The sequence below is a fragment of the Lentzea sp. NPDC055074 genome, assembly GCF_053608005.1.
The window spans coordinates 55,297-110,482 of sequence record NZ_JBSGUQ010000027.1 but is presented as its reverse complement, the minus strand read 5'-3'; the positions used below and the strand labels follow the sequence as shown (position 1 = coordinate 110,482).

Genomic DNA, 55,186 nt, shown 5'->3' with positions numbered 1-55,186 from the left:
CCTACCACGCGATCTACGGCACGCTGGTCCAGGGACTCGTGTGCGCCGTGATCTCGGTGCCGATCGGCATCATGATCGCCATCTACCTCGTCGAGTACGGCGGCCGCTCGCGGCTCGCGAAGTCGACGACGTTCATGGTCGACATCCTCACCGGTGTCCCGTCGATCGTCGCGGCGCTGTTCGTCTACACGGTCTGGATCACGACCTTCGGCCTCAGCCGCAGCGCGCTCGCCGTGTCGCTCGCGCTGGTGCTGCTGATGGTGCCGGTCATCGTGCGCACGACCGAGGAGATGCTCAAGATCGTCCCGGACGAGCTGCGCGAGGCCTCGTACGCGCTGGGCATCCCGAAGTGGAAGACGATCGTCAAGATCGTCATCCCGACCGCGCTGTCCGGCATCCTGACCGGCATCATGCTGGCGCTGGCCCGCGTCATGGGCGAGACCGCGCCGGTGCTGGTGCTCGCCGCGTACGCGCCGTTCATCAACTACAACCTGTTCGAGGGCCCGATGGCCTCGCTGCCGTTGATGATGGTGAACGAGCGCAACAACCCGACGGCGGCGGGCTTCGACCGCATCTGGGGCGCGGCGATCACCCTCGTCGTCCTCATCACCCTGTTCAACCTCCTGGCGACCGTGATCTCACGGGCGCTGGCGCCGAAGACGAAGTGAGCGGGCGGACATGGCCAAGCGACTCGACATCAAGGACCTGAACCTCTTCTACGGCAAGTTCCACGCCGTGGAGAACGTCTCGCTCGCGGTGCCGCCGAAGAACGTCACCGCGTTCATCGGCCCCTCGGGTTGCGGCAAGTCGACCGTGCTGCGGTCGCTCAACCGCATGCACGAGGTCGCCCCCGGCGCCCGCGTCGAGGGCAAGGTGCTGCTCGACGGCGAGGACATCTACGCGTCCACTGTGGACCCGGTCGAGGTGCGCCGCACCATCGGCATGGTGTTCCAGCGCCCCAACCCGTTCCCCACGATGTCCATCCGCGACAACGTGGTGGCCGGGCTGCGGCTCGCGGGCATGAAGGACAAGAAGAAGCTCGACGAGGTGGCCGAGCGCTCGCTGCGCGGCGCCAACCTGTGGAACGAGGTCAAGGACCGCCTCGAGAAGCCGGGCGGTGGCCTCTCCGGTGGTCAGCAGCAGCGTCTGTGCATCGCGCGTGCCATCGCGGTGCAGCCCGACGTGCTGCTCATGGACGAGCCCTGCTCGGCTCTGGACCCGATCTCCACGCTGGCGATCGAGGACCTGATCACGGAGCTGAAGAAGGAGTACACGATCGTCATCGTGACTCACAACATGCAGCAGGCGGCGCGCGTGTCCGACCAGACCGCGTTCTTCAACCTGCTGGGTGTCGGTCAGCCGGGGCAGCTGATCGAGGTCGACGACACGGAGAAGATCTTCTCCAACCCCAGCCAGAAGGCGACCGAGGACTACATCTCGGGCCGGTTCGGCTAAATCCGCGCGGCAGTTCGATCAACCGGCCCTGGGCATGAATGCCCAGGGCCGGTTTTCGTTTTCCCGGCCCCGGTTGGAATTCGAACCGGCAATCGGACTGCTAGTCGTTATCGCGTGGACTTTCGCAATTGCGGGAACCCGCCTGGGTGTTTGTGCTGTCATAGCGAGACAGACCCCGCCGGACGGCGGTACGGTCCTGTCCGGGAGCGCGTGAGCACAGGGGGTAGTCGTGCGGCCAGCGGACGGCGCGTGGAGTCAGGCGTCGATGCAGTCGATGACCGAGAGCATGCGGGGCTTGAAGGACGCGGCCTCGTCGGGTGGGTTCACTGTCAACCCCGAAGGCGCCAAGGCTTACGTCGCCGCCATTCAGCGAGCGTTGGACGATGTCTTTGCCATGGAGCAGGACCTTGTCGACGTCGTGCAGGAAACCAAGCTCGGTACGAGTCCAGATGGAAAAACGCTGAGCAAGTACAACCAGGAAGGCGCCATGGGCGGCGCGGGAACCACAGGTATCGTTCCTGCGATCGAGCAGTTGAGGACTGCGCTTGATGACGCGCTTGCGGCGATGAAGACGGTCCTTCAGACATATGAGAACGTCGAGAGCGCTAATGCGACCTCCTTCCGGCACGCCGACTGAAAGCCACCGATGATCATGACTTTGAAGCTACGCGTTGTCTTGCAGGTCGCTGTTCTCGGGCTCGTGCTCTCTGGCTGCTCCACTGAAGAACCTGGCAAGGCGACCCCCGGAGACACGGCATCGGAGACCACCGCGAGTTCCTCGACCTCGTCGTCCGGCAACAGCTCTATCGCGGATGTCGATCCGTGCTCGCTGTTGAAGCCGGCGGACGTGTCCAAGCTCAAGTTGTCGCCTGCGGAAAAGGTGGACAATAACAGCTGTCAGTGGCGCACCCAGGACCGCACGCTCGTCAGGCTGGGCATCTACGCCACTCTGGGGCTCAAAGACTACGTGCTGGCTCCGAATGCAGAGCCATCTGACATCAAGGTGGGAACGCGCGAAGCAAAGCTGGTCAAGAAATCGCTGACCAATACTGGCTGTGCGGTTTCCATAGGGCTGACGACCACGTCTCGTGTCGATGTCAATTCGACCGGAACGAAGCTGGACGTGACTTGTGCGGCGTCGCAGAGCGTCGCCGAGGCGATCGAGCCCAATCTGCCGTAGCCCGGAGGGGGAGCCATGACGTATCCGGACGGGGCGAGCGGTCCGCAGAGCGCGCCGCAGCCGAACAGCCAGGCGCGGCAGTCCACCTACGCGGGCGACCGCGAAGCCGAGCTGATGCGGGAGTGGGAAGAGGGGCAGAAGAACAACCCCGGCTTCTTCGGGCAGTTCACCAGCATCGCCGACTACTTCGAGTACAAGGCGAAGGCGAACCAGTACCGCGAGGACCAGAACCGTGAGCTCCGGCAGCAGGTCGAGACGTACCGGCCGCCGATGACCAGTGCGGGCTCGTACTACCTGGGCTATCCGCACGACCAGCTCAAGGCCATGGTCACGGACAACATGGAGCCCGGCACGGCGAACGCCCAGGGGGCCGCGTTCAACCGGATCGGCAACACGCTGGCCGTTCTGCAGTCCGATCTGCAGAAAGCGACCGAGGTCGCGGGCGACTCCTGGGAAGGCGCGGCGGCGGGCAAGGCGCAGGGGTACTTCACCAACGTCGCCACGTGGTCGGGCAACGCGGCTCAGGCCGCGCAGCTCACCGGCAACCAGCTGTCCCAGCAGGAGCAGGCCGCGAGCCGGGCGAAGAACAGCATGCCGGACCCGGTTCAGTACAGCACCAAGGACGCGTTGAGAGACTTCTTCTCCGCTCCTCCCTGGGCCGTGGCCGACACGGTCGACAGGATCCAGGAGAAGTTCGAGCAGAAGCAGAAGGCCCACGAGGAAGCCGCCGAGGTCATGTCGACCATGTCGAGCAGCTTCCAGCAGTCGAGTGCCACGATGCCCGCGTTCGCGCCGCCGCCCACCATTGCGGACAGCGGCGGTTCGACGCCTCCGCCCACGCCTCCGCCCACGCCCCCACCCCCGCCTGTCGGCCCTCCCCCGAGACGGCCGAACACTCCCCCCGGCGGCCCCACACCGCCAGGCGGACCCACCCCGGCGAGCGGTGTGGGACAGAGCGGTGACAACGGCTCGACGAACCTGTCGCAGGTCGGTCCCGGAGGGCCGGGTGGCCCAGGAGGACCGGGTGGCACGACGGGGCAGAACGGCTTGACCAACCCCAACGGGCCTGGCGGTACAGGGATTCCCATCGGACCGAACGGCCCGGTTCGCCCCGGCCAGCCTGGACGGACCGGCCCTAGTCTCTCCGGTTCGCAGGGTCCTGGCGGCGGCCGTCAGGGCGGGGCCGGCGGTGGCGCTGGTGCCGGAGGTGGCGGTGCTGGAGGCGGCGGTCGTGCGGGTGGCGGCCCTGGCGGACCTGGCGCCTTCGGTGGAGCAGCGGCGGCCAAGACGGGCTTCGGACCTGGCGGTTCCGCCGGTGTCATGGGCAACCAGCAGAGCGGGTTCGGTCCCTCCGGCTCGGGTGCGGCGGGGCGTGGTGGCCCCTCCGGTGCGAGTGGCGTGGGCGGCGGAGCGGGGGGAGCCGCCGGCAAGGGGCAGGGCGACGAAGACCTGGAGCACAAGGCCCCGTCCTACCTCGTCGAGGCGGACGACGTCTTCGGTGACAACACGATGGTCGCGCCACCGGTGATCGGTGAGTGACGGTGCACTCGTTCTCGCTGTCCCACGCGGCCGCCGACATCCTGTGGGAAGACCTCAGGCTCGGTAGCCGCCCGTATCCGTTCGACTTTCCCTACTTCGGGCAGTCCGACGACGAGCGCCGCAGCATTCGCAACGCGGTCTACACCGATCTGGGCGACCGCGGTCTGGCGCGCCGGGGCCGAGTCGTGGGAGAGGTCGAGGAAGCGCTGACCTTGCTGGTCCGCTTCGAGTTCGGGGTCAACGCCATCGCGATGTTCGACCCCGACCGCGACGTGCAGTTGCTCGCCCGAGGTGGAGCGGCCGGGGAACAGGCCGTGCTCGCGGTGCTGGACGACCGCATGATGAAGGTCGACCTGATCCGCGCGCCGCAGCTCATCCGGTCCGTTGTGGACCTGGTGCCGAACGAGCGGCCAGGCCCAGGACAGTCGTTGAGCGTTCCGCGGCCGGTCAAGGCACAGCCGAAGCGCGGACGAGACGAGGACTACCAGTCCTCTTCCTACATGAGCAGCGTTCGCACCCAGTCACCCGCCGAGTCGCAGAGCCGGGCGCTGGAGGCGATCTCCGAACGTCCGCGCTTGCGGGTCGGGCAGTTCGGCGTCGAGGCGAAGAACCGCGACGGGCGGCAACTCCGTGCGCCGCAGGTCGCGTGGTTCGACACGGACCAAGGTCGTTACCTGACGCAGAAGAGGAAAGGCGCCGACGGTCAGGACTGGTTGGTTCAGGCTCCAGCCGACAACGCCCGCATCGCCGCGCAGCTCGCGAGTGAGCTCAGCGCGCTGAGGGGCTGACGGGTTTCGGCCGGGGACCACGCCTCCGGCCGGTTGGGCTAAGTTGCTCGGCGTGAGCCCGCAAAGCAAGTCACGCAAGAAGAAGCAAGGCAAGGCGCCCGGCCGCAGGCCCGAGCAGCAGTCCCCGTACGGGGCGTTGCTCGAGTCCGCGGCCGCGGTGCGTTCGGAGTCCTGGTTGCTCGCGGACGCCTGGGCGAGCGAGCTCTACGCGACGCTCTGGCTCGCCGGGTCCGGCACCGCGCCGTTGATCGAGGCGCTGGAGAAGATGGACGACCCCGCGGCGCTCACCGCGTTGCGCGCGCTGGCCGGCGTGGGCTCCGAGGAGAACCGGATCGCCTCGTCCGCCGCCGCCGACGTCGTCGCGTCCCGCGGTGTCGCCGAGCCCACGTGGTTCGTCGCCGGCACCGTCGCGGACTTCCGCGACGCCTACCTCGTCACGAACCTGCTGGGCGACGTCGAGGTCATCGCGATCACCCAGGAACGCGCCGGGGTCGGCGAGACCGTGCTGTTCATGCGCCAGCCGGTGCTCGGTGCCACCGCGATCGAGCTGTTCTCGACGCCGGACGAGGGCACCGTCGCGCTGCTGGAGGACATGATCGCCTCCACGCCCGACGCCTTCCGCGACGAGATCACCGCCCTGAGCGCCAGCGACGTCTACGACCGCGTGTGGCCGGACATCGAGCAGTTCTGGGCGGACGGGCCGGACGAGGAGGTCGAGGAAGGCCTCATGGGCGAGGAGGACGTGCGGCACCCCGTGCAGCTGATCGCCCTCGCCGACGCCCGCGTGAGCGCGTTGGTGCCCAAGGAGTACGAGATCCCCACCGTCAGTCCGGAAAGGACGGACGAGGTCGTCGAGGCGTTCCTGGCCTCGCAGCACGGGATCGAGGACGTCGAGGCCGCACGGGCGTTCGCCCGGATCGTCGCTTCCTCTGCGGTGGAGCAGAACCGCGACCCGGTCGTCTACGGACCGGCGTCGCTGACCGCCGTGCTGATCCTCGACGTCGCCGCGAAGCTGCACGTGTCCGACGAGGATCTGGCGCTGCTGCCCGAGATCGTGCGGGCGTGGGCGTACTTCACCGTCGACGCGCGGGATCTGCCGCGCGACGAGGCGCGGGCGACGTGGGACGAAGAACTGCCCACCGTGCTCGCCGAGTTCTCCGAGGCTTACGCCGATCCGGAGCTGGTCGCCGAACGCGATGGGCAGTTTCGTTAGCTGAAGGGGTTTTCAGAGGTTCTCGTCGCCACCGTAGCCGGGCATCCGGCCGGTGACGACGAAGACCGTGCGCTTGGCGACCGACACGGCGTGGTCGCCGTAGCGCTCGTAGAAGCGGCCGAGCAGCGTCACGTCGACCGCGGCGGCGACGCCGTGCTGCCACTCCTTGTCCATGATCACGGAGAACAGGTGGCGGTGGATGTCGTCCATCGCGTCGTCCTCGTCCTCGAGGGCACGCGCGCGGTCGACGTCCTTCTCGCGGATGATCTCCGCGGCCTCGCTCGCGAGCTTGACCGCGATGCGGCCCATCTCCTCGAAGTACGGCTTGACGTCCTCGGGCAGCGCCGACGCAGGGTGCCGGCGGCGCGCGGCCTTGGCCACGTGCAGCGCGAGGTCGCCCATGCGCTCGACGCTCTCGGCGGCGTGGATCACCGCCAGCACGGTGCGCAGGTCGGTCGCGACCGGTGCCTGCAACGCGAGCAGCGCGTACGACTGCTCCTCGATGCTGGAGCGGACGTCGTCGACCTTCTGGTCACCGCTGATGACCTGCTCGGCCAGACCGAGGTCGGCCTGCAGCAGGGCAGCGGTCGCGTTCTGCATCGCCTCGGCGACCATGCCGGTCATGTCGGCCAGTCGTTCGGCGAGCTCTTCTAGAGAGTCGTGGTAGGCCTCGCGCATGGCGCTCAGCCTACGTCCCGACCATCGCGGCAGCGACATGCCAGGATGAACCCGAGGTGAACCCCAGGCGAATCACTTCGCCGCGCAGGGGTCCTGTGCCGCGTTCACAATGGACAGATCGGTGCCGGGCTGACCTTGCGGTTGTCCCTGAGCGGTGCCCTGCTGGCCACCCGCCTTCGGTGCCTGGATCTTCTCGTCGAAGCCCCTGCCGATCAGCAACAGGACCGCGCCACCCATGTCGGCCGACTCGACCAGTTCCGCCTGGGGCACCGCGGCCTTGAGCGTCGCGGCCTTGTTCTCGTTGCCCTTGGCGTACTTGATGATCGTCTTCGGCGCCTGCTCGGGTGCGTCGCCCCGTTTGACGACGGTGAAGCCCTGCTGCTGCAACTGGTTCACAGTCCTGCCGCCGGCGCCGTCGTTCGTCGGGTCGCCGTTGAGCACCTGGATGCTGACTTCCTTGGGATCGACCAGGGTTCCGGGCTGCTGAGCGGGAGCGTTGGCGTCACCGGACTTCGGGTCGGTCACCTTCTCCTGCGGCAGCGGGGTTCCGTCGATGATCGTCTGGAACAGCGCCTTGATGTCGTCGTCCTTGAGGCGCTCGATGTTGTCGTCGTTCGACTTCGTCGGGCCCTCGTCGGTCCAGTGCGGCATCGTCACGAACGAGACGCGGCCCGCTTCGAGGCTCTGCAACGAGTTCGCGAGCTCCAGCAGCGAGGCGACGTCGATGTTGTCACCGACCGTGGACTTCGTGAGCGCGTTGATGAAGTTGTTGAGCTTGGTCGGGCTCAGCAGCACCTCGTTGGACAGCGCCTGGCGCAGCATCGCGGACAGGAAACCCTGCTGCCGCTTGATGCGGTCGAAGTCCGTGCCGCTGTCGCCCTGGGCCTGCACCTTGCGGGCGCGGACGTACGACAGCGCCTGGTCGCCCTTGAGAACGTGCTTGCCGGCCTTGTCGATCACGACACCGAGCTCGTCGTCGACGATCTTCGACGGGGTGCAGATCTCCACCCCGCCGATCGCCGTCGACATCTCGCGGAAGCCGTTGAAGTCGATGCTGACGAAGTGGTTGATCTTCAGGCCGGTCATCTGGGTCATCATGTTGGCCACGCACTCGGGCCCGCCGTCGTTGTAGACGGAGTTCGCCATGACGCCCTTCTCCGGCGCCAACGGACCCGCGTACTGCGCGTTGTCCGGGTTGTAGGCGCGGCAGGCCGGACGGTCGACGCGCACGTCGCGCGGCAGTGACACGATCACCATGCGCTTACGGTCCTTGGGGATGTGCGCGAGCATGATCACGTCCGACCGCGCACCACCCTCCTGGGCCTGGGTGCCGACGTTGTCGCCCGCCTTCGCGCCGGCCCTGGTGTCCGAGCCGACCAGCAGGAAGTTCTCGTCACCGAGCTGCTTCTCGGCCTGCTGCACGGCCTCGGAGTTGCCGCCGAGCGCGTCGATCCTCTGGATCTTGGAGTCGGCCCACTTCATGGCACCCCAGCCGATGCCCGTCGACGCGAACACCACGGCCGCGGCGGCGATCGCGCCGATCCGCGCGGTGCGCATCAGCTTGCGCTGCTGGGGGGTGCGGCCGGTGGGACGCTGCTCGCCGTCCTCCTCGCTGACGGCGACGGGCTCGGCGTACTGGGTCGCTTCGTCGACCAGGTCGCCGTCGTCACCTTCCTTGACCCACGGCATGAGCTTGGCGCGGCGCTCCTTGCGCTGCCGCTCCTGCTCGAGCAGTTCGTCGTGCACCGCGGAGAACCGCGCGAGAGTGTGGTCGACCTCGCGACGCTTCTTCACGTCGTCGCCGATCGCCTCCATCTCGGTGGTGAGGCTCAGCGGGTCCATCTCTTCGCGCTTCTCGACCTTGGCCACACCCACCGACGGGGCGATCTGGGTGGCCTCGGGACCGGGCGCGTCGGCCTTGGGCTCGTCAACCGGCTCGTTGAGCCTGTTCGCGAGACCGCCGGGGATCGGGCGAGGGCCGCTCGACTCCGCCCTGGGGGGCATCGGCCGGGGACCGCTCGACTCCGCGCGCGACGGCATCGGCTGCCGGCCCGTCAGGTCCCCGTTCGGGGGCAGCGGGCGGCGGCCGTTCTCCGGCCCCTCGCCGGGGACGGGAGGGCGCGGAATGCTGGTGCCGGACGGTGCGTCGCCTGGCAGGAGGCGACGAGGTGCACCGGCCGCGGGGCCTTCCGGCGTCCCTCCTGGCGCGGGGGGACGCTGGAGGCCGTTGGGCTCGCCGGGCACCGGGCGCGGGATGCCGCTGGACGACGGCGCGTCGCCCGGCAGGAGCCTGCGCGGAGGTGCCCCGTTCGCGTCGGGTGCCGGCCGGCGGATCGTGCCGTTCGGCAGGCCTGCCTCAGGCACTCCACCGGGCGCGGGACGCCGCGGGACGCCGTTCGAGGACGGCGCGTCGCCGGGAGGCATCCGCCGCGGGTCGCCGGGAGCCGGCGGCCTGGGCATGCCGTTCGGGGCGGCGTCACCGGGGACCGGCGGGCGCTTCAGGCCGGTGGGCTGGGAGACGTCACCGGGAGCGGGACGCTTCGGCCCGGCCGGCTGCGAGACGTCACCGGGCACCGGCGGGCGCGGGATGCCGTTCGACGACGGGACGTCGCCGGGGGCGAGCCTGCGCGGCGGGGTGCCGGTCTGCGGTGGGGTGCCGGTCTGGGGAGCGGGGCGCCGGACCGCGCCGGTGGGCTGTCCGGGCTGCTCGCCGGGGACCGGGCGGCGCTGCATGCCCGTCGCGTCGGGCCTCGGGCGCGGACCGGTCTGCTCACCGGGAACCCGGTAGGCACCGCTCTGCTCGGGGTTCTGCGCCGGCGGCTGGGCAGGCCTCGGCCGCGGCCCGGTGCTCTCACCGGGTGCGGGCCTCGGCCGCTGGCCGGTCTGCGGGGCACCGTTCGGCTCGGGGGCGTCGTTGCGGCGCCGCCTGCCCGTCTGGTCACCCGTGAAGTTCTGCGGTGCGGCCTGCTCCGGCCGCGGGCGCGTGCCCGTCTGCTCACCAGGCCGGTGAGCGGCGGGCGGCTGCTGCCGCGGTGCCGCGGGAGGCTGCTGCGGGTGGGCCGGGGGATCAGGCAGTGCACGCCTGCCGGTGGCCGCGGGTGGGTCCGGCAGGGCACGCCTGCCTGTCGTGGGTTCCTCGGGCATGCCAGGCGGGACGGGCCGGGGGATGTTCGTCCTGCTGTGCTGCTCGATGAGGTCCGAGACGCTCAGGCCCCCAGAGCCTTCCATCGAGCGACGTCTACGGCCGGTCGGCTGGTCGTGCTGGGGATCCTGATCACCACGGGAAGAGGGGCCGCCACGTCGGGGGTCGTCGGGCACCCAATCTCCCTTCTGGGTCAGAAGCAAAAAAGCGGTTCGTCATTACGAAGTGACGACGACCGGGACACAAGGGTTGCATCACCGGCGTGTCAGTTGCGCCCGCGATACTACGGATGTAGGCGACTTCTGACGACCACTCCGGGTGATACGTCTGCGATCTGTACGCGATTACGAGTAGGACGCTTGCCCTGAACGGGTGAGCCAGGTCACTCAGTAGTAACCGAGAACACGTGTTTCAGCGATCGCGCGCCTGCCTGAGGCAGCACCCGCGAGGCGAACCCGTCCGTCGGCACGGTACGCCACCGCGTTGCGTCCCGACTGCTTGGCCGTGTACAGGAGGCTGTCGGCGCGCAGCAGCTGCTGCTCGGCGCTGACCGCCGGCCGTTCCGGCGCCTCGTCCGCGGGCGGCTCGTACGCGAGGCCCGCGCTGACGGTCACGCGAAGCCCTGGAGCGACGTCTCCCCAGGGGTGACGCTCGACACGTTCGCGGGCCGCCTCGGCCACCTCCACGGCGCTGGAGGCGTCGACCCGGGGCAGCACGAGCACGAACTCCTCGCCGCCGTAGCGGGCGCAGAACGCGCCTTCCGGCAGGCCCTGCTGCAGCAGCTCGACCACGCGCTGCAGCACCCGGTCGCCCAGGAGATGGCCGAAGGTGTCGTTGACCTGCTTGAACCAGTCCAGGTCGATCAGGGCGATGGCGAGCCCGTGCCGGCACGCTCCGTGCTCGGTCAGCAGGTCCATCAGCCGTTGGTCGAGGTAACGGCGGTTGTAGGAGTCGGTGAGGCTGTCGCGCAGGCTCTGCTCGCGCGCCTCGGCGTGCTCCCGGCGCAGCAGCTCGACCTCGCGGCGCAGCTGTTCCGGAACGTGCGGCTCCTCGACCTGGTCCGCGTGGACGAGGTCGAGCGCGGAACGCAGGTGCTGGTACGCCTGGCGCCACTGGCCGCGGGAGGCGAGCAACGTCGCGATGGACTCGTGCAGCCCCACCAGGCCGGGACCCTGCCTGTCGACTGGGGCGTCGGCCTGCTGGGTCTCTGCGGTCTCGGGTCGCAGTGCGGTCATCGCGGTCACCTCCTTACCTGCCAGGTGTCGTCCCCTGAGAGACGGCGCTTGAGCCAGAAGGACGCGTAGGGGTGGGATTTCCCCCGTCCGGTTGACCGTCAGCTGCTCCGATCCAGTGAGCTTGGAAGATCAACAACCCGTTCAGCCACCGAGGCAGGGCGCGAACCCGTACACCTCGTCGTCCAGGAGCACGACGTGCATCGACCCGATCTGGCTGCCGATGGTCTGGTCCTGCCGTCGCAACGTGATCGTGACGGCGACGACGTACACGTCACCGCGGGGATGTGCCTTCTCACCAGGGGGTGCCCAGTCGGCATCAGTGCGAAGCGTCGTCCACGTGGGCTCGACCTTGATCGTCGCGCCGCGCAGGTCGCACGTCTTCTTCCGGAAGTCCGGGTGCTGCGTGTCCTTGAGGAGCTTCGCCTGCTCGGTGGCGCTCTGGTCCCCCGCCTTGTTGACGCGGGCGTAGTAGTCCTTGAACTTCGCGCGGTCGTCTTCGCTGAGCTGCACCGGCCGTGCCGTGCCCGCGATCGGGCCACCGCAGCCCGCCAGCAGTGCGAGCACGGTGAGGAGGACCGCGACGCGCCTAGCCACCGGAGTGCATCACGTCCGCGCCGGACGGCACGGTGGCGTCCTCGGGGTCGTCCAGCCACCCCTCGGGCAGCACGACCTTGGCCGACGAACCCTGCCTGCCGCGCGGCCCCTCGGCGTTCTCGGGGAACGGCACGCTCCCGTCGAGGGTGCCGATGAGGTCGTCGAGCTCCTGCAGGCTCGACACCATCGCGAACGCCCTGCGCGTGTCCCCGCCGACCGGGAAGCCGTGCCAGTACCAGGCCATGTGCTTGCGCAAGTCGCGCAGGCCCTTGTGCTCGCCGTCGTGCGCCGCGAGCAGCTGGGCGTGCCGGCGCAGGACCTCGGCGACCTCACCGAGGTTCGGCCCCTCGGGGACCGGCTCGCCGCGGAACGCCGCCTGCAGGTCGCGGAAGAGCCACGGCCGGCCGAGGCAGCCGCGCCCGACGACCACGCCGTCGCAGCCGGTCTCGGCGACCATGTCGAGCGCGTCCTGGGCGCTGAAGATGTCGCCGTTGCCGAGCACCGGAATGCTGGTCACGGCCTCTTTGAGCCGCGCGATGGCCGTCCAGTCCGCCTTGCCGGAGTACCGCTGCGACGCCGTGCGCGCGTGCAGTGCCACGGCCTGTGCGCCTTCATCGGCCGCGATGCGACCGGCGTCGAGGTACGTGAGGTGGTCGTCGTCGATGCCGATGCGGAACTTGACGGTGACCGGCATGTCCCCGGCGTTGCGGACCGCGGCCCGCACGATCTGCCGGAACAGCTCGCGCTTGTACGGCAGCGCGGCGCCACCGCCCTTGCGCGTCACCTTGGGCACCGGGCAGCCGAAGTTCATGTCCATGTGGTCCGCGAGGTTCTCGTCCACGATCATCTTCGTGGCCTCGCCGACGTTGCGCGGGTCCACGCCGTAGAGCTGCATGGACCGCGGGCTCTCGCCCTCGTCGAACGTGATCATGTGCATGGTCATCGCGTCGCGCTCGACCAGGGCCCGCGCGGTGATCATCTCGCAGACGTAGAGCCCGGCCCCGTACTGGCGGCACAGCTGCCGGAACGCCACGTTGGTGATGCCGGCCATGGGGGCCAGCACAACGGGCGGGTCGACGGCGTACGGGCCGATCTTCAGCGTGGCGGGAACGGACACGCCCTTCAGGTTACGGCACTGACCTGGCGTGATCTTCACCGAGAGTGACCGCGGACGGCCTCTTCGAGGGTGACCAGCCAGCGAAGTCCGGCAGGGCCGCCCCGTCGACCCCGCCGCCGAGCAGCGACTCGTTCGCCGCCGTGACGATGATGTCGACTTCCTGTCGACTGATGTCGCCCGGGACCACGCCGATCATCCCGGTGCTGACCAGCGTGGCAGCGGATTCGTTGGGGCGTCTGGGGTCTTCGCTCACGGCGAACACCCCCGGTGCCCCGATCGGGTGTCAGGGGCTTCTGCCAACATGCAGTCGGAGGTGGCCTAGCTCATGGGGGCGGTTGCACTGATCAGGTCCGGGTTCGAGCGGTTCTTCGTCGACGGGCCGGTGGGCTCGTCGACAGGTGGCGGCGAACAGCAGGTCATCACCGTCGAAGAGGTGGGTGAGCTGGCCCTGCCGACGGGCAGACTCGTGGCGGCCGACCCGTTCGTCGTGTGGCCGGAGGACGCCGAGGCGTTCACCGACGCCGTCGAACCGGGCCGCTACCCGGTGTCGGTCTCGCTGGTCTCCTACATAGACGGCGATGGCGTCCCCGACGAGCGGCAGGGCTACCGGGTCGCGGCCGCCAGGGTGATGATCAGCGACGAGCCCGCGTACTCGTGGCGTCCCGCGGTGATGCCGGGCGAGCACGTGCCGATGCTGCCGGTGATGCCGGAGTTCGGGTACGACGTGAAGTCGAGCACCGGCGCGTTCTTCGACCTCGCCACGGCTTCCGTGCTGGACCGGCTGGTCAGCGACGACGAGCTGGGCAATTGCGAGCTGATCGACGCGCTCGGCGCCGTGGGCGGAGGCCGTGGCCCGGCCAACGTGACCGAACCCCGGTCCGGGCTGAACGTCGTGGCGTTCTCGACGGGCTGGGGCGACGGCGTCTACCCGACGTGGGTCGGCCGCAACACCGCGGGCGACCCGGTCGCGTTCGTGACTGACTTCTTTGTGATCAACAAGGTCTAGAAGGCGACGTTCACGCACGCCAGTCGTGGCCCGGCGGTGCCTGCCTCGCCGGGCTTGGTGTGCGTGTGTTCGTTGTGGAGCACCACGGACTGTGCGTGCTTCTCGGTGAACTGCCAGTCCACAGTGGATTCGGTGTGGGCGAACCCGTTGCCGTCGGTGTGCACGTCGAGCCAGATCTCGTTGCGCGCGTTGGTGTAGGCCGGGTCGACGGACGGCTGCACCGGGTCGGGGACGTTCTGGAAGTGCGGTCCCGAGTCGGCCGGTGCCGCGCCGCACTTCTTCACGTGGACGTGCGCACCGTAGGCCCGGTTCGGCAGCAATCCCTTGAGCACCAACAACACCGAGGTGCCGCCGCTGACCTTCGGCACACCGACCACGGTGACCTTCGCTGCGGCCGGCACCTTCTCCGCGTCGTACGTCACGGCCTTCGCCGTAGTGCTGTAGGTCTCGAACTTCGCGGACGTGTGCGCCACCTGAGCGGGCTCGGCGTGCGCGGTTCCGGTGAACACGAGCGTGGCGGCGATCGCTGCCGCAATGGTCCTCATGGACCTCTTGCTTAGTGCCAACGGCCCAGCTTCGCCATTTGTCGGCGTTTCAACTGGGCGAAAGCGGGTACGCGCCAGTGGTGAGCGAAGCCGAGGAGTCCGACCAGCGCAGACTCGCGCGCAACATCAACGAGCTGCTCCAGGAGCTGCGCGTGGCCCAGGCCGGCGTGCAGATCCTCTTCGGTTTCCTGCTCTCCATCGCGTTCACCGACAAGTACAACTCCGTCGGGTCGTACATCCGCGTCACACACCTCATCACGGTCCTGTGCGCGGCCATCGCCGTCGCCTTCCTGACCGCCCCCGCCGCGTGGCACCGCGTGCTCTTCCGCCAGGGCCGCCGCGAGGACGTCGTCCGGCACGGCAACACGTTCGCCCTGACAGGCCTCGCCTTCCTGGCCCTCGCGATGACCGGCACCGTCCTCCTGCTCGCCGAGGTGGTCCTGGGCGGCTGGCCCGCCATCGTGGTCGGGGTGCTGGCGTTCGCCGCGTTCACCGGCCTGTGGTTCGCGCTGCCGTTCGCCTCATCCCATGGTGCTCAGCACCGCGAGAGCCCCGAGCCCTAGCGCGACCGGCACGGCCGTCAGCACGTTCTTCCTCGTAGGCCGCGGCAGTGCTCGCAGCGTCCGGATTCCCAACGGCACCAAGGCAACGCACAGCCCGACCGTCCCGACGACCGACAACACCTCGGTGCCCTTCAGCACGCCCAGCGGCAACAGTCCCATGGTCGCCAGCGCCACCGCCCGGACCTTGCCGAGCACCTCGCCGCGGTACGCCGCGAACGCCAGCACGAACCAGCCGAACATGATCGTGAAGGACAGGAAGCTGAACAGGTGCAGGTCGCCGTACCCGCGCGCCACCAGCTCCGTGGCCTGCGAGACCCCCAGATTCCTGGTGGCGCTGAAGGCCGCGTGGTCGACCCCGGCGTGGAACGTCCGCGCGAACAGCCCGACCGTCACCAGCACCCCGCCCCAGGTCGCCCACCCGGGACTGCGGACGCCGATCCGTTGCACCAGGTACGCGACCGCCGCCCACATGACGACTTGGCCCGCCAGGAACGCCGTGTAGGCCGCCTGCATCAGCCCGGGGTGCTCCGCGGCGGCCCTCAGCTGGTCGGGGAAGAAGAAGTGGAACGGCGAGCGCAACAGCGTGCCCACCAGCAACAGCACAGGCCCGGCGACCAGCGCCGCGCCACCAACCCACCCGTTCGGAAACCTCATGGTCGTAGACGCTGTCACCGTCGCGACGACATGTGATCGGCCCGCGGTCCGACTGCCTTCTCGGCCCGTGGTCCTAGACCCGGCAGGCCGCCGCTCCGTTGTGCAGGAACCGCGCTCGTCCTCTCTCGTCCCGGCCGACCAGCGAGAACACCTGATAGCCGCCGTCCGAGGGTTCGACGGCGATGACGGAGGTCTCACCGTGCCGCACGACCTCGACCCGCTTCGCTCGGCCGATTTCCGTGCGCGGCTGGTAGATCAGAACGGCCCTGCCGCCCTCGACCGCGAGCGTGATGTCGTAAAGCTGAGTGCGGTAGGTGCCGCACATCCGAGCCGCGTCGATCGGCCCTGGGTTCTCCGCGGGCGTGGGAGGTGCCTTCGTAGCGACCTCCTTCAACAGCCCGGTGAAGATCTCGTGTGCCAGCGGTTCGCTGTGCGCGCTGTTGGTCAGCACGGCCACAGCGGTGCCGGACGCCGGCACGACACGCAGATAAGCCTTGTGCCCCTTGGCAACCCCGGTGTGGCCGACCACGCCGTCCGGGTAGAGCATCCACCCGAGACCCCACCCGGTGACCCCGCCGCCGAAGTCCGGAACGGCCTCGACCTGCGTCTCCCGCAGCACCGCGAGCTCGGGGTCGTCGAGGTGCAACCGCACGAACTCGAGCAGGTCCCGCGCGTTCATGGCGAAGTCCGACGCGCCGGGCAGGGTGCCGTGACCGACCCCCGTGACCACGGACCGCACCCCGAGGGGCTCGACCAGCCGTTCGCGCAGCACGTCGTCGAACGGCCGGCCGCTCACCGCCGCCACCAGCCGTGCCGGCACCACGAACCCGCTGTTCGAGTAGGAGAAGACCGTTCCGGGCGCAACGAACTGCTCTTCCGACGCGAGCGCGAGGCCGCCCGTGTGAGTGAGGAGCTGCCGAGCCGTGAGCGCCGGGTCGAACCCAGGCAGATGACGGCGAACGGGCTGGTCGAGGTCCAGCAGCCCGTCGCCCACGAGCCGTTGCGCGAGCGTCGCCGTCCAGAGCTTGGTGATCGACCCGACCCTGAACACCTCGCCCGCCAGGCCCGCCGCCTCGTCCCGGACCTCCCCACCTGCGAGAACGGCCACCTGGGCACCCGGCACGTCGTACTTCGCGATCAGCTCGCTCAACCCCACGCGAAAAAACTTACGGACCGAACTGTCGATTCGCGGTCCGCCGGTTCGACGTCCAGGTAGACGAAAACCCGGATGAGACCACCGCGACGATGAGGGAGACTCGGGCGTACCGATGAGTTCCTTCGACGCTGCAGGTCTTCTCCGGTGTCACGAAGAACCTGATGCCAGCAACCGAGTGAGGGCCTGACATGCCTGCTGCGATCCAAGACCGACCCACCGCACAAGCGGGCAAAACGCCACTGGTGGTGCGCCTTCTGGTGCTGGCGACGTTCGTCGTGATCCTCAACGAGACCTTGATGATCAACGCGATTCCGCGCCTCATGGAGTCGATGCACGTGACCGAACAGGCCGCCCAGTGGGTCTCGACGGCGTTCATGCTGACCATGGCCGCAGTGATCCCCGTCACCGGCTGGTTCCTGCAGCGAGTCACCACCCGCCAGGGCTACGCGATCGCGATGGGCGTCTTCCTGGCCGGCACCGCCCTCTCGGCCGTGGCCCCGACGTTCACGATTCTCCTGCTGGGCCGCATCGTGCAGGCAGCAGGCACCGCAGTGATGATGCCGCTCCTCATGACCACGCTCATGACCGTCGTGCCGGAACAGGACCGCGGTCGGGTGATGGGCAACGTGACCCTGGCGATCTCCGTGGCCCCGGCCATGGGCCCGGCCATCTCGGGCCTGATCCTGCAACTGGGCTCCTGGCGCCTGCTCTTCGTGGCAGTCCTCCCGATCGCCGGCGCGGTGACGTACTTCGGCCTCCGCCACCTCGACAACATCGGCGAGCCCGAGGTCAGCACCCTCGACTGGGCCTCAGCGATCATGGCCACCCTGGGCTTCGGCGGCCTGGTCTACGGCCTGAGTCTGTTCGGCGAGGGCCACGGCAACCTGGGCCCGAGCATCGGCATCGTCGTGGCGGGCGCCGCCACCATCGCGTTCTTCGTCCTGCGCCAGCTCAAGCTGCAGCGCACCGGCGCCCCGCTGATGGACCTCCGAACCCTCACCCACCGCACCTTCGCGCTGGCCTTGGCCCTCATGTGCATCGCGTTCCTCGCCATGATGGGCTCGATGATCCTGCTGCCCCTCTACCTGCAGAACCTGCGGGGCCTCACCCCGTTGGAGACGGGCCTGCTCCTCATGCCCGGCGGCCTGGCCATGGGCCTGCTGGGCCCCACCGTCGGCCGAATCTACGACCGACTGGGCAGCCGCCCTCTGGTCCTCCCCGGCGCCGTCGGCATCGTGCTGTCCCTCGCCGGCTTCACCCAGGTCTCGATGACCATGCCGTACTGGCAGGTCCTGGCCCTGCACGCCCTCCTGATGGTGAGCCTGGCCGCGACCTTCACGCCGATCTTCACCCTGGGCATGGGAGCCCTGCCGTCGAACATGTACCCGCACGGCAGCTCGATCCTCGGCACGCTGCAGCAGGTGGCGGCGGCCCTCGGCACCGCGCTGGTCGTGACCGTGATGTCGGCCCGTTCCAGCTCGCTGGTGGCCGAGGGGGTGGGCGCCGCTTCGGCGCAGTTGAGCGGCATGAGGGTGGCGTTCGTGATCGCGACCGTGCTGGCGGTGGGGACGATCGTGGCCGCGGCTCTGCTGCCCAACCGGACCAGCACGTCGGGGGACGTGGTGGTGCACTGACGTTGTTCCAAGTCAGAGCAGAAGGGGCCGGCGTTGGAGTTCCGACGCCGGCCCCTTCTGGTTCGCGCAGAGAGCGAAGTTGTGGGCCGCCAGGGACTCGAACCCTGAACCCGAAGAGTAAGAGCACTCGCTTGGTGTTGTTCGCCGATCTTCCTCGACGGTGCTCACTACCTGCGCGGATGCGGTCTTGATCAGAGCACTTTGGACAGTCGTTTCTCGACGTCTGTCGTCGTTTTGTGAGGGTTAAGTGTGGGTTGATCTTGGTCTTCTGGACTCACCCACACTCCTGCCATCATCCCGACACTGAGCCTCGAACGCGGCCGGTGGCGTCGGGTCAAGGTACTCGTTCCAGCCTTGACGCGGCATCGCCGGCCGTTGTCATGCTCGTAGCGTCGGGGTGGCTCGGCTTGGTGCTCATCGGGGCGTTCCCGCGGCTTCGTCTGGTCCTGGATCGGTGGCAAGGCGGCGAAGCCGGCGCGGCAGTCGAGCGCCATGACCGGCAAGTCCACGGTGACCCTGACGGCGCTCGTAGGGAGCTGCTGGCCGACATGGCCGTATGGGGCAACTCGCCGGCTGGGTAAGGCCGGAGGACGGCGCGCAGCGCCGCCCGGCCGACCGGCGCAGCGAAGCGGATGCCGGGAGTGCCGGGATGGAAGGTGTTCGCCGTACGCGGAGCGTGCCGCCAGCGGCGGCCTTGATCCCGTAGAGCAAAATTCGGCAATACCTCCAAGTCCGTTGCAGCGATGCAGCAAGAGACGGCCTTACGTCTGAATCGGGATCTCGATTCGTGGCCGGAACGCTTCTAGGCGGCCAACGTATGTACGCACCACTTGGTCGTAAATATCGGGCGTCCTAGTCGATCGAACAGTGATCACCAGTGCGTAACGGATCCTGTCGACCCCGCTCGCAGCCCCGCCGCCCGTGCGCGCATTGTGGTGAATGTCGAACACTGGCTGGTAGAGCGATGATCCGCGGAACCGCTTGCTGCGATGAAGTGTTGTCTCCCACTTCTGGGCATCGTTTCGCAGTGTCCGCTCATTATCGTAGTCACTCCGCTGAAAGAATGAGCTCGAAGTAGGCTCGGTCGCGGCGTCTTTGAACTTTTTTGCGTGCGGACGAAACACAACTTCTAGCCCACTGCGCGTGTAGCTTCCTGGATCCTGTGGATCCACTGCTGTGGCGTAGCAGAACGTGGCATCCACGGTTACGAAGCCGCTGAGAGAAGATTCGGGAAGAGGGAGTAGAGCGCGCAGGTACTGGCTGGGGTTTAGTTCTCCTTGGTAGACGACGCGAACCGTCCCGTCAGGGCAGACAACCAGATCGTCAATCAGACTAGGAAGTCGTCCCCAGCCGACTTCTGATTTATCCATATCTGAGTTGTCGGCGCCATGGATCAAGAGCGTCTTCAGGGCCAGCGGACTGAGCCGCTCGCCAAAGTGTGCGCGGACACCGAGAGCCATTCGTAGTGCTGCTGGCGAGGCGAACGATGTACCTCGGGTCATGGCCAATTTGGGTGCGTCGTCTGCGCTATATACGATGAACGGTTCGCGCTCGACCCCGCCGAAGTGGATAACATCTGGCTTTACACGCCCAGGGCTTCGTCCTGGCCCAAAAGCGCTGTACGGCGCTCGTTTCCATCCGTCTTTTTGGCTATCTGCGGCACCAATAGCCATTGCATTAACGGCATCGGATGGGACCTGAATCCGCAACTCTTCTTCGAGCGCGCTCAGGTTGCCATTATTTCCAACGGCGATGGTGGCAAGTGCGTGGCCGTCAGAGAGGTGTTCGTCAAGAATCGCGGTCCACGGGTGAACCTCGTCGTCCTCGATTGAAAGGCTAGGTCCAATGCTCAGGTTGAAGAACTCATAGTTCCGTTCTGCCAGAGCAGCTTGGATTCGTCGAAGTGCTGTGTACAGTTCATACGGATCCTGCGCGGACTCCTCGTCAAGAACGCGAAAGTTGTCCACGAGGGCATATGGCTGGGGTGCGGTCTCTCCTGGAGTCAGGCTTCCAAACAGCAGAGCGGAAGTGACGTCGTGCCCGTGACTGCGGAAACTTTCGTTCGGCGTGGAAGTTCCGCTGGGCTCGATTGCGGCAACCCAGCGCCCAAGTGAATGTTGTTCTGGAATTCCTCCATCGAAAACCGCCACGCGGAGGTCGGGGTCTACTGCGTCTGCGTCAGGAAGAGCGCAAGGTGACAACTGAGGCATAGGGCGTGCGCGCTCGATAGTAGGAATATTCCTCAGGCGCGGCATGGGTCGCGCGACGCGCAGAAAGGCGAACTTGGCCAGTTCGGAGAGCGTGCCGTTGTCCCCTAGCTCGACAGGTACAAAGCAGAGTCCACCAGCGTGTAGGCGCTGTTCAAAGTGTGGTCGTGCCCCCAACGTCAAAGCGTAGTCGGAAAATGCCTGCAAGATGTAAATGGCTGATTGACTTGCGTTGGCATGCAGTACGACTTCAAGAAGTGTTCCAGACGGGCTGTCGTTGATCCGCAAGCGTTCAGAAGCTGCCGGCGCTCGTACGGATTCGATCTTTCGGAGTTGGTCACGCGATGTTGATCCGAGGTTGTGTGCGCCACTTGACATGGCGGCCGCCCACCTGTCGAACGCTTCACGGCGGCCAGCGACAAATAGCTCGGTCGTGGCTGCCGGCTCGGGATCTATTTTCTTCGACCATTTCTCTGGTTGAATTTCTGCTGGGCGACTTCCCACTTGTCGAAGGTTGAAGTCGTTAAGCAGATTTGCGGGATGATACGACTTTGCGATCCATTGTGGGTGAAGTGTCACCACGCCAACCGCTTCGTTGTTTGGACATGCGCCTCTGGGGAGTGAGTCCAATGACTGCGCGGTCGTGGTTATCATGGGTGTTAGCCGTGCGACCGCCTGATCAAAGGTATATGAAGGTTCATTTCCGCCACCTCCTCCCGGCGGGATTATGCCTTCCGTTAGTCGTTCGCCATACCCGAGAAGAAACTTCCTGTCGTCCGGCATGATTGCTCCTTGTCCTCGTTTACTGTTGACGCCTACGCAGGGTGTCGCGGCTAACGCCAGTCAGTTCGCTGGTGCGACGCTGAGAGATTTGGGTTTCTTTCATTAGGCGCATCGCAAGTTCAACTCTGCGAGCTGTTGGCAGTGTCACCATCTGCTCTTTGACTCTTTCAAGTAGTGCCTGTTCGACTGGTATCTGGCCGATAGCTGCGAACCGTCGTGCTTGAGTGACTTCGCGCTCGATGTTGCTAAACGACATTCCTATGCAGAGTTGAGAAAGTATTTCGATGAGGTCTACATCGATTGCTTGTTCGCTCAGGTGATGTTCGAGTGCTGTCCTGATTTCATTGACCCCGGGAAGCGGAAAATCAATAGTCATTTCAAACCGCCGCCAGATGGCGGGGTCGAGCAGCTCGGCGTGATTTGACGCTGCCAGAAGTAGGGATCCCTCAGGCCAGTTGTCGATCTCTTGCAGGAGAACTGTGACAAGCCTTTTTAGTTCGCCGAGTTCGGTCGCGTCATCTCGGCGTTTTGCAACAGCATCCAACTCGTCAATTAGCAGTACGCTGGGGGTTGATTTAGCGTAGTCGAGTACCCGGCGAACATTTGCACCTGTGCGACCGAGAAAGCTACTCATTACCGATGATAGATCCAGCGTGAGCAGCGGTAGCTTGAGTTGAGATGCCAACCATTGCGCTGAAAGCGTCTTTCCTACTCCTGGAGGCCCTGTGAATAGGGCGGTCCTCGTGGGGGCGAGGCCTACCTGAAGAAGCGGCGCGGGATTTGAATATTCTTGCGCAATCTGATCGACTCGTTTCCTTACGGCCTCGCTAAGAATTGGGACGATATGAACGATGTTGAGGTCGTCTTGTCTGACCAGGGGCAGTCTCGACTCCTGATCAACTGGCTGGGCCATTGCGGCCGCTCGCCCCTCGACTCCTCGCATGGGGCTCTCGCGAAGCATGTCGATCAGTGACGATGCGATGCGAGGGCGCGAGTCTCGGTAGCGCCTGGCCAAGCGGCGCAGCATCGGTGGTACCTCGACCGTCCGCCCGGATAGGGCGAGCCTGGCCAACTGGACTAGATCCTGTTCGATCTTGTCAGAGTCGTCCGGTCCTGTTGGAGCGCGTTTGTCCTGCACAGAGTGATGTTAGCAGCCTGAGTGGACTAGCTATAGATCATTCGGTCCAGAGTCGCCCACTCTTGCGCGGTGGTGCTGGTGGTGTCGATCCGCTTGATGCGTAAGCGTTGTAGCGTTGCGCAGATGCAGCTGATGAGTTGGGCGCGCTCGTTGGTGGACGACATGCTGCAGGCTTCGCTGCCACGGCGTTGGAGGCACGTGAACGGCGTCGCCAAGCGTGTGGGTGTTGCTGAGGCCCTACTGTCGTCACAAGATGCGGAGATGCTGAGGGCTGCGGCTCTACTGCATGACATCGGCTACGCGCCTGAGCTTGCAGCGACAGGCTTTCATCCGCTGGACGGTGCCAGTTTTCTTCGCGATCAAGGTGCGCCAACCCGCCTCTGTGCCCTTGTTGCTCACCACTCGTGCGCGTTTCGAGAGGCTGAGCTCAGAGGCCTATCGGCTGAGCTCACAGAGTGGGTAGACGAGGAGGGGGTGCTTCGAGATGCGCTGTGGTGGGCCGACATGACGACGAGTCCTGACGGTGAACCCACGAACTTGAACGACCGCATCGAGGAGATTCAGAAGCGTTATGGCCCGGAGTCGTTGGTCACTCTGTTCATCCGCGAGGCCCGTCCTGAGCTGGCAGGCGCGGTAGTCCGGACCGAGGAGCGGCTCCGCGTTGCAGGGTTGGATCAGACCGCGAAGTAGGGCCTCGACCGCTCCTCGAACCCGTGCTCGATCCGAAGTCGGATGGATGGGTGGATGTTCAGCGTGTCGAGGTCTCCGCGGCTGACCCAGTGAACTTCGCTGGACTCGTCGCTGGTGCGCAGTTCGCCGCCGATCAGCCGCGCTCGGAAGCAGATGGAGAACTGCTGTCGCACCTCACCGTCCGTGTACGCGATGACGTGCGCGGGATCGGAGTACACGCCGATGATGTCGACGGGTTCCACGTCGATCCCGGTCTCTTCCTTGACCTCGCGGATGACGGTGTGGCCGATGGTCTCGCCGACGTCCTGGGCTCCGCCGGGGATCGAGTACAGGTCGTTGTCGGTCCGCCGGATCATCAACAGCCGGCCTTGCTCGTCCTGCACGAACGCCGTCACTGCCACGACGATGTTGGTCGCTTTCGGTGCGTTCGGGTCGTTGTAGTGATCAATGCGAGCCATGCCTACCTGCCTACCACTTCGGCGGCTTCGCGCCATCCCAGACGCCTTGGAAGCTCTCGGCGTACGTCTCGAACAGGTCGCCACCGGACAATCGCCGCAGGTGCAGGACCGGGGCGTGAGCTGCCATGAAGCCGTGCACGTGCGTGTTCACGAGCATCTCGTCATCGAAGCGGTAGATCGAGTTGTAGAGCGTCGTGCCGTGAAGTCGGATCTCAACGCCGGGCACCTCGGCCAGCGGCTTGTAGATGGCCAGGGCGTTGCGGATCTTCGCGCCAAGCGTGGTCTTGCCGATGCCCTCTTCTTCGCTGCGGCGTGCGACCTCACGGCTTGCCGGGTCTCCGAGCAGCAACCGGATCCGGACGCCGTTCTCTGCCTTCTGGCGCAGCGTCTTGATCAGGGCTGGGTTGTCCACGAGGAACATGCCGGCGTAGACGAGGATCGAGATGCTGATCTTGGACTGCTCGATCAGGTGTCCCCATATGTCCTGCGGCACGGCGTGGCGGTGTGCGTAGACCTGGACGACCTCGGACTCGTTGATCTCTTTCTTCTTCTCCGGTGCGACGGCGTCCGGCCAGAGGTAGGTCTCCGTCTCGCGGACCATCGCGGCGATGGCGTGCCGGTGGCGCGGGTACGGCGTCCGGTCCTGCGTGATCCACCGTTCGACAGTCTTCGGGTCTACGCCGGTTGCCTTGGCGACTTCATCGAAGCCCAAAGTGTTGCGCAGCAACGCATCCCGCAGGCGTTGGTTCGGCATGATCCACCCTCCGTACAACTAGGGACGACTTCAATGTAGCCGAGACGTCTGTAGTTGTCCTTATGTGTGGTGTTGACGTCCTGCCGATTCGTCGAAAGTCGTAGGTGCCGAAACGTCGGGGACCAGCCCTGGCCGGCACGAACGACAGGAGAACGACGATGGCGATCACAGGTGGGAGCAGGCTCCCGGCGGGTCACGACTTCGTGTTCCCGAGGGGCGCGCTCGTGATGGGCGTCGAGCCGGTGCTCAAGTTCCAGTCGGCGGAGGACCGCGCCAAGGGGCTCCCCGTCGAGCAGGAGGTCGATAAGGACAACGGGCTGCTCGTCTGGTCCGTCCTGGTGATCGACCAGGCGGCGGAGCGCAAGACGGACGCGGCGGTCACGGTCAAGATTTCCGCACCTCACCGGCCCGTTCCGCCCGAGGCGATCCCCGGCACGGATATCCGGCCCGCCGTGTTCGAGGGGCTGACGGTCACGCCGTGGATCGATGACAAGGGCTGCCGTGGTGGCCACGTCGGTGAGCGTCACCGCTGCCGGGCGAAGCTGGGCTACAGCTTGCGCGCCACCGGCATGAAGGCGGCCGTCGCGGCCAAGCCCGCGCCCAAGGCGGCGTGATCCGTGGCCGACTTGATGCGACTGCACCTGACGGCAAACCTGCCGATCCGGGTTGAACCGCTCGTCTTCGCTGGACGGGTCGAGTTCCGGCTGGGCAATGCCTTCCCGGCCGTCCTGGTGGTCGACGCTGAGGCACTGCCTCGCCTTGCTGAAGCTGTCGCTGAGGGACAGACGGCTCTCGATGCGGCGCGGGGTGGTCAGTGATGGGGTTCAACGCCACCTGTACACCCGGTCGAGACGCTGGCGCGGCCATGATCCGGGTGACGCCCGAGGTTCCGGCGCTGGCCATCTACCTCGACCCGGTCAACATCGCGATCCAGCTCCCGCCCTTCCCCGGCGGCTCGGACGTGCTGATGCGGTTCTGCCGGGAGTTGTCGCAGGAGGCGGCCAAGCTGGCTGACCATCTCGGCAACCAGGAGGGGCGTCACGCGCTCGCGGAGGAGGCTCCCGATGTCCGCGGCTAACGCCATGCACTGGGGCTTGGCGGAACAGGCTCGGACGCTGAGCGAGGCGCACGACGTCCTGAGCAAGCTCCTGCCCAATCCTAAGTCCGCGCCCGAGGTGTTGAGGGACTACTACCTCCGCTCGGCCGCCATCTACGCCCGTGTCGCCGAGACCGATCGCAGCCACCACCACGAGGCCATGTACTGGGCGAACCGTGAGCGCGAGAAGGGGGAGGCGATCAAGGTCGCGAAGACGGTGAAGAAGTAGCGGAAGTCCTCATTGGACAGAGCGCATGACTCTGCTGGGTCATGTGGCGATGCCGCACGTCTTGTTGCGGCGCAAAGAGAACGTGAGACGCAGGAGCGGAAACCGGCTACCAACCTTGCCGCTCCTGCGTTGTCCACCCAACTCAGGAGTGAACAAGATGAGCGTAGAGCCTGAGCGCATTCGTGCGCTAGATGGGGATCAGATGATCTCCACCAGGCAGACCGTTTCCACCTACGCCGTGATGCTCGACGGCGGCTCGCTGGAGACGATGGAACTCACTGCGGCACAGGCTCGGGGCTTCGAATGCCTCACCTGCCGGGCGCAGCACACCGCCGCTTCGGGAGCGTTCCAGCCTGTTGGGCGCATCCCCAGCGTTGGCAGCGTCTTCCAGTGCCTAAAGTGCGTTGGCGGTGCGCGATGACGGGCACCCGATGGGTCGACCCCGCACCGTTCGAGGGTGCACGTCCACGGGTCCCGTGGTGGGTGTGGCTTCCCGGCTGGATCAAGGTTCTGCTCGCGCCGGTCGCGCTGATCTGGCTCGCCGGCCGACTGGGCGTGAAGCTCGTCCTGGTGGCGGTCCGGTACCCGGTCGCGGTCACGGCCTGCCTCGGCGGCTACATCGGCTATCGCCAGTTCGGGCTGTCGCCGCTCGTCCTGGCGCTGCTGTCGCTCGTGTGTGCTCTGATGGTCTGGTTCGGCCTCGATCGTGGCTCGTTCCTGCGGTACGGCTGGTACCGCGTGCTGACCGAGTGGCGGCGGCTCACGGTGTACGTGCCGCACTGGTGCACCGTGATGCGACTGGCTGAGCTGGCCAAAGACAGTCGAGGCAGGGAGTACCGCCCGAAGCTGCGTCGCGTCCGGTCGGAGGGATGGCGGGACAAGGTCCGGGTTCGCATGATCCCGGCTCAGTCTCCGGAGCAGTGGGAAGCGCGACGGGACAATCTGGCGCACTCGTTCAACGCGCGGTCCTGTCGTGTGCGGGTGCTGCGGCCGAGCGTGCTTGAGCTCGACTTCATCCACTCCGATCCGCTGTCGCGTCCGGTGGCCGTGCCGCAGCTCGCCGCTGTGGGGGACGTCGATCTCAAGCGCGTGGTGGTGGGCCGTACGGAGACCGGGAAGCCGTGGCGGCTGAAGCTGCTCGGGTCTCAGGTGCTCGTAGTCGGGGTGCCCGGCGCTGGCAAGGGTTCGGTGCTGTGGTCGATCGTCTGGCAGCTCGCCCCGGCTATCAAGGCCGGCATGGTCCGCCTCGTCGGGATCGACCCCAAGGGCGGTATGGAGCTGGGTCAGTGTCCGGACGCGTTCGAGAAGGTCGTCTACGACAACGGACCTGAAGCTGTTGCGCTGCTTGAAGAAATCGCCGCAGAGGTCAAGGAACGTGCGGCACGGTACCGGGGTATCCGTCGGCTCTGGGCACGCGGCACGGGTGAGCCGTTCACGGTCCTGATCGTGGATGAACTGGCGGACCTGATCGCCTACCAGCCCGACCGGAACCTCCGGGAACGCGCTACGCGTGCCGTTCAGACGATCACCTCGCAAGGACGTGCTCCTGGCTACGCCGTCGTCGGCCTGGTCCAAGACCCGCGCAAGGAGGTCGTCTCCTTCCGACACCTGTTCACCACCCGCGTTGCGCTGCGGCTCGATGAGCCGGTCCAAGTCGACATGGTCCTGGGCGATGGCGTTCGGCAGCGTGGCGCGGCGGCTCATGAGATCAGTGAGAACACGCCTGGTGTCGCCTGGCTGAAGGAGGACGGGCAGCGCGAACCGGAGAGGGCTCGGGCCTTCCACGTCACGGACGCGGACCTGGTCGAGCTGGGCGTCTACCTCGCCCCGGCCACAGTGCACGAGTTCCCGACCAGCGGTGAAGGGAGGGCGGCAGCGTGACCGAGTACCTGACTCGCTCGGAGCGGATGAAGCAGCCGGCCGCGCTCGATATCGCTCGGGCCGTTGCTGAGGAGCACGGCGTCTGTGTGCGGCCGTTGGCCAAGGAGCGGATCGACCTCGACACCGGACGCGTGGACATCGTGCCTGTGCCGTGCGGTTCGACCGTAGCAAGCGTGTGCCCAACCTGCGCTGAGAAGAACCGGCGTCTGCGGATGGCGCAGTGTCGCGAGGGATGGCACCTCACCGAAGAGCCCGACTTCACGCCGAACGCTCCCAGCGACGATCAGCGGGAGCTGACCGCCTACCGGGCTGACCTCGTGAAGGCCTTCCGCTTGGCCCTCGATGAGGGTGACGAGGTCGGAGCCGAAGAGGTCCAGGAAGAGGTCGCGGAGGTCGACGCCGAACTTCGGCAACTCGGAGTCCGCGGTTCACTCCCCTCTCTGGAGATGCCGCTCAAGGGTGTGAGGAAGCGGTCCACGAGGCGGCGGCAGGACGCGCCCAATCTGCCTCGACGGCCGGTCAGCAAGCGAACGGTCGGCAAGGTCTTCGGAGGCAAGTACCGGCCCTCGACATTCCTCACGCTGACGCTCGACACCTACGGCAAGGTCCGCAGTGACGGCACGCCAGTTGATCCGGCCACGTACAACTACCGGCGTGCTGCTCGGGACGCGGTGCACTTCGCGACATTGCTCGATCGGTTCGTTCAGAACCTGCGGCGCTGTGTGGGCTGGGAGGTTCAGTACTTCTCTGCGGTCGAGCCACAACGTCGGCTTGCTCCGCACTGGCACGCGGCGGTTCGGGGCTCCATCTCGCGGGCAGAGCTGAGGGCGGTCGCTGAGGCCACGTACCACCAGGTCTGGTGGCCTGAGCATGACGAGATCAAGTACGGCGGCGACAACCTGCCGGTGTGGGACGTCCGGGCCAAGGGCTTCGTTGATCCGCAGACGCGAAAGGCATTGCCTACCTGGGAAGACGCGCTCGACCAGGTGGAGCGGCCCGCGCACGTCGCGCGGTTCGGGGTGCAGGTGCACTCCAAGGGCATCCTCGGCGGGACCGAAGAGGCCGGCCGACACATCGGCTACCTGACGAAGTACCTCACCAAGAGCATCAACGAGTGCTTCGAGGCGCAGACGGCCCGCCAGGAGGACCACGCCGAACGCCTCTGCGCTGAGCTCGCGGTCACGCCGTGCTCGCCGCAATGCCCGGTCTGGTTGCTCTACGGCGTCCAGCCTCGCGGGGCTCGGCTGTCCACGGTGCCTGGCAAGTGCAAGGGGAAGGCGCACAAGCGGACCACGCTCGGCGTTGCCGGTCGGCGGGTGCTCGTGTCGCGGAAGTGGTCTGGGAAGTCGCTCGCTGACCACAAGCACGACCGGAAGACATTCGTTCGGCAACTGCTCGCGGACGTCGGCATCAAGCCCGAGGACCAGCCTCAACGGGTGGTCTGGAACAACGTCGAACCCGGTGACCCGAACGTGCCGCCTCGAGCACATCTGCTCTTGAGCGCCGTCGCTGAGCGGCGGAGGTGGAAGGCCGAATACACGGCCGCGCTGCTCGCATCTGCCGGACCTCCGGGGAGTTCGGCAACTCCGCACGCTGCTTGATCTAAAGGGGAACATCATGGAGACACGTCAGTTCGAGCCACTGTGGACAGTCAGCGACGTTGCGGCCTACCTGAACGTTCCGGTGCACACGCTCTACGGCTGGAGGACCAAGAACTACGGGCCGCCTGCTCGGCGTATCGGCAAGCATCTGCGGTACCTGCCGTCCGAGGTGCGGAGCTGGTTTGAGCACCTGCTTGAGGAGGCAGCCTGATGGGGCGTCCACCTCTGGACCTCGGCACGTACGGCGCGATTCGTTGCTATGAAACGGATTCCGGCTGGCGTGCGACCACGAAGTACCGCGACTACGACGGCAAGACGCGAACCGTTGAGCGGTGGGGGAAGACCAAGAGCGCCGCAGAGCGGAGCCTCAAGAAGGCGCTCGCCGAGAGGAAGGGACCGTCCGGCAGTTCGCTGACGCGCGAGAGCCGGTTCAAGGAAGCCTTGGACCAGTGGTTCACGAAGTTCCAGGCGCTCGTTGACGCTGGGAAGAGGTCTCCAAGCAGCCTCGACACGTACCGCAGCATCATGGACCGGCATGTGCTCCCTGGCCTCGGTGAGCTGCGGATTCGTGAGATGACGGTGGCCCGGGTGGACGCGTTCCTTGGTGCGTTGTGGCGGTCGGTCAGCGTGGACACGGCGAAGACTGCCCGGTCGGTGATCTCGGGGGCGCTGCGGATCGCTGTCCGGGACAAGGCGCTGGACACGAACCCGGTCAGGGAGGCGGAACCGCTGGAGGCCGGCCGGAAGAAGAGTCCGCGGGCGCTCACGCTGGAGGAACGGGTCCGCTGGCTCGACATGCTGGAGTCGGACCCCAAGGCCGTGAAGCGGGACCTGCCTGACCTGTCGCGCTTCATGATGGCCACGGGCGTTCGCATCGGTGAGGCGCTGGCCGTCTACTGGGAGGACGTCGACTTCGAGGCTGGCACGGTCGCCGTGAACTACACGGTGATCCGAGTCAAGGACATCGGGCTGATCCGGAAGTCGACCAAGACGGAGGCCGGTGAGCGAACGCTCCTGCTCCCGCGATGGGCGCTCGACATGCTCCAAAGGAGGCGCAAGACCTCCAGCTTTCCGAACGGGCCGATCTTCCCGGATGCCCTCGGTGGCCTCCGTGACCCGTCCAACACCCGGAAGGACCTACGGAAAGCGAGGGGCGGGGACGAGTTCGCCTGGGTGACCTCGCACGTCTTCCGGAAGACGGCGGCGACCATCCTCGATGAGGCGGGACTCTCCGCGCGGCAGGTCGCGGACCAGCTCGGCCACGCGCGGCCGTCGATGACGCAGGACACCTACATGGGTCGGAAGCTGGTCGACCGGCGCGCTGCTGACGCCCTGGAGGACGCGCTCGGAGGGCCAAAAGACGATCAAGCAGAAGACGGCGAAGTTGAATGACCAGCGGTTTTGTGTGGGTTAAGTGTGGGGACGCCCGGACAAAGCGAAACCCCCAGGCCTGTGACCTGGGGGTTTGGTGGGCCGCCAGGGACTCGAACCCTGAACCCGAAGATTAAAAGTCTCCTGCTCTGCCAATTGAGCTAGCAGCCCTCGCCGGGACAGCCTACCGATCTCCACCTCCACCTGTCCTCCGGGTTGCCAACCTCACGGTTGACGCGCCGCCACAGCACCCGAGAACCCACCCCGAAGAGGATCAGGCAAGAACCAAGCCGGATCGGAGTACCAACCCAAGACAGACAGGACTGAAATCGGAGGTGTCAGCACAAGACCACTCCGAGGAGCCAAGAGATGCCGCTCGACCACTACGTCACCCTGGGCCGCTCCGGCCTCCGCGTCAGCCCCTTCGCGCTCGGCGCGATGACCTTCGGCGAGGACCCCGGGGGTGCCGGGGCCAGCGTCGAGGAGTCCGAGAAGATCCTCCAGGCCTACCTCGATCGTGGCGGGAACTTCATCGACACCGCCAACTTCTACACCAACGGGCACTCGGAGAAGATCCTCGGCGACTTCTTCAAGGCCCAGAAGAACCGGGATCGGGTGGTGTTGGCGTCCAAGTTCTTCTTCAACATGCACCCCGGCGATCCCAATGGTGGTGGGGCTGGGCGTCTCGCTGTCCGCCGGCAGCTCGACGAGACCCTGCGCCGGCTCCAGACCGACTACCTCGACCTCTACTGGATGCACAACTGGGATCGGAACACGCCTGTCGAGGAGACGATGCGGGTTCTCGACGACCTGGTGGGATCGGGCAAGGTGGGGTACATCGGGTTCTCCAACGTGCCTGCGTGGGTGACGGCGCAGGCTCAGACGATGGCGCTGCTCGAGGGCTGGACGCCGTTGATCGCGTTGCAGGTCGAGTACTCGCTGCTGGCGCGGACGGTCGAGGGTGAGATCGGGCCCATGAGCAGGGACTTCGGCTTGGCGCTGGTGCCTTGGAGTCCACTCAAGAACGGGTTCCTCAGCGGCAAGTACCGGCGGAACGGGCAGGTCACCGACTCGGAACGGACGAAGTTCGTCGGTGGGCCGAGCCCGCGGGAGTTCGAGGTCATCGACGTGGTCACCAGCGTCGCCGACGAGCTCGGCGTGTCTGCTGCGGCGGTGTCGTTGGCCTGGCTCCGGCAGCGCGAAGGCACGGTGGTGCCGATCATCGGGGCGCGGAAGCTGGAGCATCTGGAGAGCAACCTCGACGAAGTGGTGCTCGCAGAACAGCAGATCGCTCGGCTCGACGCGGTGTCGCAGCCCGACCTCAACTATCCCGCCGGCCTGCACGGGGAGTTGCGGGCCATGTTGCAGTTCGCCGGGACGACGGTGGACGGCGAGGCTTCGGGGGTCTATCCGCCGTTGTTGCAGAGCGACGTTCGCTACTGAGGTAGAGCCTGCTCCACCTCCAGAAGGGAAGTGTGCGTGACTGCGCTGACCCACCCGTGGTTGGAAATCTTGTCCTCACCACGGCAAGGGGAGGCACAGGATGAAGAAGACGCTGGTTGGAGTCTTGGCGGCGGCCATGTTGTTCAGTGGAACGGCTATGGCCGCGTCGCCCACGACCGTTCAGAAGCAGCTCGACGGGCTCACGAAGCAGCACAAGTTCCCGGCGGCCTTGGGGACCACGACCGACGCCAACGGCAGGACTACGGCCTACACGTCGGGTACGGCCGAGCTCGGCAAGCAAAAACCGGTGCCGCGCAACGGGCAGGTTCGGGCGGGCTCCAACACCAAGGCGTTCGTGGCGACGGTGGTCATGCAGCTGGTGGCGGAGGGCAAGGTCGAGCTCGACAAGCCGATCAACCACTACCTGCCGAAGGCGGTCGAGGACGATCGGATCACGGTCCGGCAGCTGCTCAACCACACCAGCGGGCTCGCGAACTACACCGAGTTCATGGGACTCGAGAAGTTCGAGGAGGTGCGGCACCGGTACGTGGAGCCGCGCGAGTTGCTGGACATCGGCAACGCTCACCCCAAGACCGGGGAGCCCGGCGAGAAGTTCAAGTACAGCAACACGAACTACGTGCTGCTCGGGCTGCTGACGCAGAAGGTCACCGGGCGGCCGGTGGCGGAGAACGTCGACAAGCGGATCATCCAGAAGATCAAGCTCGAGGACACCTACTGGCCGAACCAGGGCGAGGAGACGATCCGCGGCAAGCACCCGAAGGGGTACGCGAAGACGGGCAACGGCATCGAGGACGTCACCGTGCTCGACCCCAGCTGGGGCTGGGCGGCCGGGCAGATCATCTCCAGCACCAAGGACCTCAACACCTTCTACCGCGCGCTGCTCAAGGGTGAGCTCCTCCCGAAGGCGCAGCTCGACGAGATGCAGAAGACCGTCGACACCAAGGGCGAGATGTGGCCCGGCGTGGAGTACGGGCTCGGCATCGCCAGCTCACCGCTGTCGTGTGGTGGGCGCGCTTGGGGCCACGGTGGTGACATCCACGGGTACGAGACGCGGGGTGGCGTTGCGCCGGACGGCCGGGCGTTCTCCGTTGCCGTGACGGCGTTGCCGGGTACTTTCCAGGACACGCCGGAAGAGGCCGGCAAGGCCCACGACGCGATGCTGGCCACTGTGGACGCTGCTCTGTGTGGTGCCAAGTGATCGCGGTGGCCGCGGTCGCGGCCCTGAGCCTCCTCGTCCCCCAGCAGCTCGACCAGATCGTCAAGGACGGCACGCCCGGTGTCGAGGCGCACCTGCAGGGTCGTGACCACGCCAGGGGGAACGCGCCGGTCAACGGGCAGGTGCGGATCGGCAGCATCACCAAGTCGTTCGTGGCGGCGGCGACGCTGCAACTGGTCGCCGAGAACAAGGTCGAGCTCGACAAGCCCGTCAACCAGTACGTGCCGCACGTCGAGGACAGCCGCATCACGGTGCGCCAGGTCCTGCAGCACACCAGCGGGTTGCCGGACTACGTGATCCAGGTCGGGGTGCCGAAGATCGCCGACGTCCGCGACCGGTACTTCGCGCCGCACGACCTCCTGGACGCCGCGCTGGCCCAGCCGAAGCGGTTCGAGCCGGGCGAGAGGTACGAGTACAGCAACACGAACTACGTCGTCGCTGGGCTGCTGATCCAGAAGGCCAGCGGACGGCCGGTCGGCGAGGCGATCGACAAGGTGATCGCCAAGGCCGGACTGAAGGACACGTACTGGCCGAACCAGGGCGAGCAGCGCATCCGCGGCCGGCACGCGCAGGCCTACGCGCTGAGCGACCTGCTCGACCCGAAGTCGAAGGTGGTCAACGCGACGGAGATCGAGACGTCCGCCGCGTGGGCGTCCGGGGCGATGGTCTCCACGCCCAAGGACGTCGCCAGGTTCTACGACGCCCTGCTCCAGGGCAAGGTGCTGCCGAAGGCCCAGCTCGACGAGATGCGCAAGACCGTCACCGTCGACGAGAAGAGCGCTTACGGACTCGGCCTCGAGGCCACCAGGCTCAGCTGCGGCGGGGTCTGGTGGGGGCACGGCGGGTCGATCCACGGCTGGGCGTCGCTCGGCGGTGCGACGGACGGCGGCAAGAACGCCGCGATCACGCTCACCGCGCTGCCCGGCACGTTCGGGGACGACCCCGCGAAGAAGTTCCAGCAGATGTTCGACGTCATGGACACCGCACTCTGCAAGAAGTAGTGACGTCAGCGGGCGTACCGGAGCACCCAGAGCATGTCCTGCTCGGTGACCGGTACGTCCGCTGTGCACGCCAGCAGCCAGTCCGTCAGCGACTCCGGATCGATGCCCGCCCCGATCAGCACCAGCTGAGTCGGGGCGTCGTCGTCGACCGCGGTGAACGAGACGGACGCGCCGACTGTGTGCAGCATGAACGTGCCGAGCGGGAACCGCACGAAACCCTTGGCGCGGAACAACCCCTCGGGACGAGCCGAGAGGAAGTCCATGAACAGCTTGGGGTGCAACGGCTCCTCACACTCGAACGACACGCTGTCGTACGAGGCGTGCGTGTGCGTCGAGTGGTCGTCGAGGTCGTCGAACGACAACTGTCGCGGCCCCATGTCCGGCGGACGCACCTCGAACAGCAGCGCAGGGTCGATCCGCCCGTACGACACCGGCAGCACGGGAGCCGAGCAGGGCAACGTGGGCACCGACGACACCCGGTCGACCTTGTTCAGCACCACCAGGTCGGCCAACGCGAGGTCGCGTTCCAGGTGCGGCACGGCCGAGAGCTCCACCGCGTCGACCACGTAGATCAGCCCGCCGTACGACACCCCCGGCGCCTGCAACACCATCCGCACCATCGCCGCCGGCTCCGCGAGCCCGGACGCCTCGATCACGATGACGTCCAGGTCCGCCGAGGCCAGCCGCGACAGCATCCCGTCGAGCTCGGTGCCGTCGACGGCGCAGCACAGGCAGCCGTTCGACAGCGACACCATCGAGTCGACCTGGGCGGAGACGGAGAACGCGTCGATGTTGATCCGCCCGAAGTCGTTCACCACGACGCCGATCCGCGTGCCGCCGGACGTGCGCAGCAGGTGGTTGAGCAGGGTGGTCTTGCCGGAACCGAGGAAGCCGGCGAGCACGACGACGGGGATCACGACGTCCGAGGCTAGCCGGTGAACTCCGCGTTGCGCCGCAACACCTCATCCACGGTGCCGTCGAACATCGGCGGGTAGATCACCAGCTCGTCCACGCCCAGGTCCTCGTACTCGCGCACGACCGCGGCGGTGAGCGGGACCTGCGCGGACACGCTGATCCGGAAGCCGTCGGGGCGCTCGGGGAACCGGGCGAGGTGCCCGCGGATGTCGTCGGGCGTGCCGATGCCGAACCAGCCCTGCCCGCGCGTCACGGCCCGCCGGAACGCCGACGGGCTGTGCCCGCCGACCACCACGCGCACGTTCGACGGACGCGGATGGGCGTCGACGCCGGAGAACGACACGAACTTCCCCGAGAACGACGGCGCCTCCGCGTGCCAGAGCTGGTCCATCGCGTCGAGGTACTCGTCGGTCCGGGCGCCCCGGTCGGCGAACGTCGCCCCGACCGCGGTCATCTCCGGTTCGAGGTAGCCCGCGCCGACGCCGAGCGTGAACCGGCCGCCGCTCAGCACGTCGAGCGACGCCACCTGCTTCGCGAGCACGAGCGGGTTGCGCTGGGGCAGGATCACGATCCCGGTCGCGAGCTCCAGGGTGGACGTGACGGCCGCCACATAACTCAGGTGCGCCAGCGGATCCACGATCACGGTGTCCGGTTCGGACGGTGACGGGTCGACGCGTGGCGACGGCAGCACCACGTGGTCCGACGCCCACCACGACCGGTAGCCGAGCGACTCGGCCAGCTGGGCGAGCCTCCTCGTCTCGTCCGGGCCTGCCGTGTCACCGATGTTGAGCCCCTGCACCCCGATGTCCATGATCGAGGCAACCATCGATTTCCATCGATCATTCCCGAAAGTGCAACGAAACGGGCTCCCGGCGCATCAGAATGTCGAGAAGGGGGGCGATGATGACCGAGTTCCTGGCTGCCGCGCTGGCGTTTCCGACCGTGGTGTTCAGCCTGCTGTTGCTCATAGTGCTCGCCTACTGGCTCACAGTGGCGTTGGTGGGCCTGGACTTCGACGCCCCCGTCATGCCGATCTCGGTCTCGATGTTCATCGTGATCACGTGGTTCGCGGCGCTGGTCGGCACCGTGCTCACACCCGAGGGCAAGCTCCGGTACGCGGTCCTCGCGGGCTCGCTGCTCGTGGGAGCACTCGTCACGAAGATCCTTCTCATCCCGGTCAGGAACTGGACGAAACCGGAGAAACCGGCGTCCCGCAACGACTTCGTGGGACGCACCGCGGTCGTCAGGACCTCCAGGGTCACCGAGCAGTACGGGCAGGCCGAGGTGACCGCCGACGACGGCGGTACGGCGGTCGTTCAGGTGCGAGCGGCACAGAGCACCGAACTCACAGCGGGGCAGACCGCGTTGATCTTCGACTACGACGCAGAGGGCGAGTTCTTCTGGGTCGTGGACATCACCACAGGGGGCTGAACATGGGTGCGATCTCCACGGGGCTGATCGTTCTGATCGCCGTGAGCGCGTTCGTGCTGATCTTGGCGTTGATCACGCTGAGCAGACTTTTCAAGAAGTGCGAGCAGGGCAAGGCACTGATCGTCTCGAAGATGCGCAAGGTCGACGTGACCTTCACGGGAACCGTCGTGCTCCCGGTGCTGCACCGCTGCGAGACGATGGACATCTCGGTGAAGACGATCGAGATCCGCAGGGCGGGCAACGAGGGCCTGATCTGCAAGGACAACATCCGCGCCGACATCCGCATCACGTTCTTCGTGCGGGTCAACAAGACCGTCGAGGACGTCATCAAGGTCGCGCAGGCGATCGGCACCGAGCGCGCGAGCCACGAGCAGACGCTGCAGGAGCTGTTCAACGCCAAGTTCTCCGAGGCGCTCAAGACCGTCGGCAAGCAGCTCGACTTCGTGGACCTCTACACCCACCGCGACGAGTTCCGCGACCGGATCGTCCAGGTCATCGGCACCGACCTCAACGGCTACAGCCTCGAGGACGCGGCCATCGACTACCTGGAGCAGACGCCGCTCAAGCAGCTCGACCCCGCGAACATCCTGGACGCGCAGGGCATCCGCAAGATCACCGAGCTGACCGCGATCGAGCACGTCAAGACCAACGAGTTCACCCGCAACGAGGAGAAGGAGATCACGCGCCAGAACGTCAGCGCGCGTGAGGCGATCCTCGAGCTCGAACGCCGCCAGGCCGACGCGGAGATCAAGCAGAGGCGCGAGATCGAGACCGCCCGCGCGCAGCAGGAGGCGGAGACGCAGAAGGTGCAGGCCGAGGAACGCCTCAAGGCCAACACCGCCTTCATCCGCACCGAGGAGCAGCTCGGCATCCAGACCGAGAACAAGGCCCGCGAGATCGCCGTCGCCGAGAAGAACCGCGAGCGCGTGATCGCCGTCGAGACCGAGCGCATCGAGAAGGACCGCCTGCTGGAGGTCATCGCCCGCGAACGCGAGACCTCGCTGCGCATGATCGAGAAGGACAAGGAGCTCGAGCACGAGCGCCGCGCGATCGCCGACCTGGTGCGCGAGCGCGTCGCCGTCGAGAAGACGGTGGCCGAGCAGGAGGAGAACATCAAGAAGCTGCGCGCGGTCGAGGAAGCCGAGCGCGAGCGTCAGCAGATCATCATCCGTGCCGAGGCCGAGGCGCAGGAGTCGCTGGTCAAGGACATCAAGGCCGCCGAGGCCGCCGAGCAGTCCGCGCAGCACAAGGCCCGCGAGGAGGTCGTGCTCGCCGAGGCGCGCAACCAGGCCGCCGAGCTCGACACCCGCTCCAAGATCCGTCTTGCCGAGGGCACGCAGGCCGAGGCCGCCGCGAAGGGTCTCGCGGACGCGCTGGTCAAGGAACGCGACGCCGCGGCGTCGGAGGCACTGGGCCGCGCCGAGGCCGTGGTGGACCGCGAGAAGGCCCTGGCCGACGCCGAGGGCATCAAGGAACGCCTCAAGGGCGAGGCGGAAGGCCTGTCGCACAAGGCCGAGGCCATGGCGGCGCTCGACACCGCCACGCGTGAGCACGAGGAGTACCGCCTGCGCCTCGAAGCGGAGAAGGAGATCCGCCTCAAGGGCATCGACGTGCAGCGCGAGATCGCCGAGGCCCAGGCCATGGTGCTCGCCGCCGGCCTGGAGAAGGCCGACATCGACATCATCGGTGGCGACACGATGTTCTTCGACAGGATCGCCAGCTCGATCACCGCGGGCAAGCAGGTCGACGGGTTCGTCGGCGGCTCGGACGTGGTGCAGGCACTGGGTTCCAAGTGGATGGACGGCACGAACAACTTCCCCGAGGACCTGACGAAGATCCTCAGCTCGTTCACGACCGGTGACGCGCAGAACATCGCCGCGGCGATCGCGCTGACCCAGATGGCCAAGAACAACGGCCAGACCGCATGACGGTTCTCGACGCCGGCACCTACGAGGTGCTGCGGGCCCGGCTGGCCGAACAGGCCGCCGGGCTCGCCCGGGGCACGGAGGCGCTGAACGACCGGCGCGTCGAGACCTTCGGCAGCACGGCCCTCGAACTCGTCGCCACCGAACGCATCCGCACCGAGAACAACTGCGTGCCGCGAGACATCGTGGCGCTCGGCGACGTGATGCTGTTCGGCTACAACGTCTTCATGGGCCTCAAGCCCGAGACCGCGGTCAACGACGTCTTCGCGGCGCACGGCAGGGACTTCGGCACGGTCGAGGCCGAGTTCCTGCGGGACCCTAGGTTCCGCAACGACTTCGCCGAGCTGTACCGCTACTACCGCGAGACCCGGCTGCTGCAGCTGCGCATCGTCGAGTCTCGCCTGCTCGCGGTGTTCCAGACCGGCGCGCGGATCGAGGACATCAAGGTCCTGCGCTGGGACGTCAAGGTCGACGGCTCGGTCACCTACGTCGACGACCGGGGCGACCGCGACCACGTCTTCCCGCCCGCGCACGACTTCACGTGGGTCGAGACGACCCGCGAGCAGCACGTGCTCGGCCGGCACCCGCACATCGCCATCGACAACGAGGTGTTCGTCGAGACGGTCGGCGGCACGCTGACCGTCAAGATCGAGAACAACACCGAGTCCGGCGAGGGCGTCTACTCCGAGCCCGTCGACGAACCGCTGCAGAGCCTCGCGGACGCCGAGATCCACTACGCCCGCGTCGGCCCGCTGATCCTCCTGAAGATCCTGCCTTACAAGGAGACCGCGCCCCGGCACCTGGTCTTCAACACCCGCTCCAAGGAGGTCACGAGGCTCGACGGCATCGGCCAGGCCTGCCAGCGGCTCCCCGAGGACCAGGGGATCATCTTCCCCGGCGGGTACTACCTGGTCACGGGCGCGGACAAGACGTTCGACGTCGACACGGACGAGCTGGAGTTCGAACGGGTCGTCCGGTCCGCGAACGGCGAGGACGTGCTGTTCGTCTACCACGCCCGCCGCGAGGGCCGCAGCCTCCTGCTGCCCTACAACGTGATCCGCAAGGAGGTCGCGACCCCCATCACGTGCCACGGCTACTCGCTCTTCGCCGACGGTACGCTGGTGGTCTTCCGCGAGACCGGCTCCGAACCCGTGCGCGTGCACCCGATGCAGGTCTGGCGCACACCGTTCATGGCCCAGGAGGTGCTGCCGGACCAGGCGGGCCCGCTCGCCCGGATCGGCAACGCCGAGCTCGTCCGCGGCATCTCGGACTGCCTGTCCATCACCAGGATGAGCGCCGAGATGACCCCGAGCGCACCGGTGTTCGAGGGCCTGATCGCCCTGTGCACCAGGGTGATCGACGGTGTGTTCTGGCTCGACGAACTGGGGCTCAAGCAGGACGTCCAGGCCGTCCGGGCCACGGCCGAGCAGGTGCTGGACGAGTTCGAGGCCGTCCGCACGCTCACCGAGCACGCGGCCCGGCAGCTCCACGAGGCCGCCGAGAAGCTCGGCAGTCTGATCAGGCTCGCGAGGTCCGCCGCTCCGCGCAGCGCCGACGAGTGGGTGCGGCTGCTGGCCGACCTCAGGTCCGCCCAGGGCCGTCTGATCACCCTCAAGGACCTCAGGTACGTCGACGTCGAAGAGATCGACAGACGAGAAGCCGAACTGGTCGAGGAGCTCGGCGCGTCGGCACGCAGGGCCATCGCGTTCCTCAGCGGTGAGGGTGCGTTCTCCCAGTACCACGAGGAGATCGAGCAGATCGCGGCCGCGGAGCTGAAGACCGCCGCCGAGGCGAAGCCGTTGCGTGAACGGCTCGCGCAGCAGCAAGGCGGCCTGGAGGTGCTGACCGAGGTCGTCAGCACGCTCGACGCCGCCGACACGACGACCCGCACGCAGATCCTGGCGAGCATCGGCGAGGTGCTGGCCGCGGTCAACCGGGCACGGGCCACTGTGGACGGTCGCCGCGCCCAGCTCGCGAACGCCGAGGGCCGCGCCGAGTTCGCCGCGGAGTTCGCGCTGCTCGGCCAGGCCATCACGGGCGCGCTGTCGGTCGCGGACACCCCGCAGCGTTGCGACGACCAGCTGGGACGACTCCTGCTGCAGCTGGAGAACCTCGAGTCGCGGTTCGGCGAGTTCGACGACTTCCTCGCCCAGGTCGGTGCCAAGCGCACGGACGTCTACGAGGCCTTCTCCGCCCGCAAGCAGACGTTGCTCGACGAACGGGCGCGCAGGGCCGACCGGCTCGTGCAGTCCGCGGAACGCGTGCTCGGCACGATCCGCCGTCGCGTCGGCAAGCTGACCTCGACCGACGAGATCAACACGTACTTCGCCGGCGACCCGATGGTCGCCAAGGTCCGCACGGTCGCCGAGCAGCTCAGGGAGCTCGGCGACGTCCGGGCCGACGAGCTCGACGCGAGTCTGCGCGATGCCCGGCAAGAGGGAGGCCGGGCACTGCGTGACCGGGCCGATCTGTACGACGGCGCGTCGATCGTGCTCGGTCGTCATCGTTTCCCGGTGACGACCGAGCCGATGAACCTCACGCTCGTGCCCCGCGACGGCCGCCTCTACTACGCCGTCACCGGCACCGACTACCGCAGCGAGGTCACCGACGGCGAGTTCGCCGGGACCAAGGGCTTCTGGGACCAGCTGCTGGTGAGCGAGACCCAGGCCGTCTACCGGTCCGAGCACCTCGCCGGCTGCCTGCTCGCCGAGGGCCGCACCGACGTCACGAACGCCGCCGCGGAACGCTACGACGAGGGCTACGAGAAGGGTGTCCACGACCACGACGCCGAGAAGATCCTCGCTGTCCTGCAACGACTCCACGCCGGTGCCGGACTGCTCAGGTACCCGCCGCAGGCCCGTGCCCGAGCCCAGATCTTCTGGTCCGAGCAGCCGGCCGACCAACGCGCGGTGTGGACGCGCAAGGCCGAGTCGCTGGCCCGGGCCCGCACGATCTTCGGTGGCACGCACGGGATTCCCGAGCTGTGCGGCCAGTTCGGACTGGACGAGCTCACCGCCGAGTACCTGTTCGAGGAGCTGGCCTGCGAGCCCGAGGGTTTCGTCACCAGCAAGGCCGCCCGCGCGGTGATCGACAGGTTCCGCGCCGTGGTCACCGAGGAGCTCCACGACCGCGACCTGATCGAGGCCTGGCTGCACGCGTTCCTGAAGGACGAGGTCTGCCCGGAGTTCCCCGAGGTCGTCGCCGTCCTGCTCACCGACCTGCCGCGCTACGACTCCAGCGCGTCGCTGACCGAGACCGTCACCGGCCTGCTCGGCACGCACCCGCGCGTGCACGACCAGTCGATGGACCTGCGCCTGGACGAGACCCTCACCAGGCTCAGGACCTTCCGCTCCGACCAGGTCCCCGCCTTCCGCGCCTACCAGCGCAAGCGGGACGAGCTGCTGGCGGAGGAACGCCGCAGGCTCAGGCTCGACGACTACCGGCCGGCCGTGCTGAACACGTTCGTGCGCAACAGGTTGCTGAACGAGGTCTACCTGCCGTTGATCGGTGACAACCTCAGCAAGCAGCTGAACGACGGCACCGGCCTGCTGATGCTGATCTCTCCGCCCGGCTACGGCAAGACGACGCTCATGGAGTACGTCGCGAACCGCCTGGGCATGGTGTTCGTCAAGGTCAACGGCCCGGCGCTCGGCACCGGCGTCACCTCGCTCGACCCGGCCGAGGCACCGAACGCCACCGCGCGCCAGGAGGTCGAGCGGATCAACTTCGCGTTCGCCCTGGGCAGCAACGTCCTGCTGCACCTGGACGACATCCAGCACACCTCACCGGAGCTGCTGCAGAAGTTCATCTCGCTGTGCGACGCCCAGCGCCGGGTCGAGGGCGTCTGGGACGGCGAGCCGCAGACGTTCGACCTGCGGGGCAAGCGCTTCGCGGTGTCGATGGCCGGCAACCCGTACACCGAGACGGGCCGGGCGTTCCGCGTGCCCGACATGCTCGCGAACCGCGCGGACGTGTGGAACCTCGGCGACGTGCTGTCCGGTCGCGACGAGCTGTTCGCGTTGAGCTACCTGGAGAACGCATCCGGCTCGAACCCGACGCTCGGCGGTGTCGACGTGGAACCGTTGGTGCGCCTGGCGAACGGCGAGAGCGTCCGGCACGAGTACGAGACCGTCGAGCTCGAACGCATGCTGTCGGTCGTCCGGAAGCTGCGACGGATCCAGCAGGTCGTGCTGAAGGTCAACCAGGCGTACATCGCGTCCGCGGCGGACCCGTCCGAAGAGCCGTTCCTGTTGCAGGGCAGCTATCGCAACATGAACAGGATGGCCGCGCGGATCGTGCCGGCGATGAACGACGACGAGGTCGAGGCGTTGATCGACGACCACTACCTCGGGGAGGCGCAGCTGCTCGGCGCGCTGGCGGAAACGAACCTCGCGACACTGCGGCGGCTCAAGGGTTAGCTGTCGTCGCAGCTCAGCTCGAACCGGTCGAAGTGGTCGAACCGGCCGTTACCGGGACCACGCACGTCGGTCGGTTCGAGCTGGTGTTCCTCCAGGAACTCGCAGAACTTCTCGACGTCTAGAGGCCACTGCAGGCAGTGCTTGAGGTCGTCGCCGAAGAGCTCCGAGTCACACCGCAGCAGGTCGTACAGGTTCGGTCTGGGCTTCTTGCCCGGCGGTGGCGGTGGCGGCGGTCTGTGCCCGGGCGGAGGAGGCGGCGGCCGGTCGGCGTCCCCCTGAGCGCGCGGTGGCGGAGGGGGCGGCGGTGGAGGCGGTGGCCGCTGGACCCCGACGGCGGAGACGGTGGTCGTGGCGGTCGCGGTGACGACCTCGGGCGGCAGGGGCGGCGGTGCGACCAGGCGGATGTCGACGGGCTTGTCCGGGGGTGCCGAGAACAAGGCCGCGATCAGGGCCGCGCCCATCACCGCCACCGCGGCTGTGAAGTAGCCGCGGCGTCTGACACCTGCCATCGCTTCCGCTCCCCAGGTTCCGCCTGCCCGGTAGCCGCCGTCCCCGTGGAATCGTTGCGCCCGCTAACGGTGTTACAGGATCAGCCGGTCTTGTCCGGTCCGGCGGAGGTGAGCGAGATCCGCAGGATCACGCGCTGCTCGCGCTGCATCGCCGCCCGGTAGTCGTTCCAGTCGGCGTGCTCGCCGGAGATCGTCCGGTAGTACTGGACGAGCAGGTCCATGGCCTCGGGCAACGGCACGACCGTCGCGGTCCCGTTGAGCTGGATCCAGCGGCCGAAGAAGCTGTCCGGCAGCACGCACAGCGAGACGTGCGGATCGCGCTGCACCTGCTTCGTCTTGTACGCGGCGGCTCGTGTGGAGACGAGCACGTCGCCGTTGTCGTCCAGTGCGACGAGCACCGGCGACATCGCCGGGGTGCCGTCGGACTTCAGTGCGCAGAACACCGCGCGGTGCTGGCTGCGGAGCACATCCCGTGCCTGGTCCAGGTCCATGGTCTTCATCCTGGCGAGACGGGACGATGTCCGCATGCCCGACCCGAACTCCGTGAGCTGGCAGATGCACGCCGACCCGACGATGTGGATCGCCGGGATCGCGAGCCTCTACCTGCAGGCACTGCACCCCCAGGCGGTCGCTGGTGTCGTCCAGAACTCGAACTTCCAGGCCGATCCGCTCGGCAGGCTCAAACGCACGGCGGACTTCGTCGGCCTCGGCGTCTACGGCACCGACGAGGACATAGCCACCGCCGCGGCACGGGTGAGGGCCACGCACCGGAACCTGCGCGGCGTCGTCGACGGCCGGACGTTCCGCGTCGACGAACCCGAACTGCTGCTGTGGGTTCATTGCTCGGAGGTTTCCTGCTTCGAAACAGTGCTCGACCGCGCGGGGTACGGGCTGACCGGAAGGCAGAAGGACCTCTACTACGCCGAGCAGCGCTCTGCGGCCGCTTTGGTCGGATTGCACCCGGATGAAGTACCGGGATCCCGGCGTGAAATGGCCGAATACTTCGACCGGATGCGTCCGGTTCTGCGCCGGACGCCCGATTCCGATGTGATCTACGACTTCTTGCACGGACCGCCCGTTCAAGGGTGGGTCCGCCACGGACTCCCCGTGTACCGGGTCCTCGTGGGCCACCTGGCCTACTCGGTACTACCCGAGTGGGCGCTCGAACTGCACGGCCGCGAACCGTACAAACGTGCTGATCAGTGGCTGCGATTGATGCGCCGAGCTGCGCTTTTGGTGCCCGACAGGATCAGGAGGCTCGCTCCGCCCGGCCATCTGAGGCACGCGATCGAGCGGCACGGGAAGCATGTGACACCGAGCAGGGCGAGGCTTCCGTAGTTGTCATACATCACAGTCGATCATCGCCCCAGGTCCGTAGCATTGCGCACGAATCCAGACCACCCCCGGAAGGCCTGTCGTGATCCGTCGTGCCGCGCTCCTGACTGCCGTTGCGGTGTTGGCCACCGCCTGTGGGAGCGGTGACACCACCACAGTCATCGGACGTGCTGACTCCGGAAAGCTGACCATCGGCATCCGGTACGACCAGCCCGGCATGAGCCAGCGACGCCTGGACGGCCGGTACGTCGGCTTCGACGTGGACGTCGCCAAGTACGTGGCGAGCGAGCTCGGGGTGAAGGACACCGGCATCACGTTCAAGGAGGCCCGGGGTGCCGCCCGCGAGTCGATGCTCGAGAACGGCGAGGCCGACCTGATCATCGCCTCGTACTCGATCACCGACGCCCGCAAGGAGAAGGTCGCCTTCGCCGGCCCGTACTTCGAGACGGGTCAGGGCATGCTGGTGCGCTACACCGAGAACTCCATCCAGGGCCCCGAGACCATGAACGGCCGCAAGCTGTGCTCGGTCAAGGGATCCACCTCCGCGCAGAAGGTGAAGACGGACTTCTCGCAGCAGGTGCAGATCGTCGAGTACGGCCAGTACTCCGACTGCGTGATCGCTCTCATGGCGGGCAACGTCGACGCCGTCACGACCGACGAGGTCATCCTCGCCGGGTTCGCCGCGGAGAACCCCGAGCTGCTCAAGCTCGTCGGCAAGACGTTCTCCAAGGAGCGCTACGGCATCGGCGTGCCGAAGGGGGACGCCGAGTCGCGCGACGCCGTGAACGAGGCCATCGAGAAGATGATCTCCAGCGGTGAGTGGAAGCGGGCCCTCGAACGCAACGTCGGTCCGTCGGGTTACGAGATCCCGCAGCCACCCACCATCACCGAGAAGTCCTAACCGATGGCCGCGGACTTGGCGGTCCAGGCCGCCCAGTCGAGGGTCCAGTCCCAGTAGTCGCGGTCGGCCGGACCCAGTTGCACCGAGGACCCCACGACCTCGACCGGGTCACCGATCATCGTCAGGTCGTAGAAGATCCTGGCGTTGGGACCGGACAGGTTCGCGCACCCGTGGGACACGTTCTCGTTGCCCTGCTGGGGGATCGTCTTGTCGTTCTCGTGCACGAACTCGCCGTTCTGCGAGATCAGCACCGCCCAGGTGACCGGGACGTCGTAGTTGTACGTGGTGCTCTTCATCCGCCGCGCGGCTTCCTTCTGCTGCACCACGTGGATGCCGGACCGGGTCACCCTGCCCGGGTCGGACTCCTTGCCGTACGACGCCGGCAGGTCGTGCAGCAGCACGCCGTCGCGGTAGATCTCGAACCGCTTGGTCTGCGTGTTGGCCTTGGCGACCAGCGCCCGGTCCGCGATCTTGAACTGCGCGTGCACGTCGGACTTGCCGTAGGCACCCCCGCCGAACGGCACGCCGTAGACCGCGACGTCGAGGAAGACCTCGGTGTTCGGTCGCCAGTACTCCTTCGGCCTCCAGTGCGCCTCCGTGTCGGACAGCCACGCCCACGCGCCCTCGGTCGGCACGGAGGTCTTGACGGTCATCGACTTCTGCACCGAGGCCTTGTCCTGCACCGGCGCGCTGAAGGTCACCTTCAACGGCATCGCGACGCCGTAGGTCTGGTTGTCGCCGACGTTGAGCTTCGCGCTGGTGAGCCGCTGCGGCTTGACCGTGCGGAACGATCCCGAGACCGGAACCTCCGCGCCGTCCTCACCCTTGCCCGAACCCGACCACGTGTAGGCCTTGTCGTAGCCCAGGTCCTCGGTGGCGACCCATCGGCCGGCGGTGAGCTCCCCCTTCACCACCCGCCCGTCGGCACCCGTTAGCGCGACGGCGGTCAACGCGCCACCCGTCATTCCGACCTCGAATGGTCCGGCCGGGCTGACCCCTTCGCCCGTCGACGGAGTCACCGTCAGCACGCCCTTCGCCTTCGCCTGTCCCGCCGGAGCAGTGGTCGGCGAACCGGTGCCGGATGCACCGTCGGTCGCGGCGCCGCAGGCGGTCAATCCCAGTAGCAGAACCAAAATCAGTGGCCGGAACACGTACTCCCCCAAGATCCCCTCGTCCAATGCTCAAGAGGACGCGCGGCGGTGGAACACGTTGCTCGGGAAATTGCGATCACCCACCCGGACCAGCGGCTTTCCTCCTATTGAGGCATGCAACTGGCCGGTAATGACCTGTAGTGCTATGACCAATCACACGTTAGGCTGACCCGCGCAGGCCGTGGTTTCTGTGTTCGTGCTTCACACGCTCGCGGAACGACACGCGGGCGTGCGGTGCGCTCTCAGCGAGTTTGCCGAACGCCCCCGGGACGGCCGGGGTTGCACGGTGCAGCCCCAAGCTTTCCTGCGATGGAGGCAGGTACATGGCACAGGGCACTGTCAAGTGGTTCAACTCCGAGAAGGGCTTTGGTTTCATCGCCCAGGACAACGGCGGCGCTGACGTCTTCGTCCACTACTCGGAGATCCAGGGTCAGGGCTTCCGCACCCTGGAGGAGAACCAGCGAGTGGAGTTCGAGGTCGGCCAGGGCACCAAGGGTCCGCAGGCCCAGAACGTCCGCGCGGTCTGAAGTTCTGCAACAAGCCGCAAATTGAGCCGTACGTGAGAAGGACCCTCGACCGGGCTCGGTCGAGGGTCCTTCTTCGTTCGCTCTGGGAGTTAGTGGCCGCGCTGACGCGCTTCCCACTCCAGGCGCTGCATGACCCACTCCGTGGCGAGAGCCTGCGGGGAGGTCTGGCGCTCGGCAGCGAGTTCCTTGAGCTGCTCGTTGGCCATCAGCTGCAGCCGCAGCTGGTACACCTGCGCGTTGCCGAAGCCCGACGCGGTGGTCTCGTTGTCCGCGTCCGGGGCCAGTGCGGCCAGGTAAGAGGTCAGCTCCTCGTCGGGCGACGTCCCCGGCTCCTGCGGTGCGTCCGCAGGACGGTGACGGCCGGACTTGGAGCGTCCGAGGGATCCGATAGGCACCGGCACACGATAACGGCTCGGTCACGGAAGCCAAACCCCTGTGAGCCGGGTCACCCCAAGGTGTAAATGGCTCTACTCAGAGTGGATCTCCGTCAGGGCGCCGAGCACGCCACGCAAGCCGGGCACCACGCCACGCAATGCGGGCCAAGCGCCGCGCCACCCAAGCGGGCCGCCACGCCACCCAAGCCGGGCACCACGCAATGCGATGCCGGTAGACCTACGGGGGGGTCCGGGGGCTTGCCCCGGCTGGGCTCTGGGGGCTCGGCCCCCAGAGAACACCCGACTTCCCGCAAGCGGCGAGGCGCAAGCCGAGCAGCCTGCGAGAAGGGGAGGAGGCCCCCGCGCCAGGGGGAGGAACGCGGGGGCCGGAGGGGATCTCCACAGGCGCTGACCGGGGGTGTGTCAGCTTTTGGATTGTTGCATGCGCACGTGCTCGATGGGGAGAGTTCGGAACCAGATTCTCAAGCTGCCGATGCCCGGAAACCCCGCAGTCGCAAGCTGTTGGTAACAACGAACACGCTGCTGAACGCCATCGCGGCCCCCGCGATCATGGGGTTCAGCAGGCCGAGCGCCGCGAGCGGGAGTCCAGCGACGTTGTAGGCGAACGCCCAGAACAGGTTCCCCTTGATCGTGCTCAAAGTCTTGCGGGACAACCGAATCGCGTCGGCCGCCACGCGCAGGTCACCGCGCACCAGCGTCAGGTCGCTCGCCTCGATGGCGACGTCGGTGCCGGTTCCCATGGCCAGCCCCAGATCCGCGGCCGCGAGGGCCGGCGCGTCGTTCACACCGTCACCGACCATGGCCACGACTCGGCCCTGTGCCTGGAGATTCCGGACCGCTTCGACTTTGCCGGACGGCATCACGTCGGCGATGACCTCGTCGATGCCCACCTCGGCCGCGACCTCGGCGGCCACGGAGGCGTTGTCGCCGGTCAGCAACACCGGGCGCAATCCGAGCTGCTTCAGTTCCCGAATCGCTTGTGCGGACGTGGGTTTCACGACATCCGAGACGACGACGAGGCCGACAACCTTGTCATCAAAGGAAACCGCGACAACTGTCCGAGTTGTGTGGGCAACTGCGGCCTCGGTCAACTCCGGTGGCAGCGACACGGTGCGCATCCGGCCGACGACGACACGTCGACCTTCGACCGTTCCGCTGACCCCGACGCCGTCCGTGGACACGAAGTCCGACACCGGCGGCACCTCGTCGACGGCACGCACGATCGCGGCGCCGATCGGATGTTCGGACGCGTTCTCCACGGCTGCGGCGAAGCGCAGCACCTCGTCCCGGGACTCGCCGTCGGCGGGGACCACGTCGACGAGCGTCAGTCGTCCGGTCGTCACGGTGCCGGTCTTGTCCAGCACGACGGTGTCGACCCGGCGCGTCGACTCGAGCACCTCGGGGCCCTTCACCAGGATGCCGAGCTGGGCGCCGCGGCCGGTGCCCACGAGCAACGCCGTCGGCGTCGCGAGGCCCAGCGCGCAGGGGCAGGCGATCACGAGCACGGCCACCGCGGTCGTCACGGCGAACTCCAGCGGGCGTCCCGCCAGCAGCCACGCGCCGAACGACGCCAGCGCGATCAGCACGACGACCGGCACGAAGACCGACGACACCCTGTCCGCCAGGCGCTGCACCTCGGCCTTGCCGGCCTGGGCCTGCTCGACCATCCGCGCCATCCGCGCGAGCTGGGTGTCGGCGCCGACGGACGAGGCCTGGACGACCAGCCGGCCGCCCGCGTTGACCGTGCCGCCGACGACCTGGTCGCCCTCGCCGACCTCGACCGGGACGGACTCCCCGGTCACCATCGAGCGGTCCACAGCCGAACTGCCCTCGACCACTAGGCCGTCAGTGGCGATGCGCTCACCCGGACGGACCACGAACCGCTCGCCGGCCTTGATCTGACCGATCGGAACGCGGGTCTCCACGCCGTCGCGCAGCACCGCCACGTCCTTCGCGCCGAGCGCGAGAAGCGACCGCAGGGCCGCACCCGCGCTGCGCTTCGAACGGGCCTCCAGCCAGCGTCCGAGCAGCAGGAACACGGTCACGCCGACCGCGACCTCCAGGTAGATGTCACCGGAGGTCGTGGGGCGCGGCAGCAGGCTGAACTCGTGCCGCATGCCGATGACGCCGGCCTCGCCGAACACCAGCGCGTAGAGCGACCAGAGGTACGAGACCGTGACGCCCATCGACACGAGGGTGTCCATCGTGCTGGCGCCGTGCCGTGCGTTGACGGCGGCCGCACGGTGGAACGGCCAGCCGCACACCCACACGACCACGCTGGCCAGCGCCAGCGACACCCACTGCCAAGTGGGGAACTGCCACGCCGGGACCATCGAGAACGCGATCACCGGCACGCCGAGCGCCGCGGCGAGGGTGACCCTCAGCCGCAGTTCACCGGCCTCGTCCTGCTCGGGAGCCTCCGGCTGGGGCTCCTCCGCGTCGTACCCCGCCGCCCGCACGGTCGACACCAGGTCGTCCACTCGCAGGTTGTCCGGGAACTGGACGCTGGCCTTCTCGGTCGCGTAGTTCACGGTGGCGGAGACGCCGTCGAGCCTGTTCAGCTTGCGTTCGATGCGGTTCGCACAGGAGGCGCACGTCATGCCGCTGATGCTGAGCTCGACGTGACGAGGCTCGGTGGTGGTCATGCGACCTGGTACCCGGCCTCGGTCACGGCGGCGACGACCTCGGTGCGGTCGAGCTCGCGGTCGCTCGTCACGGTGACCGCGCCGGTCTCCAGGACGACGTCGACACCCGTGACACCGGAGACCTCGTTCAGCTCCTCGGTGACGGAGCTGACGCAGTGGCCGCAGGTCATGCCGGTGACGGTGTAGGTGGCGCTGACGGACATCGGAGCCCTTTCTCTCTTCGGAGCTCCGAGTCTATACCCCCCTGGGGTACGGGATCTACTGAGGACTCTCGGGTTTGGGCTGGTCCAGGTTCTGGAGGTCGCCCTCGATCTTGTTGACCAGCTCGTCGAGGCCCTCGAGCATCTTGTCGAGCTCGGCCATCCGCGAGCCGAACGCCGACTCGATGTCGGCGTCGATCGTGTTCAGGTTGATGCCGCTGAGCGCCTGGAAGATCGCTTCCTGCTCGGCCGCATTCGGTATCTCGGACGCGTTTTGGCCCTCTGCATCGGGGGAAGGCTCCGGCGTGGGGTCGGTCATCGGTCCATCATCCACTGGCCAGTTCTCCACCGGACACACCCGGCACCTGTACGGAAAGTAACGCTGGGTGGCGATGGAATCACTCTGCGGGGGGCTGCGGCCGTTGTCCCAGGTCGCTTAGCCTCGCGCCAACCTCAAGTCGGGGAGGGTGCTCATGAGCGGGTCACTGGAAGTGCGGAAGTTCCTGTTCACACAGGACGACGGCATGTCGCGACAGGGCGGGCCGAGCGTGCCGGCCCAGCGGAGCGGAGAACCCTCGCGGATCTCCGACGATCAGGTCCACCGGGCCAGGCTCGCGGTCGCGCGGAGCGCTCTGGGCGCCGAGGACTGCCGGATGCTGCTGGACATGCTCGGCCTGTCGCCGGGCGAGGACGGCGGGCTGCCACCGGCGCAACGGTGAGCGTCGTGCGTACGCGAAAGCGGCCCTGACTCCAGGCGCGCACCCCCCGGAGCGCGCCTGCAGAACAGGGCCGCATCTCGAAACATACCCACGGGTCTCTTTAGCGGCAACGGCTAACCTCTACCCATGCCCCAGCAGGACCGGGCGCACGCGACACGCGAGGCGATACTCCACGCCGCGGCGCAGGAGTTCGACCGGCTCGGCTACGAGCGCACGTCGCTGACCGCCGTGCTCGCGCGCGCCGGACTGACCAAGGGCGCGTTCTACTTCCACTTCCCCTCCAAGGAAGCGGTCGCCGACGCCCTGATCGAGCGGCAGAGCGAGTCGTGGGCGGGGCTGAGGGAGTCGTGGCGGCTGCGCGGCCTCGATCCGCTCAGCGCCCTGCACGGCATGTTCGCCGAGTCGGCCGACCGGATGGCCGCCGACGTGGTGCTGCGCGCCGGCGTGCGGCTCAACGCCGATCGCGAGGTCGGCTATCCGGGCGTCCCGAGCACGCACGTCATGTGGGAGAAGCTCGTCGCCGCCTACGTGTTCGAGGCGGCCGAACGCGGAGACCTGCTTCCCGGCGTTGATCCGGAGGCCGTCGCCCGGACGTTGTGCAGCGCGGCTCTCGGTTCGCGGTTGATCTCTTCGGCGACGACGGAGTGCGCGGACTTCCCCTCGCGGATCCGCGAGGTTCTGGGCCACGTGCTGCCCTGCGTCGCGTCTCCGGCGTGGAAGTTGTCTGGATCACAAACAGCGTCCGAACCGGCGTGACGGGCCCGAACGGCCCCGACCAGGCATTTGTTGATCTGGCCGATCCGGCCCTGGAGGGGGTTTGAGCAGGTCAACGCATAAGTGGGACCCCCGTTTTGGAGGTGCGCGGACTCATGGCATATGCTTACGATGCTTCCAGAGACCAGCTAGTCCCCATCATCTAGCGGCCTAGGATCCCGCCCTTTCAAGGCGGTCGCGCGGGTTCGAATCCCGTTGGGGGCACGCAGTAACATGCAGTACCTTGCATGCAGTACAGTACGACAAGCAAGAGCAAGGCCCAGTGGCGCAGTTGGTTAGCGCGTCGCCCTGTCACGGCGAAGGTCGCGGGTTCGAGTCCCGTCTGGGTCGCTTTTTCTTCTCATGGCCAGGTAGCTCAGTTGGTACGAGCGACCGCCTGAAAAGCGGTAGGTCGGCGGTTCGACCCCGCCCCTGGCCATACCTTCTTCGAAAGAAGCCCCGCAGAGTTTCTGCGGGGCTTCTTTCGTCATGCGGTGAAGGTGATTCGCGCGATCGCTTGATCGTCGTGCGTTTTGTAGCGGGGCCAACGCCGGTGTTCCGAATCACCGCGCTCTGCTTCGCGGATTCGGTCGAGCACTTCACCCAGTGGCAATTGCCTCAGGTCTTCCCAGTCGAAGAGTTCGTACTCGGCCACTCCACAGGAGACCCCGTCTGTGAGAGCGATCACACTCTCGGTCTCGTCGCGACGCCAGGTCGCCGTCAGTGCCTGGTGGCCGGCGGCGGGATCGGCCTCCGCGACCCAGTAGCCGCCGGGGGTGTTCTTCCAGCGGAGGATGTCGGGATCGGGCCGGAGGTCTTCGAGTCTGGTGTCCTCGAGTACTCGGGTGGACTGTCCGAACGCGACGACCGGGGTGTCGCACAGGACGAGCGCGTCGACGGTCTCCTCGTTCCAGCGCACGATCGACGCGGTCGCGGAGGGCGAGTCACCGAGGACGAGGTCGTGCTCCTCGACGAGGTTCGTGATGGCCAGGGCGAGGACGTCCGTCAGCGGGTCGGTGTCGTTGATCAGCCGGGCGAGCTCGTCGGCGAGCTTCGAGGCGTACCAGCCACCGTTGCGATCGGGAGGTCTGGTCCGCGACGTCACGCCGTCGAGCACCACGACGGCGTTCGGCAGGACCCTGATCCGATCCTCGGTGACCCGGCCCGGAGCCCCCTGCTCAGCGGTCTCGATCTTCACGCCGCCACCGTACGTGTCAACATTGGTTGACGGATGGCGTTTGTCAACGTACGTTGACATCATGACGGAAGCGACGGATCTCGCCACAGCGGCTGGGGATCGCGACCCGAAGGTCGGGTTGCGGGCCGTCAGCGCGTTGAGGCGACTGCTCGAACATCTGGAGGCGGCCCAGGTCCGCAGTGCGCGGGCCCAGGGCTGGTCGTGGCAGGACATCGCGGCGGAGCTCGGGGTGTCCCGCCAAGCGGTGCACAAGAAGCACGGGGGTCGATGATGATCGCGGAGCGGTTCACGAAGGAAGCCCGTGAGGCGGTCAAGGCCGCGGTGCGGGAGGCGGAACAGCTCCACGCCGCCGAGGTCGGTGTGGAGCACCTGATGCTGGCGTTGCTCGACGCGCCGGTGCTGGCCGGTTTCGACCTGCCGCGCGACGAGCTGGAGACGGCGTTCCGGGACTACCGGCGCAAGGGCGGGTTGACCAAGGCCGACGCGGAAGCGTTGCGGGGCTTGGGAATCGACGTCGACGCGGTGATCGAGTCGGCGGAGCAGTCCCTCGGCACGGGGGTGCTGCGGCCGGGGCCGCGCCGGCGGTGGTTCGGGATGCCGCTGGAGGCGGACTTCAAGAAGGCACTGGAGAACTCGCTGCGCGAGTCGCGCGACCTCGGCCACAACTACCTGGGTGTGGAGCACATCCTGCTGGCCCTGTTGCAGGGCAAGGGAATCGTGGCCGAGGTGCTGACGGAACGAGAGGCCACGTACGCGGAGATTCGCAAGCGGGCCGCGAGCGCTCGCGCCAGGTGAGCGCGGGCAGGAACAGCTGCGCGAGCGGTCCGATGCCGAGCGCGTAGAGGACCGTGCCGATGCCGACCGTGCCGCCGAGCAGCCAGCCGGTGCCGAGCACGATCAGTTCGAGCACGGTCCGGGTGAGCCGCAGGGAGATCCCCGTGCGGCGGCAGAACCCGGTGACCAGGCCGTCGCGCGGGCCCGGTCCGAGGCGGGAGCCGACGTACGCGGCGAACGCCACCGCGTTGAGGACGATGCCCAGCGTCAGGAACACGATCCTGGGCAGCAGTCCCTCCGGCGCGGGCAGGAACGAGAGCGTCACGTCGACGCTGACGGCGATGACCACGACGTTCGCGATCGTGCCGACACCGGGTTTCTGCCTGAGAGGGATCCACAGCAGCAGCACCAGCACGCCGGTGATGGCGGTGATCAGCCCGAAGCTCAGACCGGTCAGTTTCGTGAGGCCCTCGTGCAGCACGTCCCACGGGTTCAGGCCGAGAGTCGCGCGGATCTGCATCGCCATGCTCGCGCCGTAGAGCCACAGACCTGCGAAGAGTTGCGGGAGGCGACGGGCGGGAGAGATCCGGACGGAGACCTGGTGGAGTGCGGTCATGGAGGCCATGTGGCCATGTTGCGCCTCGATTGGCCTGGTAATCCATAGCCAATTCGGGATAATTGGCCTCATGCTTCCACCAGGTGGACGTATATCCGGAGCTCGACTGGCCCGACTGCTCGGTGAGTGGCGTCGTGGCGGGGCCCGGCAGTGTGCCGCCGATCTCGTCGCGGCACTGACACTGCTGGTCGCGGACGGGCGGCTGCCCGTCGGGACGCGGCTGCCGTCCGAGCGGGAGCTGACCGACGCGCTGCCCGTGAGCCGCACCACCATCACCGCCGCGCTGGACCAACTGCGGGCCGAGGGGGTCGTGGCGTCGCGGCGCGGGGCCGGGTCGTGGATCAACGGACCCGTCGGTGCCGGGGGTGGCATCACGGGCGCCGACG

The 55,186-nt window shown here is 67.2% G+C and carries 56 protein-coding genes, 4 tRNA genes and 1 pseudogene (2 of these 61 running past the window's edge); 36 read left to right on the top strand and 25 right to left on the bottom strand.

The genetic code is table 11. From position 1 onward, the window contains the following. The 7 genes from pstA to ACWF7A_RS40385 form a co-directional block, all read left to right on the top strand. Positions 1-668: the 3' portion of a phosphate ABC transporter permease PstA gene (gene pstA / locus ACWF7A_RS40415; RefSeq protein ID WP_452255780.1), read on the top strand. 247 nt of this gene lie to the left of the window's left edge; the window shows 668 of its 915 coding nt (coding positions 248-915); its start codon lies off the left edge, out of view; it ends in the stop codon at positions 666-668. A 10-nt stretch (positions 669-678) separates the two neighbouring features. After that, positions 679-1,455: a phosphate ABC transporter ATP-binding protein PstB gene (gene pstB / locus ACWF7A_RS40410; protein ID WP_452255779.1), complete on the top strand. Its 777-nt coding sequence runs from the start codon at positions 679-681 to the stop codon at positions 1,453-1,455. Between the two features lie 274 nt (positions 1,456-1,729). Then, positions 1,730-2,092: a hypothetical protein gene (locus ACWF7A_RS40405; RefSeq protein WP_452255778.1), complete on the top strand. Its 363-nt coding sequence runs from the start codon at positions 1,730-1,732 to the stop codon at positions 2,090-2,092. Positions 2,093-2,101: 9 nt separating this feature from the next. Then, complete coding sequence (locus ACWF7A_RS40400) at positions 2,102-2,635, top strand: DUF3558 family protein (protein ID WP_452255777.1); 534 nt, start codon at positions 2,102-2,104, stop codon at positions 2,633-2,635. 15 nt (positions 2,636-2,650) lie between these two features. Beyond that, positions 2,651-4,174 carry a hypothetical protein gene (locus ACWF7A_RS40395; protein ID WP_452255776.1) on the top strand — a complete coding sequence of 508 codons (1,524 nt, stop codon included), beginning with the start codon at positions 2,651-2,653 and terminating at the stop codon, positions 4,172-4,174. Further along, complete coding sequence (locus tag ACWF7A_RS40390; protein ID WP_452255775.1) at positions 4,171-4,962, top strand: ESX secretion-associated protein EspG; 792 nt, start codon at positions 4,171-4,173, stop codon at positions 4,960-4,962. The genes ACWF7A_RS40395 and ACWF7A_RS40390 overlap by 4 nt, the downstream gene beginning before the upstream one ends. Before the next feature lie 52 nt (positions 4,963-5,014). Continuing rightward, entirely contained in the window at positions 5,015-6,175 is a 1,161-nt protein-coding gene (locus tag ACWF7A_RS40385) for a hypothetical protein (protein WP_452255774.1), read from the top strand. 12 nt (positions 6,176-6,187) lie between these two features. Here ACWF7A_RS40385 and phoU read toward each other — a convergent pair whose 3' ends face one another. The 6 genes from phoU to ACWF7A_RS40355 form a co-directional block, all read right to left on the bottom strand. Continuing rightward, positions 6,188-6,853 carry a phosphate signaling complex protein PhoU gene (phoU, locus tag ACWF7A_RS40380; RefSeq protein ID WP_452255773.1) on the bottom strand — a complete coding sequence of 222 codons (666 nt, stop codon included), beginning with the start codon at positions 6,851-6,853 and terminating at the stop codon, positions 6,188-6,190. 72 nt (positions 6,854-6,925) lie between these two features. Then, positions 6,926-10,081, bottom strand: a complete 3,156-nt coding sequence (locus ACWF7A_RS40375) for an LCP family glycopolymer transferase (protein ID WP_452255772.1) — start codon at positions 10,079-10,081, stop codon at positions 6,926-6,928. Between the two features lie 300 nt (positions 10,082-10,381). Further along, a complete protein-coding gene (locus ACWF7A_RS40370; protein ID WP_452255771.1) occupies positions 10,382-11,230 on the bottom strand; it encodes a GGDEF domain-containing protein in 849 nt (282 codons plus the stop codon). 141 nt (positions 11,231-11,371) lie between these two features. Next, positions 11,372-11,824, bottom strand: coding sequence for a hypothetical protein (locus tag ACWF7A_RS40365; protein WP_452255770.1), 453 nt, complete (start codon positions 11,822-11,824; stop codon positions 11,372-11,374). Further along, positions 11,817-12,941, bottom strand: coding sequence for a tRNA dihydrouridine synthase DusB (gene dusB, locus ACWF7A_RS40360; protein ID WP_452255769.1), 1,125 nt, complete (start codon positions 12,939-12,941; stop codon positions 11,817-11,819). The genes ACWF7A_RS40365 and dusB overlap by 8 nt, the downstream gene beginning before the upstream one ends. Before the next feature lie 10 nt (positions 12,942-12,951). Then, a complete protein-coding gene (locus ACWF7A_RS40355) occupies positions 12,952-13,194 on the bottom strand; it encodes a hypothetical protein (RefSeq protein ID WP_452255768.1) in 243 nt (80 codons plus the stop codon). Positions 13,195-13,266: 72 nt separating this feature from the next. Here ACWF7A_RS40355 and ACWF7A_RS40350 point away from each other — a divergent pair, with 72 nt between their 5' ends. Then, complete coding sequence (locus ACWF7A_RS40350; RefSeq protein WP_452255767.1) at positions 13,267-13,947, top strand: DUF4241 domain-containing protein; 681 nt, start codon at positions 13,267-13,269, stop codon at positions 13,945-13,947. Here the strand turns inward: ACWF7A_RS40350 and ACWF7A_RS40345 are convergent. After that, positions 13,944-14,492: a superoxide dismutase gene (locus ACWF7A_RS40345; RefSeq protein WP_452255766.1), complete on the bottom strand. Its 549-nt coding sequence runs from the start codon at positions 14,490-14,492 to the stop codon at positions 13,944-13,946. The two genes, ACWF7A_RS40350 and ACWF7A_RS40345, sit on opposite strands and share 4 nt — an antisense overlap. 80 nt (positions 14,493-14,572) lie before the next feature. On the opposite strand from ACWF7A_RS40345, the gene ACWF7A_RS40340 reads away from it, so the two are divergent. Further along, complete coding sequence (locus ACWF7A_RS40340; protein ID WP_452255765.1) at positions 14,573-15,055, top strand: DUF6328 family protein; 483 nt, start codon at positions 14,573-14,575, stop codon at positions 15,053-15,055. On the opposite strand, the gene ACWF7A_RS40335 is transcribed toward ACWF7A_RS40340, so the two are convergent. Continuing rightward, on the bottom strand, positions 15,014-15,709 hold the full coding sequence (locus ACWF7A_RS40335) for a hypothetical protein (RefSeq protein ID WP_452255764.1): 696 nt from the start codon (positions 15,707-15,709) through the stop codon (positions 15,014-15,016). The genes ACWF7A_RS40340 and ACWF7A_RS40335 overlap by 42 nt on opposite strands. A gap of 73 nt (positions 15,710-15,782) precedes the next feature. Beyond that, the gene (locus tag ACWF7A_RS40330) at positions 15,783-16,865 is read right to left on the bottom strand and encodes a serine hydrolase domain-containing protein (RefSeq protein WP_452255763.1); all 1,083 of its coding nucleotides are present in this window, start codon (positions 16,863-16,865) and stop codon (positions 15,783-15,785) included. Positions 16,866-17,107: 242 nt separating this feature from the next. Here ACWF7A_RS40330 and ACWF7A_RS40325 point away from each other — a divergent pair, with 242 nt between their 5' ends. Beyond that, complete coding sequence (locus tag ACWF7A_RS40325) at positions 17,108-18,499, top strand: MDR family MFS transporter (RefSeq protein WP_452255762.1); 1,392 nt, start codon at positions 17,108-17,110, stop codon at positions 18,497-18,499. Positions 18,500-19,260: 761 nt separating this feature from the next. Here ACWF7A_RS40325 and ACWF7A_RS40320 read toward each other — a convergent pair. Then, entirely contained in the window at positions 19,261-21,489 is a 2,229-nt protein-coding gene (locus ACWF7A_RS40320; RefSeq protein ID WP_452255761.1) for a S8 family peptidase, read from the bottom strand. 19 nt (positions 21,490-21,508) lie between these two features. Next, positions 21,509-22,516, bottom strand: a complete 1,008-nt coding sequence (locus ACWF7A_RS40315) for an AAA family ATPase (RefSeq protein ID WP_452255760.1) — start codon at positions 22,514-22,516, stop codon at positions 21,509-21,511. A gap of 180 nt (positions 22,517-22,696) precedes the next feature. Between ACWF7A_RS40315 and ACWF7A_RS40310 the strand changes: the two genes are divergently transcribed. Then, complete coding sequence (locus ACWF7A_RS40310) at positions 22,697-23,317, top strand: HD domain-containing protein (protein WP_452255759.1); 621 nt, start codon at positions 22,697-22,699, stop codon at positions 23,315-23,317. On the opposite strand, the gene ACWF7A_RS40305 is transcribed toward ACWF7A_RS40310, so the two are convergent. Beyond that, the gene (locus tag ACWF7A_RS40305) at positions 23,302-23,775 is read right to left on the bottom strand and encodes an NUDIX hydrolase (RefSeq protein WP_452255758.1); all 474 of its coding nucleotides are present in this window, start codon (positions 23,773-23,775) and stop codon (positions 23,302-23,304) included. The two genes, ACWF7A_RS40310 and ACWF7A_RS40305, sit on opposite strands and share 16 nt — an antisense overlap. Positions 23,776-23,785: 10 nt before the next feature. Beyond that, positions 23,786-24,529: a DUF5919 domain-containing protein gene (locus tag ACWF7A_RS40300; protein WP_090046226.1), complete on the bottom strand. Its 744-nt coding sequence runs from the start codon at positions 24,527-24,529 to the stop codon at positions 23,786-23,788. A gap of 158 nt (positions 24,530-24,687) precedes the next feature. Between ACWF7A_RS40300 and ACWF7A_RS40295 the strand changes: the two genes are divergently transcribed. From ACWF7A_RS40295 to ACWF7A_RS40260, 8 genes are all read left to right on the top strand, one after another. Continuing rightward, complete coding sequence (locus ACWF7A_RS40295) at positions 24,688-25,143, top strand: hypothetical protein (RefSeq protein ID WP_090102262.1); 456 nt, start codon at positions 24,688-24,690, stop codon at positions 25,141-25,143. A gap of 3 nt (positions 25,144-25,146) precedes the next feature. Continuing rightward, positions 25,147-25,347 carry a hypothetical protein gene (locus ACWF7A_RS40290; protein ID WP_065915786.1) on the top strand — a complete coding sequence of 67 codons (201 nt, stop codon included), beginning with the start codon at positions 25,147-25,149 and terminating at the stop codon, positions 25,345-25,347. Between the two features lie 47 nt (positions 25,348-25,394). Next, positions 25,395-25,607: a hypothetical protein gene (locus tag ACWF7A_RS40285; protein ID WP_452255757.1), complete on the top strand. Its 213-nt coding sequence runs from the start codon at positions 25,395-25,397 to the stop codon at positions 25,605-25,607. Next, the gene (locus ACWF7A_RS40280) at positions 25,594-25,854 is read left to right on the top strand and encodes an AMED_5909 family protein (RefSeq protein WP_452255756.1); all 261 of its coding nucleotides are present in this window, start codon (positions 25,594-25,596) and stop codon (positions 25,852-25,854) included. The genes ACWF7A_RS40285 and ACWF7A_RS40280 overlap by 14 nt, the downstream gene beginning before the upstream one ends. A gap of 417 nt (positions 25,855-26,271) precedes the next feature. Continuing rightward, complete coding sequence (locus ACWF7A_RS40275) at positions 26,272-27,735, top strand: FtsK/SpoIIIE domain-containing protein (RefSeq protein ID WP_452255755.1); 1,464 nt, start codon at positions 26,272-26,274, stop codon at positions 27,733-27,735. A 26-nt stretch (positions 27,736-27,761) separates the two neighbouring features. Beyond that, positions 27,762-29,336, top strand: coding sequence for a replication initiator (locus tag ACWF7A_RS40270; RefSeq protein WP_452255793.1), 1,575 nt, complete (start codon positions 27,762-27,764; stop codon positions 29,334-29,336). 16 nt (positions 29,337-29,352) lie between these two features. Then, positions 29,353-29,547, top strand: a complete 195-nt coding sequence (locus ACWF7A_RS40265) for a helix-turn-helix domain-containing protein (protein WP_090046234.1) — start codon at positions 29,353-29,355, stop codon at positions 29,545-29,547. Continuing rightward, positions 29,547-30,728: a tyrosine-type recombinase/integrase gene (locus tag ACWF7A_RS40260; RefSeq protein WP_452255754.1), complete on the top strand. Its 1,182-nt coding sequence runs from the start codon at positions 29,547-29,549 to the stop codon at positions 30,726-30,728. Before ACWF7A_RS40265 ends, ACWF7A_RS40260 begins: the two co-directional genes overlap by 1 nt. Positions 30,729-30,802: 74 nt before the next feature. Here the strand turns inward: ACWF7A_RS40260 and ACWF7A_RS40255 are convergent. After that, positions 30,803-30,878, bottom strand: a tRNA-Lys gene (locus tag ACWF7A_RS40255). 198 nt (positions 30,879-31,076) lie between these two features. Between ACWF7A_RS40255 and ACWF7A_RS40250 the strand changes: the two genes are divergently transcribed. From ACWF7A_RS40250 to ACWF7A_RS40240, 3 genes are all read left to right on the top strand, one after another. Further along, positions 31,077-32,150, top strand: coding sequence for an aldo/keto reductase (locus ACWF7A_RS40250; RefSeq protein ID WP_452255753.1), 1,074 nt, complete (start codon positions 31,077-31,079; stop codon positions 32,148-32,150). 157 nt (positions 32,151-32,307) lie between these two features. Beyond that, positions 32,308-33,369 carry a serine hydrolase domain-containing protein gene (locus ACWF7A_RS40245; protein ID WP_452255752.1) on the top strand — a complete coding sequence of 354 codons (1,062 nt, stop codon included), beginning with the start codon at positions 32,308-32,310 and terminating at the stop codon, positions 33,367-33,369. Then, positions 33,366-34,388: a serine hydrolase domain-containing protein gene (locus tag ACWF7A_RS40240; RefSeq protein WP_452255751.1), complete on the top strand. Its 1,023-nt coding sequence runs from the start codon at positions 33,366-33,368 to the stop codon at positions 34,386-34,388. The genes ACWF7A_RS40245 and ACWF7A_RS40240 overlap by 4 nt, the downstream gene beginning before the upstream one ends. Positions 34,389-34,393: 5 nt before the next feature. Here ACWF7A_RS40240 and ACWF7A_RS40235 read toward each other — a convergent pair whose 3' ends face one another. Together ACWF7A_RS40235 and ACWF7A_RS40230 are read right to left on the bottom strand one after the other, a co-directional pair. Then, positions 34,394-35,305: a CobW family GTP-binding protein gene (locus ACWF7A_RS40235; RefSeq protein ID WP_452255750.1), complete on the bottom strand. Its 912-nt coding sequence runs from the start codon at positions 35,303-35,305 to the stop codon at positions 34,394-34,396. A gap of 11 nt (positions 35,306-35,316) precedes the next feature. Next, positions 35,317-36,129, bottom strand: coding sequence for an LLM class F420-dependent oxidoreductase (locus ACWF7A_RS40230; protein WP_452255749.1), 813 nt, complete (start codon positions 36,127-36,129; stop codon positions 35,317-35,319). A 77-nt stretch (positions 36,130-36,206) separates the two neighbouring features. Between ACWF7A_RS40230 and ACWF7A_RS40225 the strand changes: the two genes are divergently transcribed. From ACWF7A_RS40225 to ACWF7A_RS40215, 3 genes are read left to right on the top strand one after another with little or no spacing between them, the layout of a single operon-like run. Then, entirely contained in the window at positions 36,207-36,734 is a 528-nt protein-coding gene (locus ACWF7A_RS40225; RefSeq protein WP_452255748.1) for a hypothetical protein, read from the top strand. Positions 36,735-36,736: 2 nt separating this feature from the next. Next, positions 36,737-38,662, top strand: coding sequence for an SPFH domain-containing protein (locus ACWF7A_RS40220; RefSeq protein WP_452255747.1), 1,926 nt, complete (start codon positions 36,737-36,739; stop codon positions 38,660-38,662). Further along, entirely contained in the window at positions 38,659-43,077 is a 4,419-nt protein-coding gene (locus ACWF7A_RS40215) for a DNA repair ATPase (protein ID WP_452255746.1), read from the top strand. The genes ACWF7A_RS40220 and ACWF7A_RS40215 overlap by 4 nt, the downstream gene beginning before the upstream one ends. Here the strand turns inward: ACWF7A_RS40215 and ACWF7A_RS40210 are convergent. Both ACWF7A_RS40210 and ACWF7A_RS40205 read right to left on the bottom strand, forming a co-directional pair. Continuing rightward, positions 43,074-43,586: a hypothetical protein gene (locus ACWF7A_RS40210; RefSeq protein ID WP_452255745.1), complete on the bottom strand. Its 513-nt coding sequence runs from the start codon at positions 43,584-43,586 to the stop codon at positions 43,074-43,076. The two genes, ACWF7A_RS40215 and ACWF7A_RS40210, sit on opposite strands and share 4 nt — an antisense overlap. Before the next feature lie 80 nt (positions 43,587-43,666). Next, positions 43,667-44,077, bottom strand: a complete 411-nt coding sequence (locus ACWF7A_RS40205) for a PPOX class F420-dependent oxidoreductase (RefSeq protein WP_452255744.1) — start codon at positions 44,075-44,077, stop codon at positions 43,667-43,669. Between the two features lie 34 nt (positions 44,078-44,111). Between ACWF7A_RS40205 and ACWF7A_RS40200 the strand changes: the two genes are divergently transcribed. Together ACWF7A_RS40200 and ACWF7A_RS40195 are read left to right on the top strand one after the other, a co-directional pair. After that, positions 44,112-44,924 carry an oxygenase MpaB family protein gene (locus tag ACWF7A_RS40200; protein WP_452255743.1) on the top strand — a complete coding sequence of 271 codons (813 nt, stop codon included), beginning with the start codon at positions 44,112-44,114 and terminating at the stop codon, positions 44,922-44,924. 82 nt (positions 44,925-45,006) lie between these two features. Then, the gene (locus ACWF7A_RS40195) at positions 45,007-45,822 is read left to right on the top strand and encodes a glutamate ABC transporter substrate-binding protein (protein WP_452255792.1); all 816 of its coding nucleotides are present in this window, start codon (positions 45,007-45,009) and stop codon (positions 45,820-45,822) included. Here ACWF7A_RS40195 and ACWF7A_RS40190 read toward each other — a convergent pair. Then, positions 45,819-46,937 (bottom strand): L,D-transpeptidase, encoded by a 1,119-nt coding sequence (locus tag ACWF7A_RS40190; protein ID WP_452255742.1) that lies wholly within the window; start codon positions 46,935-46,937, stop codon positions 45,819-45,821. The genes ACWF7A_RS40195 and ACWF7A_RS40190 overlap by 4 nt on opposite strands. Positions 46,938-47,296: 359 nt before the next feature. Here ACWF7A_RS40190 and ACWF7A_RS40185 point away from each other — a divergent pair, with 359 nt between their 5' ends. Further along, on the top strand, positions 47,297-47,500 hold the full coding sequence (locus tag ACWF7A_RS40185) for a cold-shock protein (RefSeq protein ID WP_030477903.1): 204 nt from the start codon (positions 47,297-47,299) through the stop codon (positions 47,498-47,500). Between the two features lie 89 nt (positions 47,501-47,589). On the opposite strand, the gene ACWF7A_RS40180 is transcribed toward ACWF7A_RS40185, so the two are convergent. The 4 genes from ACWF7A_RS40180 to ACWF7A_RS40165 all read right to left on the bottom strand — a co-directional run bounded on the left by ACWF7A_RS40180 (position 47,590) and on the right by ACWF7A_RS40165 (position 51,059). After that, on the bottom strand, positions 47,590-47,895 hold the full coding sequence (locus ACWF7A_RS40180; protein ID WP_452255741.1) for a hypothetical protein: 306 nt from the start codon (positions 47,893-47,895) through the stop codon (positions 47,590-47,592). Positions 47,896-48,356: 461 nt separating this feature from the next. Then, complete coding sequence (locus ACWF7A_RS40175) at positions 48,357-50,540, bottom strand: heavy metal translocating P-type ATPase (protein WP_452255740.1); 2,184 nt, start codon at positions 50,538-50,540, stop codon at positions 48,357-48,359. Continuing rightward, positions 50,537-50,743, bottom strand: a complete 207-nt coding sequence (locus tag ACWF7A_RS40170) for a heavy-metal-associated domain-containing protein (RefSeq protein ID WP_452255739.1) — start codon at positions 50,741-50,743, stop codon at positions 50,537-50,539. The genes ACWF7A_RS40175 and ACWF7A_RS40170 overlap by 4 nt, the downstream gene beginning before the upstream one ends. Before the next feature lie 55 nt (positions 50,744-50,798). Then, entirely contained in the window at positions 50,799-51,059 is a 261-nt protein-coding gene (locus ACWF7A_RS40165; RefSeq protein WP_452255738.1) for a hypothetical protein, read from the bottom strand. A gap of 154 nt (positions 51,060-51,213) precedes the next feature. On the opposite strand from ACWF7A_RS40165, the gene ACWF7A_RS40160 reads away from it, so the two are divergent. From ACWF7A_RS40160 to ACWF7A_RS40140, 5 genes are all read left to right on the top strand, one after another. Continuing rightward, on the top strand, positions 51,214-51,459 hold the full coding sequence (locus tag ACWF7A_RS40160) for a hypothetical protein (RefSeq protein WP_452255737.1): 246 nt from the start codon (positions 51,214-51,216) through the stop codon (positions 51,457-51,459). A 126-nt stretch (positions 51,460-51,585) separates the two neighbouring features. Continuing rightward, positions 51,586-52,215, top strand: a complete 630-nt coding sequence (locus ACWF7A_RS40155) for a ScbR family autoregulator-binding transcription factor (RefSeq protein WP_452255736.1) — start codon at positions 51,586-51,588, stop codon at positions 52,213-52,215. A gap of 149 nt (positions 52,216-52,364) precedes the next feature. Further along, positions 52,365-52,437, top strand: a tRNA-Glu gene (locus tag ACWF7A_RS40150). A gap of 52 nt (positions 52,438-52,489) precedes the next feature. Beyond that, positions 52,490-52,563: transfer RNA gene (locus ACWF7A_RS40145), tRNA-Asp, on the top strand. A gap of 14 nt (positions 52,564-52,577) precedes the next feature. Then, positions 52,578-52,651, top strand: a tRNA-Phe gene (locus ACWF7A_RS40140). A gap of 48 nt (positions 52,652-52,699) precedes the next feature. Here ACWF7A_RS40140 and ACWF7A_RS40135 read toward each other — a convergent pair. Next, entirely contained in the window at positions 52,700-53,410 is a 711-nt protein-coding gene (locus tag ACWF7A_RS40135) for a hypothetical protein (RefSeq protein ID WP_452255735.1), read from the bottom strand. Between the two features lie 61 nt (positions 53,411-53,471). On the opposite strand from ACWF7A_RS40135, the gene ACWF7A_RS40130 reads away from it, so the two are divergent. Together ACWF7A_RS40130 and ACWF7A_RS40125 are read left to right on the top strand one after the other, a co-directional pair. Then, a complete protein-coding gene (locus ACWF7A_RS40130; RefSeq protein WP_030473166.1) occupies positions 53,472-53,681 on the top strand; it encodes a helix-turn-helix domain-containing protein in 210 nt (69 codons plus the stop codon). Beyond that, positions 53,678-54,205 (top strand): Clp protease N-terminal domain-containing protein, encoded by a 528-nt coding sequence (locus ACWF7A_RS40125; RefSeq protein ID WP_452255734.1) that lies wholly within the window; start codon positions 53,678-53,680, stop codon positions 54,203-54,205. Before ACWF7A_RS40130 ends, ACWF7A_RS40125 begins: the two co-directional genes overlap by 4 nt. A gap of 64 nt (positions 54,206-54,269) precedes the next feature. Here the strand turns inward: ACWF7A_RS40125 and ACWF7A_RS40120 are convergent. After that, positions 54,270-54,704, bottom strand: a pseudogene (locus tag ACWF7A_RS40120) (YczE/YyaS/YitT family protein); the annotation flags it as partial. Positions 54,705-54,870: 166 nt separating this feature from the next. On the opposite strand from ACWF7A_RS40120, the gene yczR reads away from it, so the two are divergent. Beyond that, a protein-coding gene (gene yczR / locus ACWF7A_RS40115; RefSeq protein ID WP_452255733.1) for a MocR-like transcription factor YczR crosses the window boundary here: on the top strand, positions 54,871-55,186 show its beginning. Its footprint extends 1,121 nt past the window's final position; 316 of the gene's 1,437 nt are visible here — the first part of the coding sequence; the start codon lies at positions 54,871-54,873; its stop codon lies beyond the right edge, outside the window.

What these genes read in the sequence shown, in the direction of transcription:
- ACWF7A_RS40245 (WP_452255752.1), top strand. Translation starts at nt 32,308, where the DNA reads ATGGCCGCGTCGCCCACGACCGTTCAGAAGCAGCTCGACGGGCTCACG.
- ACWF7A_RS40270 (WP_452255793.1), top strand. Translation starts at nt 27,762, where the DNA reads ATGAAGCAGCCGGCCGCGCTCGATATCGCTCGGGCCGTTGCTGAGGAG.
- ACWF7A_RS40400 (WP_452255777.1), top strand. Translation starts at nt 2,102, where the DNA reads ATGATCATGACTTTGAAGCTACGCGTTGTCTTGCAGGTCGCTGTTCTC.
- ACWF7A_RS40405 (WP_452255778.1), top strand. Translation starts at nt 1,730, where the DNA reads ATGACCGAGAGCATGCGGGGCTTGAAGGACGCGGCCTCGTCGGGTGGG.
- ACWF7A_RS40345 (WP_452255766.1), bottom strand. Translation starts at nt 14,492, where the DNA reads ATGAGGACCATTGCGGCAGCGATCGCCGCCACGCTCGTGTTCACCGGA.
- phoU (WP_452255773.1), bottom strand. Translation starts at nt 6,853, where the DNA reads ATGCGCGAGGCCTACCACGACTCTCTAGAAGAGCTCGCCGAACGACTG.
- ACWF7A_RS40370 (WP_452255771.1), bottom strand. Translation starts at nt 11,230, where the DNA reads ATGACCGCACTGCGACCCGAGACCGCAGAGACCCAGCAGGCCGACGCC.
- ACWF7A_RS40300 (WP_090046226.1), bottom strand. Translation starts at nt 24,529, where the DNA reads ATGCCGAACCAACGCCTGCGGGATGCGTTGCTGCGCAACACTTTGGGC.
- ACWF7A_RS40130 (WP_030473166.1), top strand. Translation starts at nt 53,472, where the DNA reads ATGACGGAAGCGACGGATCTCGCCACAGCGGCTGGGGATCGCGACCCG.
- ACWF7A_RS40350 (WP_452255767.1), top strand. Translation starts at nt 13,267, where the DNA reads ATGGGGGCGGTTGCACTGATCAGGTCCGGGTTCGAGCGGTTCTTCGTC.
- ACWF7A_RS40225 (WP_452255748.1), top strand. Translation starts at nt 36,207, where the DNA reads ATGACCGAGTTCCTGGCTGCCGCGCTGGCGTTTCCGACCGTGGTGTTC.
- ACWF7A_RS40215 (WP_452255746.1), top strand. Translation starts at nt 38,659, where the DNA reads ATGACGGTTCTCGACGCCGGCACCTACGAGGTGCTGCGGGCCCGGCTG.
- ACWF7A_RS40200 (WP_452255743.1), top strand. Translation starts at nt 44,112, where the DNA reads ATGCCCGACCCGAACTCCGTGAGCTGGCAGATGCACGCCGACCCGACG.
- ACWF7A_RS40375 (WP_452255772.1), bottom strand. Translation starts at nt 10,081, where the DNA reads ATGGAAGGCTCTGGGGGCCTGAGCGTCTCGGACCTCATCGAGCAGCAC.
- ACWF7A_RS40315 (WP_452255760.1), bottom strand. Translation starts at nt 22,516, where the DNA reads ATGCTGCGCCGCTTGGCCAGGCGCTACCGAGACTCGCGCCCTCGCATC.
- ACWF7A_RS40205 (WP_452255744.1), bottom strand. Translation starts at nt 44,077, where the DNA reads ATGGACCTGGACCAGGCACGGGATGTGCTCCGCAGCCAGCACCGCGCG.
- ACWF7A_RS40295 (WP_090102262.1), top strand. Translation starts at nt 24,688, where the DNA reads ATGGCGATCACAGGTGGGAGCAGGCTCCCGGCGGGTCACGACTTCGTG.
- ACWF7A_RS40220 (WP_452255747.1), top strand. Translation starts at nt 36,737, where the DNA reads ATGGGTGCGATCTCCACGGGGCTGATCGTTCTGATCGCCGTGAGCGCG.
- ACWF7A_RS40230 (WP_452255749.1), bottom strand. Translation starts at nt 36,129, where the DNA reads ATGGTTGCCTCGATCATGGACATCGGGGTGCAGGGGCTCAACATCGGT.
- ACWF7A_RS40210 (WP_452255745.1), bottom strand. Translation starts at nt 43,586, where the DNA reads ATGGCAGGTGTCAGACGCCGCGGCTACTTCACAGCCGCGGTGGCGGTG.
- ACWF7A_RS40160 (WP_452255737.1), top strand. Translation starts at nt 51,214, where the DNA reads ATGAGCGGGTCACTGGAAGTGCGGAAGTTCCTGTTCACACAGGACGAC.
- ACWF7A_RS40260 (WP_452255754.1), top strand. Translation starts at nt 29,547, where the DNA reads ATGGGGCGTCCACCTCTGGACCTCGGCACGTACGGCGCGATTCGTTGC.
- ACWF7A_RS40185 (WP_030477903.1), top strand. Translation starts at nt 47,297, where the DNA reads ATGGCACAGGGCACTGTCAAGTGGTTCAACTCCGAGAAGGGCTTTGGT.
- ACWF7A_RS40285 (WP_452255757.1), top strand. Translation starts at nt 25,395, where the DNA reads ATGATCCGGGTGACGCCCGAGGTTCCGGCGCTGGCCATCTACCTCGAC.
- ACWF7A_RS40395 (WP_452255776.1), top strand. Translation starts at nt 2,651, where the DNA reads ATGACGTATCCGGACGGGGCGAGCGGTCCGCAGAGCGCGCCGCAGCCG.
- ACWF7A_RS40175 (WP_452255740.1), bottom strand. Translation starts at nt 50,540, where the DNA reads ATGACCACCACCGAGCCTCGTCACGTCGAGCTCAGCATCAGCGGCATG.
- ACWF7A_RS40275 (WP_452255755.1), top strand. Translation starts at nt 26,272, where the DNA reads ATGACGGGCACCCGATGGGTCGACCCCGCACCGTTCGAGGGTGCACGT.
- ACWF7A_RS40280 (WP_452255756.1), top strand. Translation starts at nt 25,594, where the DNA reads ATGTCCGCGGCTAACGCCATGCACTGGGGCTTGGCGGAACAGGCTCGG.
- ACWF7A_RS40320 (WP_452255761.1), bottom strand. Translation starts at nt 21,489, where the DNA reads ATGCCGGACGACAGGAAGTTTCTTCTCGGGTATGGCGAACGACTAACG.
- ACWF7A_RS40170 (WP_452255739.1), bottom strand. Translation starts at nt 50,743, where the DNA reads ATGTCCGTCAGCGCCACCTACACCGTCACCGGCATGACCTGCGGCCAC.
- ACWF7A_RS40265 (WP_090046234.1), top strand. Translation starts at nt 29,353, where the DNA reads ATGGAGACACGTCAGTTCGAGCCACTGTGGACAGTCAGCGACGTTGCG.
- pstB (WP_452255779.1), top strand. Translation starts at nt 679, where the DNA reads ATGGCCAAGCGACTCGACATCAAGGACCTGAACCTCTTCTACGGCAAG.
- ACWF7A_RS40165 (WP_452255738.1), bottom strand. Translation starts at nt 51,059, where the DNA reads ATGACCGACCCCACGCCGGAGCCTTCCCCCGATGCAGAGGGCCAAAAC.
- ACWF7A_RS40250 (WP_452255753.1), top strand. Translation starts at nt 31,077, where the DNA reads ATGCCGCTCGACCACTACGTCACCCTGGGCCGCTCCGGCCTCCGCGTC.
- ACWF7A_RS40155 (WP_452255736.1), top strand. Translation starts at nt 51,586, where the DNA reads ATGCCCCAGCAGGACCGGGCGCACGCGACACGCGAGGCGATACTCCAC.
- ACWF7A_RS40335 (WP_452255764.1), bottom strand. Translation starts at nt 15,709, where the DNA reads ATGAGGTTTCCGAACGGGTGGGTTGGTGGCGCGGCGCTGGTCGCCGGG.
- ACWF7A_RS40305 (WP_452255758.1), bottom strand. Translation starts at nt 23,775, where the DNA reads ATGGCTCGCATTGATCACTACAACGACCCGAACGCACCGAAAGCGACC.
- ACWF7A_RS40125 (WP_452255734.1), top strand. Translation starts at nt 53,678, where the DNA reads ATGATGATCGCGGAGCGGTTCACGAAGGAAGCCCGTGAGGCGGTCAAG.